Here is a 57487-nt window from a genome sequence, read left to right on the forward strand (position 1 = left end):
CACATCCACGATGGTTTTGACTTTGCGCTGCTGCTCGGGCGTGCGCTCGGCCACCGGCTTGTTCAGCGCCAGGCATTCGTTCACGCGCGCGGCCAGGTCCGCCTGCGTCATCGCCGCATCGACAGGCAGGCCGATGTTCAGCGGGTACTGCACCTCGCTGGGCCGGGGGTGGTTGTTGCACAGGTACTGGTAGACCACGCGCAGGTCGGTGCGGAAGTCGTAAGAGCGCGTGCCGCCCGCCAGCACGCCGCTGGTGAGCAGCACGGCGTCGTAGGGGCGCTTTCCGTCCGCCGTGGTCTGGAACATCTCAGCCCCCTTGGCCGCCACGCTGGCGCCCCAGGACTGGCCGTGCAGGATGGTGCGCTGGGGCTGGGCCACATGGCGCACGAAGATCTGGCGCAGCCGCTCGGTGTCTTCGGCCGCTGCACGCACCTCCACGCCACCCTGGCGGAAGGTGCTGCCCGCCCAGGCGTACCCCGCGCGAACCATGATGGCCCAGCGCTCCAGGTCCTCCACCGACCGTTCCATCTTGGGCGCGCCCAATGCCGGCCCCCCGTGGGCGTGCAGCACCAGGTGGCCGTTCCACTGCTGCGGCAGGGCCATCAGGTAATACGCGCCGGCCAAATCCTGGCCCGACAGGCAGCGGGCAATGGGTGCCAGGTCCTTGGGACATGGGGTGGCTGTGGGCGCAGCCTCTGCCGCCGCACTGGCCTGCGCAGAGGCCTGCACAGAGGCCACAGGCTGCGTGGGCACCGGGGCACAAGCCGCTACCAGGAAGGCCACCCCGGCCAGCACCAGGCACGGCAGGGTGCGTTGTGTTGCACAAAGGGTCTTCATGGGTCAGGTCTCCGTTGGAATTTTCTGGTAGCCCCCGGCACTGTTCGCCGACACTATAAATTTAATAGCTATTCAGGCATGTTTCACTAGCGCTACCAGCCCTTTGGGCCACTATTTGCGGGGCAGGGCACCCGGTCAGTACTTGCCCATGTAGTCGCGCTTGCCCAGCTCCACGCCGTTGTGGCGCGCGATGGCGTAGGTCGCGTTCACATGGAAGAAAAACTGGGGCAGGCCGTAGTGCAGCAGGTAGTGCTCGCCCACAAACTGCTTTTCGCGCGGCGTGCCGGGCTGGATGGTGATCTGGCGCGTGGCAGCCTCGGCAAACGCGGCCTGCGGCAGGCCTTCGATGAACGCCAGCACGGTGGTGATGCGCTCGTTCAGGTCAGCAAAACCGGGGCGCTCGGCGTCGGGCAGCGAAGGCACCTCCACACCGGCCAGGCGCGCGGCCACGCCCTTGGCAAAGTCGCAGGCGATCAGCACCTGGCGGGCCATGGGGAACATGTCGGGAAACAGGCGGGCCTGCAGCAGGGCGTCCGGCTCGATCTTGCGGGCCGTGGCATGGGCCTCTGTCTTGGCCAGAATGTCCTGGAGCGAGCCCAGCATCTGGCGAAAAACGGGGACGCTGGCGTTGTACATGGGGTTCGTCATGGGCGATGTCCTGGAATTGCGTTGAAAACAAAGGGCGCCGTTGCGAACCCTGCCAACCAGGGTCCCGGCGCCACCGACCGCGATTGCAACACAGGCCCGCGCGGAGTGCTGGGCGCCGTGTGGATCCCCTGCCCCGTGGGCCCTTCAGGCCGCTGCAGGCACAGGCCGCGCAGCCCGCGCCGCCACGCCCACCCCCACGAGTGCCGCCGACACCACGCTCAGGCCCAGGGTCACGGCCGAGCCGTAGAAGATGCCCGCCGTCATGCCGTGGTCCAGCATGGCGCCGAACACAGGCGCCGCCAGGCAAAAGCCCAGGTCCAGCCCCGAGTACACCGTGCCATACACGCGGCCCGTGGCACCAGGGGGCGCGGCGCGCTTGATCAGCATGTCGCGCGAGGGGCCAGCCAGGCCCGTGCCCAGCCCCGCCACCGAAGCCGCCACCAGCGCCGCCATGCCCGGCAGCAGCCCCGATGCGACCACCACCAGCAGAGCGGCCGAGCCCAGCAGGCACACGGAGATGATCTTCTCCAGCCGCTGCACACGCCCCACCAGGAAGCCGCCCACCAGCATGCCGGCCGCACCGCACAGCATGTATCCCGTGACCACCATGGCCGTCACTCTCAGCGGCAGGCCGTACATGGACTGCAGCGCCGGGCTGGCAAAACTCTGGATGGCGCTCAGCGCGCAGGTGCTCCAGAAGAAAAACGAGAAACACAGCCACACCGACGGCAGCTTGAGGAAGGCCATGGGGTGCTCGGGCTTGGCGGCCGCTGCACCGCCCTTGGCCTGGTGCGCCCAGCTACCTTTGCGGTCATCGATGGCATCACGGTTCCAGACCATGATGGCCAGCACCGTGAGGGCCAGCAAACCGCCGCACAGGCAGGCCGTTCGCCACGAGCCCGTGGCCGTGGCAATGCCCGCCATGAACACGGGCGCGGTGGCCCAGCCCAGGTTGCCGCTGATGCCGTGCACCGAAAACCCATGCCCCAGGCGCTGCGGCGATACGCGCTTGTTGAGAATGGTGAAGTCCACCGGGTGGAACGGCGCATTGCCCAGCCCGGCCAGCGCTGCCGCCAGCAGCAGGCCTGTGTAGCCCTGCGCCGTGCCCGCCGCCAGGCCTGCGGCGGCAAAACTGGACAACGCAAAAAACATCACCGGCCGCGCGCCCACGCGGTCCACCAGAAAGCCCGACAGCGCCTGGCCCACGCCCGAAAGCACAAAAAACACCGACACCAGCAGGCCCAACTCGGAATAGCTGAAGCCAAACTCGCCGATCAGCCACGGAAACAGCGGCGGCAGCAGCATGTGAAAAAAGTGCGAGCTGCCGTGGGCCAAACCGATGAGGCCGATGGTGCGGGCGTCCTGCCGCAGCGGGACAGGGTTGGCAGTGGGGGCGGTAGCGCCAGAGGTGGAAGCAGTCATGGGCTTGATCTTAGGCAGCATGACCTCGGCAGGTTTACGATAGACAGACAACTTCTATCGCAAACATGCCAAACCCGCCCACCGAACCCGCAGCGCCCGCCGAACCGGGGGTGGAACACTTTGCGGCCCAGCTCGTTCCCCGTGCGCCCGCCGGCAAGCCGCGCGGCATGTCATACGTGGACTCACTCACGCCCGAGCTGTTTGTGCCCACCGCCGCCCGCCCGGTGCGCGCCAAGCTGCGCTGGCTGGCCGCCGACACGCAGGTGATGCCCCACAGCCACCCCTGGGCGCAGGTGGCGATATCGACCACGGGCGTGATCCGCCTCACGGTGAACCACGGCACCTACATCGTGCCGCCCTCGCGCGCGCTGTGGATTCCGCCCGGCGTGGAACATGCCGTGACCATGGTGGAAGACGCCGACCTGCGCACGCTGTACTTTCACCAGCCCCGCGGCCGCTGCGGGCCCGGCGTGCCGCGCGACCACGAAGACGCCTGGCGCCAGTGCCGCGTGCTGGAGGTGTCCGACCTGCTGCGCGCCCTGGTGCGCGAGATGCCCACCACGCCCGATGGCGGCGCCGCGATCAGCCCCGCCGACCTGCGGCGCGAGCAGCATTTGAGCGCCCTGGTGCGCGACGAACTGGCCCGCGCCGCCGCCGTGAAGCTGGGCGTGGACCTGCCGCAGGACAAGCGCCTGCGCCACCTGTGCGAAGCCGTGCTGGCCGACCCCACGCGCCACGACACCCTGGCCGACTGGGCGCGGGACACCGGCGCCAGCCCGCGCACCGTGGCACGCCTGTTCCGCTCCGAACTGGGCAGTACCTTCACCCAGTGGCGCCAGCAGGTGATCCTGGCCAAGGCCGTGTCGCTGGCCGCCGGGCGCATGCCCATGGGCCAGATCGCTGCCGAGCTGGGCTACAGCCCCAGCGCCTTCAGCGCCATGGTGCGCAAGTCGGTGGGGCAGCCGCCGGGGCGTTTTCTGGGGCAGCAGCAGCCGGTACCGGCGTGATGGAGGTGAGCGCGGGGTGTCAGTACCATGCGGACTCCATGACCCTCTTTCGCGCTCCGCGCATTCTTCCTTCCCTGATGTGGGCAGCGCTGGCGTGCGCCACCATTGTGGTGGCCCACGCCGCGCCGCTGGACGTCACACCCGACACGCTGATCGAGCGCGCCAACCTGTTGCGTGACGCCCGCGAGCGCCCCTGGAACCCGGGCACAGGTCGGCTGGGGAATCTGCGGCATGTGCACATCATCGCCAACGACTGCACGGTGCGTGTGGTGTCGGGCGCGGAGAACCGGCTGTTCCTTGGGCGGGGGACGTTCCAGGTGGCCGACACCACCTACGGCGCGGACCGCCAGGGCGGCAACCGGCCCAGGCTGTACGACGTGACGATCAGCGCTGCACAAGGCGCTTCAACCATCCCGCGCGTGGGCGCTGACAACGCTGCTGTGTGCTTCACGCTGCAGCTGGCCACAGCCCACGAACTGCTGCTGCGCGGCGACCACCTGAAGGTGCTGTTCGACCAGGTGGACCTGCCGGCGTTGCGAATCAGCCTGAACCCCAGCCACGGCATGAAGCTGTGGTTCCATGGGGTGCGCCTGGGCCTGCTGAGCGTGAGCTCGAACGCATCGGTCGTGGCGGGCGGCACGGGCCAGGTTCAGTGGCTGCAACTGGCCAGCGCGCAAAGCAGCACAGCGCTGCTGTTCCACGACATGGATGCGCGCCACGCGCGCGTGTCAACCACTACCACCCGGGCACGGTTCTCCATTCGCATTGGCGCAGACACAGATGCCGGCTACTACCAGCCGGCAAGCGCGCCGGGCCAGATCGCACTGGAGTACCCGATCTGGATCGATGGCCCCGTCAGCGCGCTGAAAGTGCCTGCGGGCCGCGTGAACCCCATGCCCCTGACCAGCGCCCTGCGCGATGAAACCCGCGCCCTGCAACTGGACGTGATGGGCCCAGCGGGCCCCCGGCCGGCGCTGCCAGCGCCGGACCCTGGCTCTCCACCGCCCCCGGGCGCGCAGGCTGCAAGCGGTGAGCCCGTCTCACCGCGCCAGCGGGTCAGCGATGTGCTGCAACCGCTGCTGCCCAGCGGCGTGACCCTGGGCAAGATCGACCTGTGGAAGGACGGCGCTGCGCTGGAAGGCCGCGCCCCCGATGACGCGACCGTGCGCCAGTGGGTGCAGGCGCTGCAGCGCTCGGGCGAAGTCCGCAACCCGCAGGTGGCCTGGGTCCGCCGCGAGGCCGATCAGGTGGCATACCGCGTGCTCGTCACCTTTCTGTGCGCGGCGCCGGGGGACCGCAGCGTATGCCTTGCAGCGCCGGGCAGCGCCTACACAGCACAGCAGGTGGAAGACGCACTGCGCCCGGTGCTGGGCAACGACGTGACGCTGACGCGGCTGGCCCTGCATGACGGTAAGCTGGTCGAGCTGGAGGGACGTGGCAGCGAGGCAGAGGCCCGCGCGGCGCTGGAGCGCGTGCGCCAGCAAGTGCCGTGGCTGGAAGCGTCGAGCTCCGGCATCGGCCAGGGCACGTTCTCTGCCCGGCTGCGCATGGTCTGTGCCGCGCCGCCACGCGCAACCCCCGGCATCTGCGCCGCCCCTGACCAGCGCCGCTGAGCTACGGATTAAAGCTCCAGTGCTCCAATCGCCCCTGAGCGTTAGAACAATATGCCTGAGTAGCTATCAAATAGTGAGCGTGCAGATATCCTGATGACTGCAGCGCGCCGCGTCTGCCGCTAAGGTAAGGGCTTGTTCGCCCTACGATGCCGAGCCCCATGACCACTCCACAGCCCCCACGCACCTTCCACAGCTACGAACCCCGCCTGGGCCATGGCCTGCCGCACGACCCGTTCAACGCCATCGTCGGGCCACGCCCCATCGGCTGGATCTCGACCCAGAGCGCCACAGGCGCGACCAACCTGGCGCCCTACAGCTTTTTCAACGCCTTCAACTACGTGCCACCCATCGTGGGATTTGCCAGCATTGGCTACAAGGACACGGTACGCAACGTAGAGGCCACGGGCGAATTCGTGTGGAACCTGGCCACGCGAGACCTGGCCGAAGTGATGAACCAGAGCTGCGCCGCCGTACCGCCCGATGTGAGCGAGTTCGCCCTGACGGGCCTCACCCCCCTGACCTCCACCCGCGTACGCCCGCCGCGCGTGGCCGAAAGCCCGGTCACCTTTGAATGCCGCAGCACGCAGATCCTGCAGCTGCACGGCGTGGACGGTGCCCAGGTGGACACCTGGCTGGTGCTGGGCGAAGTGGTGGCCGTGCACATCGACCAGGCGTTGCTGAAGGACGGCGTGTACGACACCGCGAACGCGGGGCACATCCTGCGGGGCGGTGGCCCGGCGGACTATTTCACGGTGGGGCCAGCGCAATTGTTCAAGATGTACCGGCCGCGCTAGGAGCCTGCTGCTGCTCTCGCAGCAGTCGCAGCGGCGCACACAGTCCGGCGGCTGGTTGACGAGCCCATTGTTCGGTCCAGGCCCACACTTGCTGCACGCCGTCCACCCGTGCGGCGGCACGCTGCAGACCGTGGTCAGCACCCTCGATGCGTTGTGCACAGTAGGGCGCGGTGCGCAAGGCCGCCAATTCCGCAAAACGCGTGTAGGCAACGGCGGGCACCAGCGCATCGTCGGCGCCCCACACCTGCAACAGGGGCCAGGGGCCTCGCAGCAGTGGCAAGGTCAACGGCCAGTTCCACAAGTCGCGCCAGTAGCCGAGGCTGCGCCCCTGCACCACCACGGTGTCGGGTGGCGCGCCCGCCACGATCCGCGACAGCGCGGTCCAGTCGGCCTCCGCGCCCAGGCGGTGTGCCTGCAGCGCGCCGGACTCTTGCGGGTCCAGGCCGCTGGCGCCGATGAGCACCAGGCCCGCCAGGTGCGGCACTTCAGCGGCGAGCGCCGGCAACAGCTCTGCCCCCTCCGAGATGCCCACGAGCAGCTGCGGCACCACGGGTTGCCCCTGGCGCAAGGCCGCGTCGGCGCGCAAGGCCACACGCGCGTGTGCCAGCCAGGTGGAATGCCTGTCCCGCCACACAAAAAGGTGCGGGCAATCGGCGGGGGCTGTACGCGCCTGAGGGTCCACCCCAGGCTTGTGCAGCACCAGCACCTGGGCGTGCAGCAGGCCCGCAAAGTAGCGGTCCGCGATCGGCCCCATGCCTGCGCAGCCCGAGCCGGGGACAACGATCACGCGGTAGCGCAGCGGCGCCGCACGTTCCTCGCGCTGCAGGGCCTGGAGCACGGAGTCGCCGACTCCGGGCAGGCTCCGCAGCGCAAACCCTGCGCCCTCCACAGGCGCTGGCTCGTTCGCGCCCAGTGGTGACGCTGATGCAGCATCGGTCGCGCCATTCGCAACCGGGCGCGCAACCACACAACCGCCCAGCACCAAGGCCACAGCGGCGGACGCAAAAAAGGCCAGCACAGAGCTGGCCTTGGGACACCACACGGCAGCAGCTGGAGCTGTCGCCGGGGAGCGGTGCGTTGTCTGCAATGGCCTACCTCGCACGGTGGGTGGCATGCACTGCGGCTTACTTGAGGATCAGCACCTGCTCAGGCTGCTGGGGTTGCGGCACGGGCATGGACTGGCCGCCCTGCTGGTACACCACGGGCGGGCGCACGCCGCGCGCCAGGTTGGCGTCGGTGTAGCCCAGTTGAATGGCGAGCTGCTGGTACACGTCCTGCGCCAGCGACAGCGAGGTTTCACGCATCACCTTGGCCCGGTTGGGAGGCGCGATGTCGCCACGGATCGACAGGATCTTGGTGTCGTTGCCCTCGCCCTGGGCGGAGAACGCAGCCTTGATCTCGTACGTCTTGGTGTTGATGAGCGAGAAGTCGGCCAGCAGCTGCAGGCCGTACTGGCGCGTGGCGCTGGTGGTGCCCTGCAGGGGCGAGAGCGCATCGGTGAACTCGATGCTGGAGACCACGCCGAACAGCACATAGTCGGCGCCGTTGAACTCGCCCTTCTTGATGCGGGTGATCACGTCGTTGACCTGGGGCTGTGCCTGGGGCGTGGCCATCTTGCCGCCCTGCACCTGGTTGAGCACCTGCTCGGCCTTGCTGGGCTGGGGCTTGCCAGCGTCAAAGCCCTTGCCCTGCACGAGGCGGAAGTACGTGCCCTGCAGGATGGCGCCCTTGATGTCGTTGGTGTAGCCGCCCAGCTCGCGCTGCTCGATGTAGCTGTAGCGCCCGGCCACGTAGGTGCCGCTGGCCTGCTCGGACGCCTGCATGGACTGCTGGCCCGAGTACGAGCCCCCGCCGCCGTACATGCCGTGGCTGTGGCTACCGCCCTGGCTGCCTTGGGCGCTCATCTGGCTGCTGCGCTGGTAGGTGCCGGCCATGAAGTATTCGGACACGCGCTGGGCATAGGCCAGGTCGGTCACGGCGATCTTGGGCGCGGCGCCGGGCTGCTGCGCCTGCGCGCCCGTGCCCCAGGCCAGCGTGGTGGCCGCGATCACGGCCAGGGCCGTGTGGAGGGTGATTCTGCGTTGCATGGTGTGCTCCTTGGGACAGATCAGCGCTTGCTGGTCTTGCGAATCTCTTTCTCGTCCTGCCATTCGATCGTGCCTTCCTGCACATCAAACAGCTTCAGCGTGAACTTGTAGTACACGTCCTTGGTGCTGTTGTTCTGCTTAACGATGCTGGTCAGCTCGCCTTCCATGCTGTACTTGGCGGCGGTCATCTGGCCGACCTTGGCGGTGGTGCCCTGCTTGTACAGGCCGCTCTGGTTCTGGCGCTGCAGCTCGTCCACACCGGCCTGCATTTCGTTGATGGAGCGCACAAAACGTACCTTGCCCGACTTGACCAGCGCGGTCTGGATGGAGTTCATCACGTTGGTGGTGTCGATGTACTCGCTGGTCTTGTTCTTCACGGTGGAGATCGTCACCGTGGGGCGGCCCTGGAAGATGCCGGTTTCGAGCAAACCGCCGGTCATCTTCTCGGCAATCATCTGCAGGTCGGTGGAGCTGAACTCGTTGGTCACCAGCTCGACGGCCTTGGCGTCACCGTAGTTGACCTGGCGGTCAAAACGCACGGTGGGGGACGACAGGTTCTGGCAGGCCGACAGAGCCAGGGTGCTGGCCGCAAAGGCCAGGATCAGCGCGCTGCGCTGGATGCGGTTCTTGGTGTTCATGCTGGTTTACTCCTCACTCAAACAGGGATTGGCGCAGCGCGTCAGCGCGGCTCCACATTCATCTCAAGGCGCAAGTCCACGGCGGCGCTGGTGGGCGCCACGCTCTTGACGGTCTGCTGGCCCAGACCGAGCACGCTCATCTGCTTCCACGATTCGCCGTCGCCCACCTGGTTGCCCACGTTGTCCAGCCACTTGAAGCGGTAGAACACGGTGCGGTCTGTGCGGCCCATGTTGGCCATGTCGGCCTGCACCACCAGGATGTCGTTCTTGCGCACGATGCGCATCTCGCGCACGGCGATGCTGTTGGCCTCACCACGCAGCGCCACCTTGGCGGCCACGGCCAGCGGCGTGGCGGGGTCGTGCAACTGGGCGCTGGCGTTGCCAGCCAGGGTCATCAGGGCCGCGCACAGCACTGCAGGGATCGCGGCGGGGACAAAACGGGTTCTCATGCCAGAGGCTCCTTGAATGGGGTCAGAAACAGGGGTCAGTTCTTGGCAGCCGCTGCGGGCTGGGCGGCCGTGGGCTTGACGGTGGACGAGGGCACGGTGCGGGCGCGGTTGTTGTTGGTGGTGCGCACCGGGGCCGCGGGTGCCGCTGCTGCGGCGGGAGCCGGCTGGGGTGCGGCCGCCACCGTGGGCAGCTGGCCCAGCATGGCCACGTCGCCGATCAGCACGCTGTTGTCATACATGCGCAGAGGCACCAGGGCGTACTGGCCGTCGATCTTGATCGGCTGGGGCAACTGGCGGCCATTGATGGTGACAGTGTGCTCGCCGGGGGGCAGGTAGCCACGGGCCACATACACGCGGCCGGGCAGCATGCGCCACAGGCGGTCGTCCGCCTGTTCGGTGGCCACCGAGGCAGCGGCACCAATCAGGCCGCCAATCAGACCGCCACGCTTTTGCAGCTCGTTCTGCAGCACGCCCTTGGCCACGGCGCGGGTGAAGCCGCGCAGCACCATGCCGGGCATTTCGTCCTTGAGCGCACGGCGGGCCATCACGTTCACGTCGACCACTTTTTCGAGCTTGAGGTCGGTGCCAGCGGCCGAGACCACCGTCAGGGGCGCGTCCTTGGAGGGTTCGATCACGGGGTACGAAATGCTGGCGGTGACCAGGCCACGGCCGGTGGGCACAGGGATGGTGAAGGCCTTGGGCTTGCGTGCAGGCGCGTCACCGGCTTCGACGATGAAGAGCACGTCGGTCATGCGCTGGCGGCGCTTCCAGGTGAAGCCGGTGCGGTTGTCCAGGCCGCGCAGGCCTTCTTCGAGCACGGGGGTGTCGGGCTTGAGCTCGATGGCCTTGCGGTAGCCGGGCGCTGCCAGGCCGGGCTCGTTGAGCATTTCGTACAGGAAGCCTGCCAGATAGTGGCTCAGGGCGTTGGAGTAGCCGTTCTTGAGCGCCAGCACCTCGGGGTCGTTGAGGGTCTCGACAGGGTAGCCATTCAGCTCCTTGCCACCCGATGTGGCGCCCTTGGACTTGGCTTCTTCTTCGGCGGCCAGGGTTTCCTTGGCGCGGAACTCGGCAATGATGGCTTCGCGCTCGTGCGTGCGCTTGATGTCCACGCGGGCGTTTTCAAAATCGCCCACGGCCATGCGGTTGAGCGCCAGGCGCGTGGTCACCCATACTTTTTCGTAGTCCTGGCCTTCGTAGACCTTCAGGCGTTCGCTGATCAGCGCAGCGCCCACGGTGCCCATCAGCTTGGAGGGATTGGTCTTGGCGGTTTCTTCCCATTCCTTGACCTTGTTGTCGGCCAGCAGGAAGGCGTTGGTGCTGTCGGGGTAACGGCGGTCCATGCGCAGCAGCTCGCCGCGTTCCATGTTGTAGAGCAGCGCCGTTTTTTCTTCCTCGGTCTTGGCCGTGCTCTCCAGGCTGGCCAGCGCGGCTGGGATGCCGCCACCGCGCCCGGCGGTCTGCATGTCGGTGGCCACCTTGTCGTGGCTTTGCATCGTGGCACAGCCGGTGAGGGCAGCACTCAGCGCCAGTGCCCACAGCAGGCGCAGGCGGAAACGGGATGGGTGGGCGGTCATGGATGCTCCTTGCAGATCGGTCGGTTGCTCACCAGAAACACCCCGCGCTTACCACGCGCAGCCGTGCAACACCCCGCCAGAGGGAGGGTGCTGTGAATACGGCGTGCGTGGTAGAAGTCCGGTCAAGGCGGGTGCTGGCAGCCCGTGCGCCCCCTCCCGGCGCGGATACGTGCTGTGTGCGGCCCCCTCTGGCTGTGAGTTTCTTGGTTGTTATGTATGGGGTTGTAGCCAGCCGCGCAATGTAGCAAAAGCTTGTATCTTTTCTGTAACCGTGTGGGGCCCGCGACACAGACGGACACAAGCACTGGCGCATGGAGTGCATGGCATGCATGTCATCCCTCCTGCTGCTGGCGCGGCATGCGGTACAGCCACACCACCCGCCCGCCGGGCGCACGCAGCTGGGCGCTGGGCAGCCAGCCAGGCACCGCAAACTCCAGGCTCACCAGCCATGCACCGGGGGCCAGCTCGGCCTGGGCCTTGGCGGCTGCGCGGGCCATGCTCTCGGGCCGCTGGAACAGGTACACCATCTGGTAGGCGCTCCAGTCGGCCTTCCACATGTCGGCACGCTGCACCCTCGCCCAGGGGCAGCGCAGGGCGCACAGCAGGCGCAGCGGCCAGCTCCACTCCAGCCCTTCGAGCTGGGCGGCAGGGTAGGCATGGCGCAAGGCCTTGAGGCCATCGCCCAGGCCACAGCCCGCATCGAGCACCCGCGCACCCAAAGGCAGCGGGGCCTGCACGGCCAGAGACTGCAGCGCATGGCGCGGCGTGGGGAACAGGGGCGCATCGCGCCACGCATTGAGTGGGTAGACCAGCAGCAACAGCGACAGCGGCACCAGCCACGCCCAGGTAGGCAGGCTGGCCGCCCCGAGCAGCGCCAGCGACAACGGGAACCCTGCGGCAATCAGCCCGCGCCGCCACCAGCTGTCGCCCAGCACACTGGCAGCCGTGCCAAGAAGGCAGGCCGCCAGCAAGGCGGCCACCGGGGGAACCGCGCGCTGCAGCGCCACAAAGATCAGCCACGCGCACGCCCACGCCGCCAGTGCGGGCAGGGGCCAGGGCATGCGCAGGGCGAGCATGGTTCTCCGTTCTCAGCGGCCAAAAATGCCGCGCAGCAGATTGACGGGGTTGACCACGTTGCCCGCGTCCGTGCCGCCGTCGCCTGCCGGCGGCTGGCCTGCGGGTGCACCGCCCATGCCGCTGGAGTAAGCGCCTGTACCACCCGACGGTGCGCCGGGTGCCGCGCCCATGCCACCACGGCGTCCCTGCATCTCTTCGCCCAGCATGGCCATGGTGTGCGACTTCACACGCACGCGCACCGCCCATTCAGGCTCCCACGCGGCCTTGGGGTCGGTCGGGCGGGGTGGGTACACGATGTGGCTCTCGCCACCGTAGGCCATCATGCGCAGCATGGGCGTGGCATCGCGCCCGCCGCCTGCAAAGATGCCTTGGGGGATCGCGCATTGCGTGGTCTCGGGCTGCAGCAGCACGCGCTCCTTGAGCCAGCGGTCAATGGTGGCAGGGGAGAGGTAGTCGAACAGGCCCATGCCCGTGTCTGGCGTCTCGGCGCTGGACCACATGATGAGGTCGTCCCCGCTTTGCGACATGGCGTGCAGGTAATAGGCGCGCGCATTGCGCACGGGCTGCCAGCTGGTGCCCATGCTGTCCTGCGGCTTGCCGGTGGTGCGCAGGTCGATGGCGGGCATGAGGTCTTGTGCCGCACCCAGCGTGAACTTCATGGACGCAGGCACACCGTCGCCGCGCACCTGGTGTTCGCCCACCAGCGAGCTGTCCCGCGACAGGCTCACCTGGTTGCGTTCGTTGGGGTACAGCGCATAGGCCGGGCCCACGCGCGGCCCCCGGTCGGGCACGGCGCGGCCGGCAAAGGCCTGTGCGTAGTCGGTCGGCTTGGCGCGCGCCAGATCGATGACGCGCGGCTGGCCCGCACGCACCGAGGCGCCGCAGCCCCAGTACAACAGGATGCGGCCCTTGGGCTGGTGCTGCTGGTATTCCTGCGGCACCTCGCCCGGCTCGGTCTGGGTGGGCTGGGCACGGGGCGGAATCAGCGGAAGGGATTCGCCCATGCGCATGCCAGGCGGTATGGCCTGGCTGGCTTCGACGCCGGGGCGCAGGGTGTTGTGCAAGGCGATGTCGATGACACGCGGCGGCATGATGGACATGGCGCGGGCGTGGCCGTAGGACGTGTTACCACCACCCGCCCTGCCCTGCGCGCCACCGCCCACCCCCCCCATCAGGCCGCCGAGCATGCCGCCGCCACCGGGCAGGCTGTCCATCTCGGGCATGCCCGCCATGGTGCCGGTGGAAACATCCATCCACAGCTGGACTTTGGGGGCTTTCGTGGTTTGGGCCTGGGCGCCCAGGCTGGCGATGCACAGGCCAACGGCCAGGCAGGCGGGGGTCAGGACGAAGCGCAAAGAGGTCATGGGGGTCTGCTCCAGGAGATACATGGATCACCCGGCAAACCATCGTGGGCCGCAAAGCAGCGTCGTCGCCGCCCTGTGAAGAGGCCTTGCGGTCAACCCGGGTGTGTTGAACGCAGCGCAGTGTAGGCCCCGCAAGGACGCATTGTGCCCCTGCAAGTTACCTGTGGAAACCGTTTGTGTGCGCTATTTCACGCATGTTTGCGCGGCGACAGCGCCGCGCCCCGGACCAGCGGTCGATCAGCCGCGCAGGCGGTCGATCAAGCCATTCAAAGCTTCGAGCGAGCCGAACTGAATCGCCAGCTCGCCCATGTCCTCCACCCGGCCGTGGCGCTTGACGCGCTTTTTCACGCGCACCTCGACCTCAGCCATGAGCAGGTCCGAGAGTTCTTCTTCCACACGCTTCAAGTCGCGCGACTTTTCCTTCTGGGGTTTTTGCGGCACCAAGCTGAACTCGGCGCCGATCTTCTTGACCAGGGCCTCGGCCTCGCGCACCGACAGCTTCTTGGCCGCGATCTGGTTGCCGGCCGTGATCTGCGCGGCGCGGTCCAGCGACAGCAGCGCGCGCGCATGGCCCATGTCGATGTCGCCCGCCATGAGCATGGTCTGCACGGGCTCAGCCAGGTTCAACAGGCGCAGCAGGTTGCTGGCAGCGCTGCGCGAGCGGCCCACGGCCTGCGCGGCCAGCTCGTGCGTCAGGCCAAACTCCTTGACCAGGCGCTGCAGGCCCTGGGCTTCTTCCAGCGGGTTGAGGTCCTCGCGCTGGATGTTTTCAATGAGCGCCATGGCGGCGGCCGACTCGTCCGGTACATCGCGCACCAGCACCGGCACCTCGGCCAGGCCCGCCAGGCGGGAGGCCCGAAAACGCCGCTCGCCCGCAATGATTTCGTACAACGCACCCTCTTTGCTGAGGGCGCCCATCGCAGGGGAGGGCCCCTGCGATGCTCGTTCCTGCCGGCGCAGCCGAGCTTGTTCGTCGCTCAGGCGACGAACAAGAATCGGCTGCATGACGCCCTGGACCTTGATGGACTCGGCCAGCTCGTACAGCGCGCCCTCGTCCATGCGCGTGCGCGGCTGGTACACACCCGGCACCAGCTCGGAGAGCGGCAGGCTGCTGGGCAGGCCCGCTTCGGCGGCCTGGGCCTGCTCCACTTTGTCTTCGACCTTGGGGCCCAGCAGGGCTTCCAGGCCTCGGCCGAGGCCCTTGGGTTTTTTGGTGACCATGAAATGCGTCTCGCGAAAGGAAAAAGGGAAAGGGGGGAAGAATCAGCGGTCGATGATGACCAGCGTGCCGTGGCTGCCGGGCGCCACGGCGTGGGGCACGCCAGCGGGCACGATGAACACCTCGCCCGCGTTCACCTCGGTGACCTGCCCTTGCAGGGCGAGGCGCATGCAGCCGTCCAGCACCAACAGCGCTTCGTCAAAGTCGTGCGATTCGTCGGGATAGGCCGCGTCGTCCATGCGCAGCACCTTGACGTTGGCGCCCGCAGCCTGGCCCACCACCGTGGAGTTCCAGGCGCGGGGCAGTTGGTCGGCAATGGCGGGCAGGCTGATCTTGGTCATGGGTCGGCAACAAGGGTTCAAAACATCAACGCGCAGAGCGGCTCGCCACGCGGCGTCGCTTGCGACTGCGCCACAGGCGCAGCCACACACCGAACCCGAGGGCCAGCAGCACCAGGGCCAGCATGAACTGCCCCAGCGCGCCCACCACCACCGCCCCGCTGGGCAGCAGCCAGGCCAACACCACTTGCAGCGCATCGAGCGGCCAGTAGAGCGCCACAGGACGCTGCGCCATCGTGGGTGATTGGCTCTGTGCAGCACCCGCCGTATCCGGGCGCTTGCGCCAAAAGGCCCATCGGTTCATACCGGGGTGGCGAGCTGCATCAGCCAGCCGCGCCCCTCGTCCCAGTCGCCCAGCCCGGATTCGGCATTGATGTGCCCGCGCTCGCCATAGTCCACAAACCGCGCACTCCAGGCCTGGGCCAGCCCTTCGGCGCGCTCGAAGCTGCAGTACGGGTCGTTGCGGCTGCCCACCAGCACGGCCGGAAACGGCAGCGGCTGGCGCGCAATGGGCGCCCAGCCGTGGATCTGCGCAGCCAGGTCGGGCCGCTCCACATCGCCCGGCGCCACCAGCAGCGCGCCGCGCACCTTGGCAGCGTGGCGGGTGTGCGCCGCCCACCAGGCGGTGAGGATGCAACCGAGGCTGTGCGCCGCCAGCAGCACGGGGCCCTCGGCATCGGCCACAGTTTCTTCCAGGCGGGCCGACCAGTCGCCGCGCAGCGGACGCATCCAGTCGTGCTGCTCCACACGCTGGTAGCCGTGCGCAGCCTCCCAGCGGCTTTGCCAGTGGTCGGGGCCAGAGTTCTGCCAGCCGGGCAGCAGAAGGATGTTGGATGCCTTCATTACTATTAATTTGGTAGCTACCAGCGCATATTCCTCATGCGCCTGCGGCCATTTTTGTCATGGAAGAGGCTGCTGCAGGCATGGTGTGCACCCGCTCGACCATCTCCTGCGCAAACTCCACAAAGGCCTGGCTGCCCTTGGCGGCCGGGTCAAACACCACACCGGGCAGCCCGTAGCTGGGCGCCTCGGCCAGGCGCACGTTGCGCGGGATCACGCTGTTGAACACCTTGTCGCCAAAGTGGCCCTTGAGCTGGTCGCTGACCTGCTGTTGCAGCGTGATGCGCGGGTCGAACATCACGCGCAGCAGGCCGATGATCTGCAGGTCGGTATTGAGGTTGGCGTGCACCTGCTTGATGGTGTTGACCAGGTCGGTCAGGCCTTCCAGCGCAAAGTATTCGCACTGCATGGGCACGATCACGCCGTGTGCGCTGCACAGGCCGTTGAGGGTGAGCATGGAGAGTGACGGCGGGCAGTCAATGAGCACAAAGTCGTAGTCGGAATCGGCCTCGGCCAGGGCGGCCTTCAGGCGCTTTTCGCGGTGCTCCAGCGCCACCAGCTCCACCTCGGCACCCGCCAGTTCGCGGTTGGCGCCCAGCACCCAGTAGCCACATTTTTCCGACAGCACGGCCGCCTCTTTGACCGAGGCGGATTCGAGCAGCACGTCGTACACCGTGAGGTCGAGGCTGCGCTTGTCCACGCCCGAGCCCATGGTGGCGTTGCCCTGCGGGTCCAGGTCCACCATCAGCACACGCTGGCCGATCTTGGCCAGCCCGGCGGCGAGGTTGACGGTGGTGGTGGTCTTGCCAACGCCACCCTTCTGGTTGGCAACGCAAAAGATTTTGGCCATGTGGGTGTTGCAGTCCGTGTTGTTGTCGTTGTTGTTTTATTTGGAGATGGCCAGCTTGATGCCAAAGCCGATCAGAAAGACGCCCGCCACTTTCTCCAGCACGCGGCCGATGCGCGGGTTGGCGCGCATGCGCTCGGCCACGTGGTGCGTGAGCAGCACGGCGACCAGCCCGTAGACAAACGTCAGCACCGCGACCGTGGCCGCCATCACACCAAAAGTCAGCAGCCCCTGATGCCGGGCCGGGTCCACAAACAGCGGAAAAAACGCCATGTAGAACACGATGGCCTTGGGGTTGAGCAAGGTGATGAGCCCGGCCTGCTTGAAATAGTGGCGCGGCTGGATGTTGAGGATGGGTTGTGCGCCGGGTTTGGCCGTGACCATCTTGAAACCCAGCCACGCCAGGTAGGCGGCCCCCAGCCACTGCACCGCGTGGAAGGCCGTGGGGTAGGTGGCGAGCAACGCAGCCACACCAGCCACTGCCGCCCACATCAGCACCTGGTCGCCCGCAATCACGCCCATGGTGGCCGCTAGGCCGCCGCGAATACCACCCTTGCTGGTGGAGGTGATGAGCGCCAGATTGCCAGGGCCCGGAATAAGCAGGAACAACACGATGGCGGCGACAAAGGCGCCGTAGTCTGCGATGCCGAACATGGTTTCTCCTGGTGCGCGGGGAGGGTGCGACCGAAAGATGCACCCGGGTGAGGAGCCGAGTTTACGCGAGCCCCCTGCCCCACCCGCCGAAAAGTCAGCGCCCCGAGATCAGGCGGGCTTCATCCAAATGATGCAGCGCTCCGCGTCCAGGCCCGGCACCGTGAGCTGTTCCACGTGAAACACCGCCACATCTCCAGGTAGCGCAGCGATTTCCTCATGGGGGTGTTTGCCTTTCATAGCCAGCCACGCGCCGTGGGGCACTGCCAGTGCGCTGCGCGACCATGTCACGAAGTCTGGCAACGAGGCAAACGCGCGGCAGCTGATGACATCGAACGGCGTGCTCAGCGTCTCGACCCGTGCATGCACGCCGTGCAGGTTGCGCAGCTTGAGCGCCACTGCTGTCTGCTGGATGAAGGCCGCCTTCTTGCCCACGGTGTCCACGCAGCTCACATCCACATCAGGGCAGCAGATGGCAAACACCACACCGGGCAGGCCGCCGCCCGATCCGACATCCAGCAGCTTCACCGCCGCCAGCCCACCCTGCTGCAGGCCCGCGACATGCCGCCGCAGCGGCGCCACGGCGGCCAGACTGTCCAGCAGGTGGTGCGTCATCATCTCCTGCGGGTCACGCACAGCAGTCAGGTTGTAGACCTTGTTCCACTTTTGCAGCAGCGCCAGGAAATCCATCAACAGGGAAACCTGCGCATCGCTCAGGCCCAGCGCCAGAGCGTCGACCCCGGCTTGCAATTGTTGGCGCAGGCTGTCGTGGTTGTTGTTCACCGCCATCGTCATGCCGCCACTTCGCCTTCTGCCTTGGATGGCATGGCGGGTGCCACGACGAACTCCTTGAACCCACCCTTTTTCAAATGCACCATCAGCAGCGAGATCGACGCAGGCGTAATGCCCGTGATGCGGGAGGCATGGCCCAGCGTCTCGGGCCGGTGGCGGGTGAGCACTTGGCGCGCCTCGATGCTCAAGGCCGTGACCTGCATGTAGTCCAGATCGGGGGGCAGGCGCAGTTTTTCGAAATGCGCAGCACGCTCCACCTCGCCCTTCTGGCGGTCAATGTAGCCTGCGTACTTGGCGGCAATCTCCACCTGCTCCACCACCGGGTCACTCAGGTCACCCAGGGTTTCACGTGAAACATCGGCAGATGCGTACTTGCCATCATCCATGGACATCAGGTTGGCGTAGCTCACATCCGGGCGGCGCAGCAGCTCGAACAGGTTGTATTCATGCTCGATGCTCTTGCCCAACACCCGCTCCGATTCGGCGGCAGGCAGGTTGCGGGGGTTCACCCAGGTGGCCTTCAGGCGTTCTGTTTCACGTGAAACCGCATCGCGTTTGCGGCTGAACGCATCCCAGCGCGCGTCGTCCACCAAGCCCATCTTGCGGCCCGCTTCGGTCAGGCGCATGTCCGCGTTGTCCTCGCGCAGCTGCAGGCGGAACTCGGCCCGGCTGGTGAACATGCGGTAGGGCTCGGTCACTCCCTTGGTGATCAGGTCGTCTACGAGCACGCCCAGGTAGGCTTCATCGCGGCCGGGCAGCCAGGCGACTTCCCCCCGGCACTGCAGCGCAGCGTTGATGCCCGCGAACAGGCCCTGGGCTGCCGCCTCTTCATAGCCCGTGGTGCCGTTGATCTGCCCAGCAAAGAACAAGCCCTGGATCTGGCGGGTCTCGAAGCTGCTCTTGAGCGAGCGCGGGTCGAAGTAGTCGTACTCGATGGCGTAGCCGGGGCGCAGGATGTGCGCGTTCTCCAAGCCCTTCATGCTGCGCACTAGGTCGTACTGAATGTCGAACGGCAAACTCGTGCTGATGCCGTTGGGGTAATACTCGTGCGTGGTCAGGCCCTCGGGCTCCAGAAAAATCTGGTGGCTGTCCTTGTCGGCAAAACGGTTGATCTTGTCTTCCACACTGGGGCAGTAGCGTGGGCCCACGCCCTCGATCTTGCCGGTGAACATGGGGCTGCGGTCAAAGCCGCTGCGGATGATCTCGTGCGTGCGCTCGTTGGTGTGGGTGACCCAGCAGGGCACCTGCTTCGGGTGCATGGCGGCACTACCCATGAAACTGAAAACGGGCACCGTGCCCTCGTTCACGCCGCCGGGCATGCCGTCTCCAGGCTGCTCGGTGCACTTCGAGAAGTCGATGCTGCGCCCGTCGATGCGGGGCGGCGTGCCGGTCTTGAGGCGGCCCTGCGGCAGCTTCAGCTCCTTGAGGCGCGCCGACAGCGACACCGCCGGCGGGTCCCCTGCCCGACCGGCCGCGTAGTTGTTCAGGCCCACATGGATCTTGCCGTCCAGAAAGGTGCCCGCCGTGAGCACCACGGTGCGGCTGCGGAAGCGGATGCCCACCTGCGTCACGGCGCCCACCACGCGGTCGCCCTCCACCATCAGGTCGTCCACCGCCTGCTGGAACAGCCACAGGTTGGGCTGGTTCTCCAGCATGCGGCGGATGGCGGCCTTGTACAGAATGCGGTCGGCCTGGGCGCGCGTGGCGCGCACCGCAGGGCCCTTGGAGCTGTTGAGAATGCGGAACTGAATACCGCCCTCGTCCGTGGCCAGGGCCATGGCGCCACCCAGCGCATCCACCTCTTTCACCAGGTGGCCCTTGCCGATGCCACCAATGCTGGGGTTGCAGCTCATCTGCCCCAGCGTCTCGATGTTGTGGGTCAGCAGCAGCGTTTTACTGCCCATGCGCGCGGCGGCCAGCGCGGCCTCGGTGCCTGCATGGCCACCGCCGACAACGATCACATCAAATTCCTGGGGGTACAACATGGGGACACTCCGGGGCCTGGCGGGCCCGACAATCAAAACACCCGGTGCGCTAGGGTGCCCTGTCAAAGGCGCCGCACACCGGCCTTGCTGGCGGCGGGCGCACCTGGCGCCCCAGCAGGCAACCCGCGATTTTCCCACTTTGCGCAGACCGTGTCTGTTTCTACGCCCCTCACCCTCTTCCTGACCCAGGTGCTCGGCCCGCCACCGACAGCCGTATAGACATGGTGGACCAGCGCTCAGTGCCTGCAGCTGCAACGCAGCCAGCCACTGCTTCGAGCCGGCGAGCACTGGCGGCACCTGTGGAGCGCGGCGACTGTACTACCTGGACCGCGACAGGGCGGAGTCCAACAAGAAATTCTTTCTGGACGGTGCCCTGTTCTGGCCCATCACCCCCACACTGCGCCAGCAGCCGGCGATGTTTCACGTGGAACCCATGGAAGACGGTGTGGTGTGGGCTCTGCCCTTGCCCACTGATCAGGAAGTACCACGAACCTGCGCAGGCTGGACACCATGGATGGCACTGGACCACGGCGCGCAGTGCACCCTGCTCGACGGCAAAATGTAGCGCGTGCAAGAGTTTCTGCAGTTCCGCTGCCCGCCAGCGCTACACCAGTTTGCTGGACTAGACCACCGAAGCCTAGCCCCCAAGGCCCTGCCAACCGATTGGGCCCAGGTGCGCGATCAATGGAATGCTGCCAACCTGTGGCGGGCTCTGCTCAGTCTGGTTTTGTTCATCACGGCACTGTGCACTCTGGCAATTCGCTCGACGTCTCTAGCCCCCCGCCGACATCATCAGCCGTCGCTGCTGAATCGGTGCGGCGTACGCTATCCAGATCGGCAACCCAAGCCACGAAGGAGCATTCGTAGCTCAGCGGAATTTCTCGAGCGGTATGCTCTCCACCATTCGCGCATAGCCGAGATCATTCAGATGCAGGCTGTCTGCGTCGCGGTATGTAGCGAGGATGCGCGAGGGCTCGGACGGGTCACGCACTGCAGCATCAAAATCAAACACACCTGCAACTTCGGTATTGGTCCGAATCCAGGTATTTACCGCCTGGCGCATTTCCTCCCCCGCGTCAGAGAAATACACGTGGCCCTTGAAAGGCGTCAACGTAGCAAGGTACACCTGAACTCCTGCAGCCTTCCCAGCGGCCACCGCCGCCGCAAGACTGGCGATAACCTCCGCCGCATTCGCCTTCTCATCCGGTGTCCAGGCCTGCTGAAAACCAATGTCGTTGATGCCCATCTGTACGATGGCATGCGTCACGCCCGACACCCCCAGCACATCGCGCCGAAAGCGCTCAACGCCCTTCAAGCCAAACCGGTCATGCAACCAGCGGTTACCTCCCAGCCCTGCGTTGACCACCGACACCGGAGCGCCTGTGCCAGCCTTGAGCAAGCGCGAAGACAACAGATCGGGATAACGTTGGTGTGCGCCCAAAGTGGAGCCATTGCCGTCGGTCAGCGAATCGCCGAAAGCCACCACCACGCGGGCGGGGCCCTTCTTGTACACATCAATCGCGCTCATCCAATGCCACGATGTGAGCAGGTTATCAGCGGCGGACGGCATGGTCGCCGCACTGCTCAAATCACCAGAGGCCAAGTGCTGGACTGCGTTCGCGTACCTGTGCGCCGTGGTGGAATCGGCCACCTCCCGCACATACACACTCACTGCCAAGTTGCCGCCGTCGGGCACGCGGATCGATACCCTGTCACTCCAGACCTCGCCACCGGCAGGGATCGAAACAGACTCTCTCCCCTGGAAAGTTAGTGCCACATCAGTCGCTACGTCCACCGATCCCTCCCCGGTGCTCAGGGCCACTCGCACACGCGCCAACGGCACAGACGCCTTGCCATGCAGGTTGCTAAACTTGATGCGCACCTGGTCACCGCCCAGCGACAGGTGTGCGGTCTGCCGCAACGTCTGATTCTGGAAAACCGTACTGGCGGGCGGCGGTATGTCAAGAAAGCGCACGTCTTCCTTCAGGTCGCTCACAACACCCAGCCATGTTCCTACAGGCTTAGCCTCTTCAGGCGGGGGCGCATCGCCACCGGAACCACCCCCGCCACAACCGGTCAGCCCGCCTGCGGCCAGGGCCCCGAGTGCCGACAGAACAAATCGCCGATTGGTACGCATCCAGTTTTTCACAGACTGCATTGCAAGTGGTCCTTTATATGATCACCGTGAATCGGTGTGCCCGAGTCTATGGCGTGTTGCCCACCATTTTCCTCGCCCCGTCCATCCCGCAGGATTCCTGCTGCGCGCCTGTGATTCAATCGCAGGCACCATGCCCCAGACCACCACCCCCTCCCTCCTCATCTTCGCGGGCAGCACCCGCCAGCAATCCTTCAACCGCAAACTGGCCCACGCCACCGCTGCCATTGCGCGCGATGCGGGTGCGCAGGTCACGCTGATGGAGCTGTCCGACTTCAATATCCCGCTGTACAACGCCGACCTCGAATCCCAGGGCACACCGGCCGATGTAATCCGGCTCAAGGAAATCCTCTGGCAACACCCGGCCTGGATCATCTGCTCGCCCGAGTACAACGGCAGCTACACCGCCCTGCTCAAGAACACCATCGACTGGGCCTCCAGCCCCGTCAAGGGCAACCCCGATTGGCAGGACGGTGGCAAGAGTTTTCGCGGCAAGGTCGTGGGCATGCTGAGTGCCTCGCCGGGCGCCCTGGGCGGCCTGCGCTCGCAAAGCCACCTGGCGCCCCTGCTGATCAACGCCGAATGCTGGCTCGCACCCAAGGCGTTTGCGCTGGGCTCAGCCGGCAGCGCGTTTGACGACAGCGGCGCCCTCATCCAGCCAGCCCACCGCGACCGCGTGCGCGCCGTAGTGGACCAGGTGCTGTGGGCGGCCAGCCGCCTGCAGCCCGCCAACGGCCAATAAGGCCGCCCGCCCGTGGACTGCCGCCCCGGTTGCGGCGCCTGCTGCACCGCCCCCTCCATCAGCTCGCCCATCCCCGGTATGCCACTGGGCAAGCCGGCCGGGGTGCGCTGCATTCAGCTGGGGGACGATGCGCGCTGCCGCATCTTTGGGCAGCCCGGGCGCCCGGCGGTGTGCGCGGGGCTGATGCCCTCTGCCGAGATGTGCGGCAGCAGCCAGGCGCACGCCATGCACTACCTGTCGAGGCTGGAATCGCTGACGCAGCCAGCCCCGCGCCCGTAGCCTGTCCCCCTGTGCCTCGGAGGGACACTGCAGGCGTTTCAAGCCCCAAAGAGAACTCAAGCGCTAGTGCCACATGCACTAGCAGCTATAAAAACGATAGTTCCAAGCCTGGCTGTCACAAACCGCAGGTGTGCGCCGTCTGTGCTTCACTGAAAGCACTCCACCGCCGTTGCCATGACCACCACCGACCCGTTCACCACCCTGCGCCCCCGCCTCTTCGGCATTGCCTACCGCATGCTGGGCGTGCGGGCCGATGCCGAGGATGTGCTGCAGGACGCCTGGCTGCGCTGGAGCCGCACCGACGCCAGCACCCTGCAATCGGCCGAGGCCTGGCTGGTGACCATCGTCACTCGGCTGTCCATTGACCGGCTGCGCGCGCTCAAGGCCGAGCGCGAGGCCTATGTGGGCTGGTGGCTGCCTGAGCCGCTGGTGGAGCTGGACGCGCACACGCCCGAGTCGGCGGCGGAACTGGCGGGCGAGCTGTCGGTGGCCTTTATGTATGTGCTGGAGCGGCTGGGGCCGGAGGAGCGCGCGGCCTTTTTGCTGCGCCAGGTGTTCGACTACGACTACCCCGAGATCGCCGCCCAGCTGGGCAAGACCGAGGCCAGCTGCCGCCAGATGGTGCACCGCGCCAGCGAGCGCGTGCAGCAGGCGCGCACCCGCTTTGAGGTGCCGCAGGCGGTGCACCACCAGCTGCTGCAACGCTTCATGAATGCCGCCCAAAGCGGCGACCGCCACGCCATCGAGGCGCTGCTGAGCGAAGACGCCCAGCTCATCGGCGACGGCGGCGGCATCGTGCCCTCGTTCCCCAAGCCGCTGGTGGGGCCGTTTCGCATCACCAACCTGTACTGGGCGCTGTTCCGCCGCCTGGGCGCGCAAGTGGTGTACCGCATGGCACTCATCAACGGCGAGCCGGGCCTGCTGCGCTATGTGGACGGGCGCATCGAGTCGGCCCAGGCGTTCGTGACCGATGGCAAGCGCATCGTGGCCATCTACGCGGTGCGCAACCCGGAGAAGCTGGCGGGCATTCCGGCCACGCTGCCGCTGTAAAGGCACGCGCACACCACCACGCGGGCAACTCAGGCGAGTGCGCCAGGGCAGAAAAAACGCAGGACCCCTGTCACAACCCGGCACGGCGCAGCGTCTTGAAGGGTATGGAAGACGGCATCAAGGCGACACGCCCGCGCCGTCTTTCACGCCCGTTTTCAACCCACTGCCATGACCCAGGAGTTATCCATGTCGCAACACAGCGCCCGCCTGCCCTACCACCAACTGTCGTCCAAGGCCTTCATGGGCCTTGTCAACGTCTCTGAAACCGTCAAGAAAGGCCCCCTGGGCACACGCCTGGCCGAGCTGGTCTTCTTGCGTGTCTCGCAGATCAACGGCTGCGCCTACTGCATGGACATGCACTGGAGCGCACTGGTCAAGGACGGCGCCGACCCGCGCCACCTCAACGCCGTGGCCGGCTGGCGCGAGGCACCGTTCTTCAGCGAACGCGAACGCGCCGCCTTCCGCTGGGCCGAGATCATCACCGCCACGCCCCACAGCGACGCAAATGATGACGAATACGCCAAGTTGAAGGCCCTGTTCTCCGACGCCGAGATTTCCGACCTGGGCTTTGCCATCGCCGTCATCAACGCCTGGAACCTGCTGAACGCGGGCATGCGCGCATCGATTCCGCAGGCCGCCTGACCGCTGGCCGATGAAGGACCCATCGGCCCGTGAGCCCAGCCGCGGTGGTTTGAATCATAAAATTTGTGCCAAAACGGCCGATTGCGCTAGTGAAACAAGCTCATACCGCTATCAATAGTGAAGCAAAGCCCTCTGTATCTGGTCCCTGGTGTAGCCTGCCTGACAGACCCGGCCGTCGCCCCGCCCTACAGTGGAGTCTTCTCACCCCACAACAACGGAGACTCCACACCATGCTCAATATCCCCTCGCTGCAGGACAGCGTCAGTCCCGAAGAATGGCAACTGCGCTGCGACCTGGCAGCGTGCTACCGGCTCGTCGCGCTGTACGGCTGGAGCGACCTGGTTTTCACCCACATCAGTGCCAAGCTGCCCGAGTCGGTGTCGGGGCCCGAGCACCACTTCCTCATCAACCCCTACGGCCTCATGTTTGATGAGATCACGGCATCGAGCCTGATCAAGGTGGACATGGCGTGCAACAAGCTGCACGACTCACCCTTCCCCGTCAACCCGGCAGGCTTCGTGATCCACAGCGCCGTGCACGAGGCCCGGCCCGAGGCCGGCTGCGTGCTGCACACCCACACACGCGCCGGCGTGGCTGTCAGCGCGCAAAAGGGCGGCGTGCTGCCCATCAGCCAGCAAAGCACCTTTGTGCTGGGCTCGCTGGCGTACCACGAGTACGAAGGCGTGGCCTTCCGCGACGAGGAGAAGCCGCGCCTTCAGGCCGACCTGGGCGAAGCCAACTTCCTCATGCTGCGCAACCACGGGCTGCTGACGGTGGGCAAGACGATTGCCGACGCATTTTTGTCGATGTACACCTTCGAGAACACCTGCCGCATCCAGATCGACGCGCAGGCCGGCGGCGAACTCACGCAGGTGAACCCGCAGATCGTGAGCGGCGTGGCCCAGGCCATGCGCGTGCAGACCGGCGGCCTGGGCGGCGCCTTTGCCTGGCCCGCGCTGCTGCGCAAGGTGCAGCGCGACCTGCCCGGATACGACAGCTGACGCGACCCCTCCCGCTGCACCACGCAGCGGGCGCCGGGGTTGCGCCCCGGCGCCTGCAAGAATCCGGCGCAGCGCATAGGATCGGCAGTTTCCGACCGTTTTCAAGGACCGATCCATGAAGCTCTACTACTCCCCCGGCGCCTGCTCCCTGTCTCCCCACATCGCCCTGCAAGAGGCCGGCCTGGCCTACACCCCCGTGCTGGCCAGCACCAAGAGCCACAAGCTGCAGGACGGCACCGACTACTACACCATCAATGCGCTGGGCTACGTGCCCGTGCTGGAGCTGGACAACGGCGAGCGCCTGCGCGAAGGCCCGGCCATCGTGCAATACATTGCCGATCAGGTGCCCGACAAGCAGCTCGCCCCGGCCAACGGCACCCTGGCGCGCTACCGCCTGCAAGAGTGGCTGACCTTCGTCGGCACCGAGCTGCACAAGGGCTTCAGCCCCCTGTTCAACCCCGCCACCCCCGAAGAGTACAAGCCCATGGTGCGCGAGCGCCTGCTGCAACGCCTGCAGTGGGTGGATGGCCAGCTCGCCGGCAAGCAGTACCTGATGGGCGACCAGTTCACCGTGGCCGACGGCTACCTGTTCACCGTGACCAACTGGACCCAGCCCACCAAGCTCGATATCTCCGGCCTGGCCAACCTGGCGGCCTACCGTGAACGCGTGGGTGCCCGCCCCGCAGTGCAAGCCGCGATGAAGGCCGAAGGCTTGCTGAAATAGGGACACCCCCTGAGGCGCTGCGCGCCCTCCCCCCTCCCCCCGCTCTCGCTACGCGGGCAGGGGGACAATGCCCTCGCTGCGGGGCGGCCCTTGCTCGGCGTTCCTGGCCTAGGTCCCGCCAGTATCGATTGGGAGCGCGCAGCTCGACGCGCGGCCAAAACTCCAGTTGCGCTACAGCGGCTTCTGCCGCCAAGCCACCAGCGCCCCCACCCACAACGCGCAGGCCGAGAACACCAGCCCGCGCGCCAGGCCCCCGGGCCCATCGGCAATCCAGCCCACCACCGTGGGCCCCACGATCTGCCCGGCCGCAAACACGATGGTGAACGCGCTGATTCCGCTGGCCCACAGCGCCTGCGGCAGGTTGTGCCGCACCAGCGCTGTGGTCGATGCCACCACCGACAAAAACACCCCGCCAAACAGCAGCCCCGACGCCAGCACCACCGGCCACGCGCCCGTGATGGCGGGCAGGATGGTGGCCAAGCCCAACAGCGCATTCAAGCGCGCCAGTGCCTCGCCGCCCCGGCTGCGGTCCAGCAGCCCGGCCCAGATGCGCGACGACAGCACCACGGCCAGCCCCAGCAGGGCATAGAACAGCGTCACCTCGCCCGCACCCCGACCCTGCTCGCGCAGCAGCGCCACCACAAAGGTCATGTAGCCGATATAGCCCACGCCAAACAGGCCATAGCCCAGCAGCGCAGGGGCCAGCGCCCGCCAGCGCACCCGCTCGGGCACTGCGGCCGCAGGTGTGCTCCCGGGTGCGGCCGCCACGGGTGCGGACAGCCCGTTCAACACCCGCGCAGGCCACAGCAGCGCCACCGTGGCCGCCACGCAGGCCAGCGCCAGCGCGCACCAGGCCCAGGTCCAACCATGCGGCGCAGGGGCCACCGCCAGCACCGCAGGCACCAGCAAGGCCGACAGGCTGATGCCCCAGCCCGTGCCGCCGTAGTACAGGCCCAGCAACAAACCGCTGCGCCCCGGCACCTGGGCGCCCAGCCGCGCCGCCAGCAGGCCACCCGCAATGAACACCAGCGCACTGGCCCCACCGGCCAGCAGGCGCTGCACCAGCAAGGGCACCGCCTGCGTGAAGAATCCGCTCAGGCCCATGAACACCGTGGCCATCACCGCACCTGCCACCAGCACCGCCCCCGGGGCCACACGCCGCAACAGCAAGGGTGTGGCCAGAGCGCCCAGCAGATAGCCCAGCGCGTTCACCGTGTTCATGCCGCCCGCCAGCGTGTACGACCAGCCCAGGTCTTCCCGCATGGGCGGCAACAACAAGGCATAGGCAAACCGCGTGATGCCCAGCGAGATGGCGGCGCCCATCGACAAGGCCACGGCCAGCCACAAGCTGCGCAACGGGGAGACGGGAAACGGTGCGGAGGGCAGTGGCAAGGGCATGGCGGTCCATTCTCGTGCAACGGCCGCAGCGCCGCTGGCGCGACAGACTGAGCGATCAGCTAACACAAAACCTGTGCCCTTGTTGACACAAGTGCGCTGCACGTTTTGCGCTGCAGCATTAAGCTGTAAGGCTGCTTTTTTTGCACATCGTCTTTCTCAGGACTCTCACCATGACCTCTTTGTTTGAACCCACCCGCGCAGGCGACCTCCAGCTGGCCAACCGCATTGCCATGGCACCGCTCACGCGCAACCGCTCACCCGAGGCCATTCCCACCGACCTGGTCGCCACCTACTACGCACAGCGCGCCAGTGCCGGTCTCATCATCTCCGAAGCCACCGCGATCAGCCCGCAAGCCCAGGGCTATGCCGACGTGCCCGGCCTGTACGGCACCGAGCAACTCGACGGCTGGAAGAAAGTGACCCACGCCGTGCACGCGGCAGGCGGCAAGATCGTGGTGCAGTTGTGGCATGTGGGCCGTGTGTCGCACACCGACCTGCAACCCGGAAACGCAGCACCCGTGGCGCCCTCGGCCGTGCAGGCCAACACCAAGACTGTGCTCATCAAGGACGGCGTGCCCACCTTCACGCCGACCTCCATGCCCCGCGCGCTCGATGCCGAAGAGATCCCCGGCATCGTGCAGGACTACCGCCATGCCGCACGCAACGCCATTGCCTCGGGCTTTGACGGTGTGGAGATCCACGCGGCCAACGGCTACCTGATCGACCAGTTCCTCAAGACCGGTGCCAACCAGCGCACCGACGACTACGGCGGCAGCATTGCCAACCGCGCCCGCCTGCTCCTCGAAGTGACCCGCGCCATCGTCGAGGAAATCGGCGGCGGCCGCACCGGCATCCGCCTGTCGCCCGTCACCCCTGCCAACGACATCGTGGACGCCGACCCACAGCCCCTGTTCGACCACGTGGTGCGCCATCTGGGCCCGCTGGGCCTGGCCTACATCCACATCATCGAAGGCGCCACCGGTGGCCCGCGCGAGGTGGAAGGTCGCCCGTTTGACTACGCCGCCCTCAAGGCCGCCTACCGTGCGGCGGGTGGCAAGGGCGCGTGGATGGTCAACAACGCCTACACCCGCGAGCTGGCCGATACCGCCCTGGCCCACGGTGCAGACATCGTGGCCTTTGGCCGGCCCTTCATTGCCAACCCCGACCTGGTGGCGCGCCTGAAAGCCAACGCCCCACTCAACGAGGTGAACCGCGCCACGCTGTATGGCGGCGGTGCCGAGGGGTACACGGACTACCCGGCGCTCAGCGCCTGAGACTGCGGGATAAAGCCAAAGCTGCTGTGCTTGGCACACGCCGGGTGAAACTGGCGCTGCCAAGGCACGCGGCCACCGCGCAAGGGCCGCCAAGCGGCTTAGGCAGCGCTGCGCTTGCGTGCGCTGGCGGCGTCCCACTGCCCGCGCAGCGCAGCGTAGCGAGAGCGGGGGGAAGCGGCGAAGCCGCTCAGGGGGGTGAACCCAATCCTATCGGGCTCGGCGCCCGCATCACGATGCGCGTGAACAACCGGTCGTACGCCGCGTCGCGCGACTTGCCCGGGGCCAGCGGGTTGGTGTTGCTGGCAAAGGCCGCGTCGATGGCGGCCCAGTCGCCCGGCTGCAGGGTCTCCTGGGCGGCGGGCAGCACCACGGTTTCTTCCAGGCGCATGTGTTCCAGGTAAAAGCGGATGTAGCGCTCCAGCGCCTGCGCAAACGCCTCGCGGCGCGCATCGCCCATCAGTTCCCAGCCCAGCAGCAGGTGCTGCAACTCGCGCACCGCCGCCTCACCGCCCGCGTGGTCGCGCTCCAGCTGCGCAATGGCCTCTGCCGCCTGAGGTGAGCGCTCCGCCACCCTGGGGAACAGCCACTGCGACTCCTTGGGGTGGTGCTGGCGCTCGGGAAACTCGTCGATGTAGAACAGCATGGCCCGCATCACGTCAAAGAACGCAGCAGGTTCGTCACCCGGGCCCTGGTCCAGCATCAGGCGCAGCGAATGCAGCACCGCCGCGAGCGACGCATGCTCCTCGCGAATGGTTCGCAGACTGATCGACGGCATGGCGCACTCCCCAGGTTCAACAAGACCACAAGGGTGCCACGCGCGCACGGGCGCGCCCATGACGCATGTCAATAAGAGTGGCTGACTAAACCCAGCGAAGCGGCCCTGGCGAGGCGTTCCGTCGCAGGCAGTGCAGGCGGTAAGGCAAGACGGCACAACGACGCCAGGGGATTTTTGCTAGCCACTCGCAACCGCCGGGCAGCTTCGCCCACAAAAAAGCCCCGCTGACCAGGCCTGCGGGGCTTGTGGGAGAGACGCTGAACAGGGCCCGCGCCAATCAACGGCGCACGGCCCGCAAGCAATCAGTGACTCGGTCAGTGCGTCAGGCGCGCCTGCGCGGGGCCTGATGCCAGCGCCTGGGGTTGCTGCCCTGCATACGGTGCGGCCACTGCGCCGCTGTGGCCGTAGCCGGCCGCCGATTCGGCCAGACGGAACTGCTGCACCACGTGCGACAGACGCGCCGCCTGCTCGCGCAGCGACTCGGCCGCAGCGGCAGACTCTTCCACCAGCGCGGCGTTCTGCTGCGTCATGCGGTCGATCTCGCCCACCGAGCTATTCACCTGGCCGATGCCGGCCGACTGCTCGGACGCTGCCGCCGTGATCTCGCCAATGATGTCGCCCACGCGCTGCACGCTGCTCACGATGTCCTTCATGGCCGTGCCGGCTTCTTCCACATGGCGCACGCCGCCGTCCACGGCCGTCACGCTACTCTGGATCAGGCCCTTGATGTCGCTGGCCGCTGCCGCGCTGCGCTGCGCCAGGCTGCGCACCTCGCTGGCCACCACGGCAAATCCCCGGCCCTGTTCGCCCGCACGGGCGGCTTCCACCGCCGCGTTCAGCGCCAGGATGTTGGTCTGGAAAGCAATCGAGTCGATCAGGCCGATGATGTCGCCGATCTTGCGGCTCGATGTCGAGATCTCGTGCATGCTGGCCACGGCCTGCTGCACCACGCCACCGCCATGCGTGGCCATCTGCGAGGCCGAAGCCGCCAGCTGGTTGGCCATCTGCGAGGACGATGCCGTCTGCTGCACCGTGGACGTGAGCTGTGACAGCGAGGACACGGCCTCCTGCGCGTTGCTGGCCGTCTGCTCGGTGCGCTGCGACAGGTCCTGGTTGCCCGTCGCGATCTCCTGGCTGGCGGTGGCGATGTTCCCGCTGGCATCACGCACCTGCGCCACCAGCGCGCCCAGGCCCTGCTGCATGTCGCGCAGCGCGCGCTGCAGGTCAGCCACCTCGTCCTTGCCCTCGGCCGCAATGTGCTGCGACAGGTCGCCACCAGCAATGGCCTGCGCCATCTTGCGTGCGTCTTCCAGCGGACGGCAGATGGAGTTCATGTTCATCAGCGTGGTGGGCACCACCACCACCACCGTGATCAGCACGGCCAGCACAAACAGCCACTTGGTCTGGTTGGACACCTCACCTTGCTGCGCCACGGCCTTGCTGACCTCATTGCGCAGCACGGTGTCCAGCTCGGTCATCAACTTGTCGGCCTCGGCAAACTCGGCCACCGCCTTGCCGCTCATGCGGTTGGCAATGGTGGCTGTGTCGTAGCCACCGGCCTCCAGCTGGCGGGCAACATGCGCAAACAGCTCGCGATAGCTGTCGAGCTTGGTGATGATGTTGCGCACCACCACGTTGTCGGCATCGTCCGCGCCTTCCAGGAACGTCCCTGCGATCTTCTTGGCCTTCTCATGGCTCGCCAGCCACTTGGTGTGCGCAGCCTTCACCGCCTCGGGCTTTTCGTAGCCGATGATCATGTCCTTCTCGAACTGGCGGATGGCCCCCATCTCGCCACGCAGCTCGGCCATGGTGCTCACCTTGACGAACGCGTTGTCCATGAAGTTCTGGCTCATGTCATGGATGCGGAACATGCCCAGCATGCCCGCCCCCCCCAGCAGTCCCAGCAGGCCCAGCACCACGCCAATAGCACCCAGCATGCGCAAACGTATGGTGAACTGCCGCATGAGCGAGAAGAGATTCATGATCTGTCGTCCTTGATATAGCTATGCCAATGCGACCGCAGCCAACCCCCCCGGGGCCACAGATTCGCAACAAATCGTTGCAGTTTGCCAGACATCGATGACCGCGCTGTACGTATTTATCACATGCGCCACCGCTTGAGTAAGAGGGCATTCGCCATCACGCTCACCGAACTCAGCGCCATGGCCGCCCCTGCCACCACCGGGCTCAGAAAGCCCAGCGCCGCCAGCGGAATGCCCGCCACGTTGTACGCAAACGCCCAGAACAGGTTCTGGCGGATCTTCATCACCGTGCGGTGCGAAATATCGAGCGCTGCGGCCACCAGCATCGGGTCGCCCCGCATCAGCGTGATGCCCGCCGCGTGCATGGCCACGTCGGTGCCGTTGCCCATGGCCATGCCCACATCGGCAGCAGCGAGCGCCGGGGCATCGTTAACGCCGTCGCCCACCATCGCCACTTGATGGCGCTTGCCATCAGGCCCTTGTTGCAACGCCACCACCTTCGCGGCCTTGTCGCCCGGCAGCACCTCGGCCATCACCTCGCCCGCGTCGGGGTCCAGCCCCAGGCGCCGGGCCATCGCCTCGGCCGCGCCCCGGTTGTCGCCCGAGATCATCACGGTGCGGATGCCACGCGCCTTCAGCGCAGTCAGCGCCTCGCGTGCACCGGGCTTGGGTTCATCACCAAAGGCCATCAGTGCACGAAGCGCCAACCCTTCGGTCACGCGCTGGGCCACAGCCGACACGGTGGCGCCATCGTTCTGCAACTGCTGTGCCCGCGCTGACAGCGCCCCCATGTCCACCCCCAGCTCCTGCATCCAGCGCAGGCTGCCCACCAGATAGCTCTGGCCATCCACCTCACCCTCGGTGCCGCGCCCAGGCACGGCGCGCACGTCCTGCGCGGTGGCCACGCGGATCTTCCGCTCGCCCGCAGCCACCACCACGGCACGCGCCAGCGGGTGTTCGCTGCCGCTTTGCACCGCAGCCACCGCCGCCATCACGGCCGTAACGTCCAGGCCGGGCACCACCTCAAACGCCGTCAACCGGGGCTGCCCCACCGTCAGCGTGCCGGTCTTGTCAAAAGCCACCACATCCACCTTGTGGGCCAGCTCCAAGGCTTGCACATCCTTGATCAAAATGCCGTTCTTTGCTGCCACGCCCGTGCCCGCCATGATGGCCGCCGGTGTGGCCAGCCCCAGCGCACAAGGGCAGGCAATCACCATCACGGCCACAGCGTGGATCAGCGCGGCCTCCATGCCCACGCCCATCCACAGCCAGCCCAGCAACGTGGCCAGCGCCACCACCAGCACCACGGGCACGAAGATGGCCGACACCTGGTCCACCAGGCGCTGGATGGGCGCCTTGGCCGCCTGCGCGTCTTCCACCAGCCGGATGATCTGGGCCAGCACCGTCTCGGCGCCCACGGCCGTCACCGCCATCACGATGCGGCCATCGCCGTTGATCGAGCCACCCGTCAGCGCCGCGCCCACATCGCGCGCCACGGGCAAGGGCTCACCCGTCAACATGGATTCATCCACCTGCGTGTGGCCCTCGTGCACCGTGCCATCCACGGGGATGCGCTCGCCGGGCCGCACCACCAGCTGGTCGCCCACCAGCACCTCGGCCACCGGCACATCCACCTCGCCATCTTTGCCCAGCAGGTGCACTACATCCGGCCGCAGCGCATGCAGCGCGCGGATGGCGGCCGTGGTCTGCCGCTTGGCGCGCGACTCCAGCCACTTGCCCAGCAACACCAGCGTGACCACCACGGCCGACGCCTCAAAGTACAGATGCGGCACATGCCCTGGGTGATCGGTGGGCGCCGTGAGCCACAGCCACATCGACAGGCCCCAGCCCGCACTGGTGCCCAGCGCCACCAGCAAGTCCATGTTGCCGCTCAGCGCCTTGGCCGCATGCCAGCCCGCCTTGTAAAAGCGTGCCCCCAGAATGAACTGCACCGGCGTGGCCAGCACAAACTGCACCCAGGCCGGCAACATCCAGTGCTGGCCGAACAGGTCACCGATCATGGGCAACACCAGCGGCGCCGACAGCAGCAGCCCGATGCCCACGGGCATGAAGCCCGCCCAGGGCGACAGGTCTTCCGGTGCATCCTCCTGCCCCGCCGCACGCGGCTCGTAGCCCGCATTGCGCACCGCGCGGCGCAGCAGTGCCTCCATGGCGGCAGCATCGGCGCCCACGCTGGTGGCAAAGGCAATGCGGGCGGATTCGGTGGCCAGGTTGACCGAGGCCTCCTGCACGCCCGGCACCTTGCGCAGCGCACGCTCCACGCGGCCCACACAGCTTGCGCAGGTCATGCCGGAAATGCCCAGGTCCAGCGAGTGGACGGACTCGGGCGCGGTGTTGGGGGTTGTGGTGATGGTGTTCATGGCGGGGATAGTGATCCTTGACGTGATGGCAAGGTCAAGCATTGATATTGATCAACCCTCACACCATGAGTGTCTTGAACGGCGTTTGACTCTGCCACGATGTCAAGCTTCAACATTCGCTTCGGTCGCATCAACGGCCGTACTCCAACCACCACAAGGACACACCATGGCAACCACCACCACATTCCAAGTGCAGGGCATGACCTGCGGCCACTGCGAACGCGCCGTCACCCAGGCCGTGCAGCGGGTAGACCCCAACGCCCAAGTCCGCATCGACCGCGCCAGCGGCAAGGTGGACGTGGACAGCACCGCACCGCGCGAAGCCCTGGCCGCCGCCATTGCCGAAGAAGGCTACACGGTGGCGGCCTGAGCGCCATCCACCCACCCAGCGAGGGCCACACCATGACCACGCCCCATTCCACGCGGACCACGACGGGCCAAGCCGCCAAAGGCAGTAAAAGCAGCACCAAGGCCGCCACAGTGCCCCGCGCCCTCTCCTGGCCCGTGCCCATCGGCGTCGCTGCCCAGCGCGCGGGCATCTCGGCGCGCATGGTGCGGCACTACGAATCGCTGGGCCTTGTCGAAGGCGTAGGCCGCACCGACAGCGGCTACCGCCAGTACACCGAGGCCGACGTGCACGCCCTGCACTTCATCCGCCGCAGCCGCGACCTCGGCTTTTCGATGGAAGAAATCGCCGAGCTGCTGGGCCTGTGGCACGACCGCAGCCGCGCCAGCAGCCAGGTCAAGCGCATCGCGCAGCAGCACATCGACGACCTGAACGAACGCATCGCCCAGATGCAGGCCATGCAGCGCAGCCTGCAAACGCTGGTGTCGTGCTGCAAGGGCAACGACCGGCCGGACTGCCCGATATTGGATGACCTGGCGGCAGGGCAGGCAGAACACCAAGCACCCAGGGCACCGCGCAAGACGCTACCAAATCAATAGCTACTCGCGCATGTTCGACTAGCGCTTGGGGCAAAAAAGGCCCCAAACTGAGCCCACCGGGCCTCCGGCGGCTCCGCATGGCAGACTCTCAGGCTTTCCCACAGCCCCCCACAGACTGCCCCATGCTCACTGGTGACCTGCGCAACAAAGTCGATCAAGTCTGGGCCGCCTTCTGGTCCGGCGGCATCGCCAACCCCATCGAAGTCATCGAGCAGATCACCTACCTGCTCTTTCTGCGCGCCCTCGACAGCGACCAGACCCGCGAAGACAACAAAGCCCTGCGCCTCAAAACCCAGCCCGTGCACCTCATCCCCACGGGCACCGACGCGCAAGGCCGCGCACACGACGACATGCGCTGGTCCCGCTTCAAGAACATGGCGCCCGCCGACATGTTCGACGTGCTCAGCAACCAGGTCTTCCCCTTCCTGCGCGGCCTGCAAACCTCGGGCGGCCCAGCGGCAGAGTCGGCCTTTGCCCGCCACATGCAGGGCGCCCGCTTCACCATCCCCACGCCCGGCCTGCTGGCCAAGGTGGTCGATTTGCTCGACACCATTCCGCTCGACGACCGCGACACCAAGGGCGACCTGTACGAATACATGCTCGGCAAAATCGCCTCTGCCGGGCAAAACGGCCAGTTCCGCACCCCGCGCCACATCATTGATTTGATTGTGGCCCTGACGGCCCCCACACCGCAAGACACCATTTGCGACCCAGCCTCGGGCACCTGCGGCTTTTTAGTGGCCGCAGGCGAATACCTGCGCCGCACCTACCCCGACATGCTGCGCGTGCCCGCACAAAACGCGCACTTTCACAACGGCATGTTCCACGGGTACGACTTTGACAACACCATGCTGCGCATCGGCAGCATGAACATGGTGCTGCACGGCGTAGAGCACCCCGCCATCGAATACCGCGACTCACTCTCGCAAGGCGCAGCGGGCGACGCCGATGCCTACAGCCTCATCCTGGCCAACCCGCCCTTTGCCGGCAGCCTCGACCACGAGAGCACGGCCAAAGACCTGCAAAGCATCGTCAAAACCAAAAAGACCGAGCTGCTCTTCTTGGCCCTCTTCCTGCGCCTGCTCAAAACCGGCGGGCGCGCCGCCGTCATCGTGCCCGACGGCGTGCTCTTCGGCAGCAGCAAGGCCCACAAAGAACTGCGCCGCAAGCTGGTGGAAGAGCAAAAGCTCGACGCCGTCATCAGCCTGCCCGGCGGCGTGTTCAAGCCCTACGCGGGCGTCAGCACCGCCATCCTGCTCTTCACCAAAACCATGAGCGGCGGCACGGATAACGTGTGGTTCTACGACATGCAGGCCGACGGCTGGAGCCTGGACGACAAACGCCAACCCCTGCTGGATGCCAACCTTTTGGGCCTGCAGCGCTTTGTGGGCGGGCGCAACCAGCTATCAGAGTCAGAGCACGCCAAAAACAACCTGCCCGATGTGCTGGAGCGCTGGGGCCAGAGAAGCGGCACCGAACGCGACCGCCCCCGCACCGCCCAGAGCTTTTGCGTGCCCAAGGCCGACATTGAAGCCAATGGGTATGACCTGAGCATCAACCGGTACAAGGAAGTGGTGCATGCAGTGGTAAAGCACACCAAGCCCGAAGACATACTGGTTGAGCTGCGGGCGTTGGAAGAAGAAATTGCGCGGGGGATGGGGGTATTGGAGGGGATGTTGAAGTGACGTCCACCAAGAACATTCGTATCGGCGACTTTTGTGAAACCGGCTCGGGCTCCACACCATCGCGTGACCAGATGGCGCGTTACTACGACGGTGGAACGATCCCTTGGGTCAAATCCGGCGAATTGCGTGAATCCATCATTACTTCAACGGACGAGCACATCACCAAAGCAGCGTTGAAAGAAACCAGCGTCAAGCTCGTTCCCGCAAATGCCCTGCTAGTAGCCATGTACGGCGCAACCGTGGGGCGCCTCGGCATTCTGGGCATGCCTGCCACAACGAATCAAGCTGTTTGCCACATCGTTCCCGACCCGAGCAAAGCAGACGTCAAATATCTGTTCCGCGCGCTTGAAACCAAAGTTGGCGAGATGCTGCCCACCGCAGTGCGCGACGATGACGAAGACGCCAAGCGCTTTGACGCCCTGCTGCTGAACACCCAGCTGGCCCTGCTGCGCAGCGAACCCGCGCTGGCGCGGCTGCAAACCAAGGTGCAACAACTGGCTAACAGCCTGCTGGAGCTGTCCAATGTGCCCAGCGTGCGCGAACACCTGCTGCTGATCGAGGCCGTGGCGGGCGATGAGTGGTGGCAGGACGTGACCTTGCCCATGCTGGAGCAGGCGCGGCGCAAGCTGCGCAGCCTGATCAAGCTCATCGAAAAAAGCAGCCGCAAGGTGGTCTACACCGACTTTGAAGATGCGATTGGCGAGACCGCCGAGGTGGATTTGCCCCTGGTGGCGAGCGCAGTGGACTTTGACCGTTTTCGCGCCAAGGCCAAGGTGTTTTTGCGCGCCCACGAAGACCGGCTGGCGCTGCACAAGCTGCGCCGCAACCAGCCCCTGACCGCCGCAGACCTGCAAGAGCTGGAAGCCCTGCTGCACGAGGCGGGCGGCACCGATGGCGATATCGAACGGGCCCGCACGCTACATGCCAGCCTTCCGGTGTTTGTGCGTTCTTTGGTCGGGTTGGACCGCGAAGCGGCCATGGCGGCATTTGCCAACCTGATTGCAGCAGGCACCGCCAGCGCGAGCCAGCTGCAGTTCGTCGAAGAAATCGTGCAGCACCTGACCGAGCACGGTGCCATGCCTGCAGCACGGTTGTATGAGTCACCGTTTACCGACATCCATGCCCAAGGGCCGGATGGCGTGTTTGACGGCAGCAAGGTCGAACAGCTGTTTCGGGCGCTGCAGGGATTGGAGCTGCAGCAGGCAGCAGCCTGAGCGCAGCCAACCAATCACTATCAAATAAATAGCTGCTAGCGCTTATCCATCAAGCGCTAGAGGCCAATTTGGCTTGAATTCTGGCCTGATGAAGCGCATCAGCCTCCGTTGGGCCGGACAGCAGTCTTGGCTTTGCCACCAGCCGCCTTGCGCTTGGAGGCAGGCACAGCGGCTGCGTCCAGCGCAGTGTTTTCCGCAGAGCGTCGCAGCACCCCATCACACAACGTTGCTATGCACTGCTGTGCCACCTGCTCGGGCGTGTACTCGCCGCCCGGCTGGTACCAGCGGCCGATCCAGCTCAGGGCGCCCGCAATCACAAAGGCCGTCATCTTCGGGTCGCACGGCTGCAGCGATCCTTCTGCCACGCCCTCGGCCACCAGGCGGCGAAACTCCTGGTCGATGGCGGACTTGAGGCGCCGCAGCTCCTTGCGGCTCTCAGGCGGCAGCTGCTCGTCGCCCACGCGGATCAGGCACATGCCGAAGTCCATGGTGACGATGCGCGCGTACACCTGCATGCAGGTCATGAGCTGGTCAATGGCCTTGCCGCCAGCGGCACGCGATGCCTCGATGCCCTCCAGCATCATGTCCAGGCCCTGGCGCACGCACTGCAGCAGGATCTCGTCCTTGTTCTTCACGTAGTAGTACAGCGTGGGCTTGGTCACGTTCAGGCGCGCGGCGATGTCGTCGAGCGAGGTGGCGTGGAAGCCGCGCTCGTTGAACAACTGGGCCGCCGCCTGCAGCACGGCGTTGCGCTTGGCCTCGCGCTGGCGCTCGCGGTGCGACACCGGGGGCCAGGGCGAAGTCGCTGCGGCCTGGGCGCGCGCAGGCACGGCCTTGGCCTGCTTGGCCGCTTTGACCGGCGCAGCCCGCTTGGCAGCGGGTGAAGAAGACGGCGCTGCGGCGGTGGAGGTGGCGCTGCGGCGGCGGGGTGCCACTTTGGCGTGGGGCATGGATGGCAGTTCCTCGGGAAAGTACGGATGCTGATGAGGGTCGCGGCTTCCAGAATCTACTTGCGAGTAAACAGTTTACGCACAAGTAGGAAATTTCTGCTGAGTCCCAGAGAAATTTCTGTCAAAAGCTGCAGTCAACCCGTATTAGAAAGCCAATGCAGACAACCCCTACCGGCCCCGCTGCTGCCCCGCCGCTGCTCCAGGTGCAGGGCGTGACCCTGGCGTTCGGCGGCGTCAAGGCGCTCACCGGTGTCGGGTTTGATGTGCAGCCCGGCTCCATCACCGCCGTCATCGGGCCCAACGGCGCGGGAAAGACCTCGCTGTTCAACACCATCTCGGGCTTTTACCGGCCCAGCAAGGGCGCCATCCGCTTTCAGGGGCAGGACATCACGCGCATCCCCGCACCGCAGCGCGCCAAGCTGGGCCTGGGACGCAGCTTTCAGAACATCGCGCTGTTTCGCGGCATGACCGTGCTCGACAACATCAAGCTCGGCCGCCACGCGCACCTCAAAACCAACGTGCTCGATGCACTGTTCTATTTGGGCCGCGCGCGCCGCGAAGAGGCCGCACTTCGCCGCGACATCGAGGAGCGCATCATCGACTTCCTCGAAATCGACCACATCCGCCACGCGCCCGTCTCGGCCCTGCCCTACGGCCTGCAAAAGCGCGTGGAAATGGCACGGGCCCTCGCCATGCAGCCGCAGATCCTGATGCTGGACGAGCCCGTGGCCGGCATGAACCGTGAAGAGACCGAAGACATGGCGCGCTTCATCCTCGACGTGCGCGAGGAATGGGGCGTGACGGTGCTGATGGTCGAACACGACATGGGCATGGTGATGGATCTGTCGGACCACGTGGTGGTGCTCAACTTCGGCCAGGTTATCGCCCAGGGCACACCGGCCACCGTGCAGGCCGATCCGGAAGTCATACGCGCCTACCTGGGTGCGGGTGATGTGGGCGACCTGCGTGCCAAGCTGCGGGCCAGCGGCCACACCACCACTGCACAGGGAGCCGCATGATGGATTGGGCCTACCTGTTTGAAATCAGTCTCACCGGCATTGCGGGCGGCGGGCTGTACGCACTGGCCGCACTCGCCTTCGTGATGGTCTACAAGGCCACGCGCGTGGTCAACATTGCGATTGGCGAGCTGCTCATGGTGGGCGCCTACCTGTTCTTCACCTTCGCCGCCACGTTTGCGCTGCCGCTGTGGCTGGCCATCCCGGCAGCGGTGCTGGGCACAGGCCTGCTGGGCGCGGTGATCGAGCGCACCATGATCCGGCCGCTGCTGGGTGAACCGCCCATCTCGGTCTTCATGGTCACCGTGGGCCTGGCTTCCGTGCTGGTGGGCCTGGTCGAGATGATCTGGACGGCCGACCAGCGCCGCCTGCCCGACTTCATGCCGACGCAGCCCATCATGATCGGCGATGCATTCCTGGCACCCAAGGTGTTCTGGGGCGCGGTGATTGCCATCGTGTTCATCGCAGCAGTGCTCGTGGTGTTCCGCTTCTGGCGCGGCGGTGTGGCCCTGCGCGCTACGGCCAGCGACCAGGCGGCCGCGTATTCGGTAGGCATCAACGTGCCGCGCGTGTTCTCGCTGGCCTGGGTGGCCTCGGCCATGATCGCTGCGATCTCTGGAATCATCGTCGGCTCGATTGGTGGCATCTCGTCCAGCATGGGCGTGTTCGGTCTGTCGGTGCTGGTCGTCGTCATCGTGGGGGGGCTCGACAGCGTGCTGGGCGCACTCATCGGTGGTGTGCTCATCGGCCTCATCGAAGCGCTGGCCGGGGCCTACCTGGGCGGCGAATACAAGCTGCTGGCCACCTTCATCGTGCTGGTCGCGGTGCTGCTGGTGCGGCCCTACGGCCTGTTCGGCACCCACGAAATCGAGAGACTGTAAAAACATGAACCCCCACGTTCATCACCTCGTGTATTCACTGCCCCCCAAGGGGGCGCAGGCCTCCCTTGGGGCGGCCCGGCGGCAGGTCTGACCCATGCGCATCGGAACCCTCAAGGAAACCTACATCGCCGACGCGGCGCTGTTCGACTCGCGCACGCAAAAGGTGTGGCTGGCCGTGGGCGCCGCGCTGCTGGTGCTGTTCCCGTTCATGGCCAGCGACTACTGGCTGTACCTGGCCTGCCTGGTCAGCATCAACGTGGCCAGCGCCACAGGCCTCAACATCCTCACGGGCTACACAGGGCTGGTCAGCCTGGGGCAGGCCGCCTTCATGGGCCTGGGCGCTTACACCGTGGCCGTGCTGGAAACCAAGGTGGGCACGCCCTTTTTGCTCAACCTGCTGACCGGTGGCTTTGTCGCCATGCTGGGCGGCATCGTGGTGGGCATTCCTTCGCTGCGCGTGAAGGGGCTGTACCTGGCCATTGCCACCATTGCCGCATCGTTCATCGCGCACTTCATCTTTGCCAACTGGAAGTTCACCGGCGGCACAGGCGGCCTGAGCGTGCCGCCCGCCAAGCTGTTCGGCATGGCACTCGATACCTCGTTCCGCCTGTACTGGCTGATCGTGCCCGTCACCCTCCTCATGCTGCTGGGCGCGGCCAACCTGTTCCGCACCCGCGTGGGCCGCGCCTTCATTGCGATTCGCGACCGCGACATTTCGGCCGAGGTGCTGGGCATTCCGCTGCTGCGCTACAAGCTGCTGTCGTTCGGGCTTTCGTCGTTCTACGCGGGTGTGGCAGGCGGGCTGTGGGCGTACTTCTTTCGCGTGGTCACGCCCGAGAGTTTTCCGCTGCTCATGTCCATCTTCTTCCTGGCGGCCATCATCGTAGGCGGCATGGGCTCCATCCTGGGCGGCATCCTGGGCGCAGTGTTCATGACCATGGTGCCCGAGCTGCTCAAGCTCATCGTGGGCCTGCTGCCCGGCGGCACGGAACTCACGGTGTTCCTCTCGCCCGTGCGCACCGTCATTTTTGGTCTGCTCATCATCGGTTTTCTCGTCTTCGAGCCCCATGGCCTGGCCGAAGTGTGGCGGCGCGTCCGTCGTTTCTTCCATCTCTGGCCTTTCAGAAACTAAACCACCAGGAGACACGCATGCACAAGACCCTCACCTCACCACGCCGCCGCACACTGCTGGCCGCCGCTGGCGCCGCCGCACTCACCAGCCCGCTGTCGGTGCTGGCGCAGTCGGGCGAAGACATCGTGATTGGCGGCTCCATCCCGCTCACCGGCGTGTTCGCGTTTGCGGGCGTGGGCATCAACGCAGGCATTGGCGACTACGTGAAGATGGTCAACGACGCGGGCGGCATCAAGGGCCGCAAGCTCAAGTACGTGCCCGAGGACACGGGCTACAAGGTCGACGTGTCCGTGGCCGCGTACAAGAAGATCACCAGCCAGAACAAGGTTCATCTCTACTACGGCGACTCCACAGGCTTCTCCAAAACCATCAACCCCGAGCTGGACCGCGCGGGCACCACGCTGATGGCCGGGGCCTCGTTTGCATCAGAGCTGAACGACCCCGCCAAGTACCCGAACCAGTTCCTCGTGGGCCCCGACTACACCGAGATGTTCGGCATCCTGCTCAAGCACATCGCCAAAGAGAAGCCCGGCGCCAAGGTGGCCTTCGTGTACTCCGACTCCGAGTTCGGCCGCGACCCCATCGAGAAAAGCGAGGCCGAAGCCAAGAAGCTTGGCCTGTCGGTGCCCGTCAAGATCATGACGCCCGCCGGCAGCGTGGACGTGTCGGGCGAAGTCATCAAGCTGCGCCGCGCAGCCCCTGACTACACCATCTTCCACGGCTACATCCTCGCGCCCATCCCCGAGTTCATCACCCAGGGCAAGCAGCAGGGCATGACCAGCAAGTGGATGGGCACCTTCTGGACCATGGACAGCTCCACCGTGATGAAGATGGGCGACGCCGCCGACGGCTTCATGGGCGTGATGCCCTACCGCTATTACTACGACACCGAGAAGGCGCCCATGCTGGAGAAGATCCGCGCACTGCGGCCCGAGTACCAGAGCACGGCCTACATCCAGGGCTTCCTGGCCGCCATGCTGTTCACCGAGGCGGCCAAGCGCACGCTGGATGCGGGCAAACCCCTCGATGGCAAGAACCTCAAGGCTGCACTCAACAGCATCAAGGACTTCGACACGGGCGGCCTCATCGGCGTGCCGATCACCATCAGTGGCAACTCCATCCCCGTGGGCCGTGTGTACCGCGCGGACATGAAGGCCCAGAAGATGGTTGCCGCCTCGGACTGGATCAAGCTCTGACCTCGCCTTTGCCATGACCCAGCCAACCCCGGCCAACGTCCTCGAAGTCAACAATATCGAGGTCATCTACAACAAGGTGGTGCAGGCCCTGCGCGGCCTGTCGCTGGCCGTGCCGCGGGGGCAGATCGTGGCGCTGCTGGGCAGCAACGGGGCAGGCAAGAGCACCACGCTCAAAGCCATCTCGGGCCTGCTGGCGCTGGAAGATGGCGTGGTCGAAAGCGGCAGCATCCACTTCAACGGCCAGCCCACGGCCGCCGTGGCCCCGCAGCAGCTGGTGCGCAACGGCCTGAGCCACGTGATGGAAGGCCGCCGCGTGTTTGAAGACCTCACGGTCGAAGAGAACCTAGTGGCCGCCACCTATGCACTCACGGGCCGCAAGGATGCAACGCCGGATTTCGACCTGGTCTACAGCTACTTTCCACGTCTGCATGAGCGGCGCAAGGGCCTGGCCGGGTACCTGTCGGGCGGCGAGCAGCAGATGCTGGCCATTGGCCGCGCGCTGATTGCGCAGCCCCAGCTCATCCTGCTCGACGAGCCCTCGCTGGGGCTTTCTCCGAAGCTGGTGGAAGACATCTTCACCATCATCGCGCGCATCAATGCCGAACGCGGCACCAGCATGCTGCTGGTGGAGCAGAACGCCACCGTGGCGCTGGCCGTGGCGCACCGGGGCTACATCATGGAGAACGGCAAGATCGTGATCGATGGCACGGCCGAACGCCTGGCCAACGACCCGGATGTACGTGAGTTCTACCTCGGCATGGGTGGCGGTGGTGAGGCGAAAAGCTTCAAGGACATCAAGCATTACAAGCGTCGCAAACGTTGGCTGTCATGAGCACACTTCCCGAACTCACCCTGCCCCAGATGCTGCGCGAACGCGAACGCACTGATTCGCAGTGCATCGCCATCCGGCAAAAAGACTTCGGCATCTGGAAGCCGTTCAGCTGGGCCCAGTACCACCTGCGCGCCAGCCACTTCGGCCTGGGCCTGCGGGCACTGGGCCTGCCTGCGGGCGGGCATGTGGGCGTGATCTCCGAGAACCGCATCGAATGGGTGCTGGCCCAGATGGGCGCGGGCCTGGTAGGCGCCGTGACGGTGGGCGTGTACCCCACCAGCCCCACCAACGAGGTGGCCTATGTGGTGGGCCATGCCGACATCGAGATCATGGTTTGCGAAGACCAGGAACAGACCGACAAGCTGCTGGCCGCGCTGCCCGAGCTGCCGCGCCTGAAAAAGATCGTGGTCATGGAGACCAAGGGCCTGCGCAGCTTTGCGCCCCAGGTGCGGCAGTTCATCACCACGTTTGACGAGGTGGAACGGCTAGGCGCGGCATCCAATCAACAAACCATCATCGACGACGCGCTCGGACACCAGACGCTGGACGATGTGGGCCTGATGATCTACACCTCGGGCTCCACCGGTAAGCCCAAGGGCGCGATGATTTCGTACCGCAACATCCGGGGCGTGGTGCCTGGCATCGTGGACCGGCTGGAGCTATCGCGGGACACCACCCACCTGTCGTACCTGCCGCTGTGCCACGTGGCCGAGCAGATGCTGACCAGCTTTGTGCCCGTGTACCTCGGCTCGCAGGTGAACTTTGGCGAATCCATCCGCACCGTGCAGGAAGACCTGCGCGAGGTCGCGCCCACCATGTTCCTGGGCGTGCCGCGCATCTGGGAAAAACTGCACGCCGCCATCCACATCAAGCTGCAAGAAACCGGCGGCCTGCGCCGCGCGCTGTTCCACAAGGCCTACAACGCCTGCAAGCCGCTGGCCGAAAAGCCGCGCAGTGCCTGGAGCGCTGCCGACAAGCTGACCTTTGCCGCCAGCTACTGGCTGGTGTTCCGCGCGCTGCAGAACTTCATCGGCCTGCGCAATGCCCATGTGGCGCTCACCGGCGCCGCGCCCATTCCGCCCGATGTGGTGCGTTTCTTCCGCGTGCTCGGCGTGCCGCTCATCGAGGTGTATGGCCTGACCGAATCCACCGGCATGGTCACGGGCCACCGGTTGGACCATGTGGTGGTCGGCACCGTGGGCGTGCCCACGCTGGGCGTGGAGCACCGCATTGCTGACAACGGAGAGCTGCAGATCAAGGGCGACATGGTGTTTGTGGGCTACTACAAGAATCCTGAGGCCACGGCCAGCAGCATCATCGACGGCTGGCTGCATACGGGTGACGTGGTGCGCGAGGAGCAAGGCCAGATCAAGATCGTGGACCGCCTCAAGGACATCATGATCACCGCGGGCGGCAAGAACCTCACGCCGTCCGAGATCGAGAACACGATGAAGGGCAGCCCGTTCATCAAGGAATGCATCATCGTGGCCGAGGCGCGCAAGTTTGTCGGCGCGCTGGTGATGATCGACTACGAGACCGTGGGCAAGTGGGCCGAGGCACGGCGCATTCCGTTCACGCACTTTCGCTCGCTGGTGGAGCACCCCGAGGTGCGTGGCCTCATCGACGTCGAAATCAACCAGGGTAACCAGCGCTTGGCGCAGGTCTCGCAAATCCGCAAGTTCCACCTGCTGACCAAGGAGCTGGACCACGACGACGGCGAGGTGACCGCGACCATGAAGGTGCGTCGCTCCAGCATCTACAAGACCTATGCGTCCGAGATCGAGGCGCTGTACCAATAGCCCTGGGCTCAGCGCATTGGGACCCACTTACTATCAAAACAGGAGCTGATAGCGCAATATCCACTAGCGCTTGAAGCGGATTTGACATGAAAAAGACCGCCACAGACCCTGCAGCGTCCTCCACCGCACCGTCCGCGCCCGCCCCACAGCCGCCCCTGCTGCTGGAGCGCATCGGCGCCATCGCCACGCTACGCTTCAACCGGCCCGATGCACTCAACGCCATTGACGTGCCCATGGCCAACGCTTTCCTCGCAGCCGTGCAGACCCTTGCCGCCGACCCTGGCGTGCGGGCCGTGGTGCTGTGTGGCAACGGCCGGGGCTTCATGGCCGGGGGCGACCTGGCCACGCTGCGCGCTGACCCAGTGCAGGGCGCCATCGACATCCTCACACCGCTGAACCAGGCCCTGCTGCTGATGGCGCAGATGAATGCCCCTGTCATCGCTCAGGTGCACGGTGCGGCCGCAGGTGCGGGCTTGAGCCTGGTGCTGATGGCCGACTATGTCATCGCCGCCGAAGGTACGCGCTTCAACCTGGCGTACATCAACCTGGGCACCAGTTGCGACGTGGGCGCATCGTGGGCGCTGCCGCGCATCGTGGGCGTGCGCCAGGCGCTGGAGATTGCGCTGCTGGGCGAAGCCCTCACGGCCGACGACGCACTGCGCCTGGGCCTGGTCAACCGCGTCGTGCCTGCCGCCGAACTGGACCGTGCTACCACCGCCCTGGCCCAGCGCCTGGCCAGCGGCCCCACGCTGGCCTACGGCGCGATGAAGCGCCTGATGCGCGCGTCGATGGACCACACCCTGCCCGAGCAACTGACCGCAGAAAAAGACGCCTTTGTGCACTGTGCGGGCACCGAGGACTTCCGCGCAGGGGTGGAGGCTTTTCACCAACGCCAAAGCCCGCAGTTTGTGGGGCGCTAGTCCGACATCCCTTTTCTTTCAGATTCCCTGTTGTGCCACGGCCGCCCTGCGCAGGCATTGGTCACGGTTCCAGAACACACCGTTTGCCCGCCCCCGGTTTATCCCGGCGCCGAGGCCGTCTACAGTCCACACAGTGTCACCACTGGATGCGCGAAAGACAAATCCCCATGATCACCGTCCGTCCCTCCTCCGAACGGGGCCGGTCCTCCACCGGCTGGCTGCACAGCGCCCACAGCTTTTCGTTTGGCGATTACTTTGATCTGCGCCACCAGGGCCATGGCAACCTGCAGGTGCTCAACGACGACACCGTGGCGCCTGGCAAAGGCTTTGGCACCCACGGACACCGCGACATGGAGATCGTGAGCTATGTGCTCGAAGGCGCCCTGGCCCACCAGGACAACCTGCACGAACGCACCGGGCAAGGGCCCGTCACCACCACTGCATCCAAACCACCAGATCCTGATCCTGCAGCGGCCCCCACGGGCATCCTGCGCCCCGGCGACGTGCAGCGCATGAGCGCGGGCTGGGGCGTACGGCACAGCGAGTTCAATGCGCTGCACGACCAGCCCACCCATTTTCTGCAGATCTGGATCAAGCCCCTGTTCACAGGCATCCGCCCCAGCTACGCGCAAAAACACTTCCCACCCGCAGACCGCAGGGGCCGCCTGGCGCGCATTGCCTCACGCAGGGGAGACGACGGCTCCGTGAGCATGAACGGCGACGCATCTATCTGGGCAGGCCTTTTCGATGGCGACGAAACCGCCACACAGGTGCTGGACCCCGAGCGCCTGGCCTATGTGCATGTGGCCCGGGGCACGCTGCAAGTCAACGGCGTTGTTCTGTCCGGCGGCGATGGCGCCTTGCTGGACGGCGAGAGCACGATGACGCTGCACGACGGCAGCAACGCCGAGGTGCTGGTGTTTGACCTGGCGCGGCGTTAAACCGCCTGATCAAAGCGCATGGAACTGGCGGCATGACCCCCGACAACGCATTCCTTCACTTGCCCGAGCTGCAGGGCCGACTGACCCCCGCCCATGCCTCGGGCCTGCGGCTTACCGACGAGGTGCTGGCCGAATGGGACGCACAGGCGCGCTGCCAGGGCCTGCCCGCCCACTGGCGCCTGCCCGACAGCGAGGTCGAGCGCTCCCGCCGCGAGGTGCTGGCGACCATCCACGCGCAGCAAGACCCCCTGTGGGTGTTTGCCTATGGCTCGCTGATGTGGAACCCCGGCTTCCATTTCGACGAAGTGCGCCGCGCCCGCCTGCCCGGTTTTGCACGCCGCTTTGCGCTGAGCACCACCATCGGCCGGGGCACACCCGATTGCCCGGGCCTGGTGCTGACCTTGCAGCGCAGTGGCGACGCAGACCCGCAAGGCTGCGAGGGCCTGGCATTTCGCATCCCGGCCCCCTTGGTGGATGACGAATCCCGCCTGCTATGGCGGCGCGAAATGATCACCGGCGCCTACTGCCCTCAACTGCTTCCTTTGCCCACCCCCCAGGGTGAGGTGCAGGCTCTGGTGCTGGTGGCCAACACGGCCCATATCCATTACCAGGGCGATCTGACGCTGCAGGCAACGGCCGCGACGATTGCCACCGCCTGCGGGCGCATTGGCAGCAACCGGGACTACCTGGAGCAGCTGGTGCGGCAGCTAGATGTGCTGGGAGTGAAAGACGGGTATGTAGAAGTGCTGCACAAGCGAGTGGCACAAGAGAAACCAACTACCTGAAATCTGCGGCAGTCCGTGCCCAAGGGTACAACCCTTGTAACCACCGGGTTCGTCCCCGACAAATGCGGGCATGGTCCATGAAACAATAGTGAAGAAAACGTCTATGCCCATAGTTCTTCCTTCTCCTAACACTAGGCGCTCTTCGCGTGAAAGTATTGCTCAAACCTCTTGAGATTAGGAATACAGGGGCAGCGCCTCAAATTTATTCATAGCCCCTCCCATGAAAAAAATTATCTTTATCGCAGCATTTCTTTTTTCTTCTATCGCCTTTGCCAACACTCTCTCGTCCAAGGGACCTGTCTCAAGCATCATTGTGATGCCTTGGGATATCAATCAGGATGCCAATTTACTGAAAAGCATCAAAAAACATGGCTTTAGTCATGTGACTTTCTATCTGAATTGGTCCGACATTGAGAATCAAAAAGACCAATATCAATTTTCCCACTATTACAAGTATCTTGATGCAATTGTCAACAGCGGACTTTCTCTGATACTAGTCCTCGACATGGGGGGGCGATCATATCTCGATGAAAATGGAAAAAAAATACCGGATACATCCACGGTACCCGCATGGATCTATAAGAATCATCCAGACTTAGTAATGAAAAATTTTTCTGGAGACTATCAATGGCAATTAGATTTCACCGACGAATTGATTAAAAATAAATCAACGGAATTCGTTGAAAAAACAGTTCTCCATTTCTCCAATCGCTACCCTAGAAAAATACTTGGCTTTGCAATAGGCCTACAGGAGGAGCATGAGATCAAATATGGACAAACTGGCTACCAATGGCGTGACTACAAGGAATCTACTCAGCGGGATTTTTTAAAAAAGTATGGCACATCCCAACCTAGGATCGACTACAACAACAACATTCAACTTGGCCCCCAAAAGATAGAACCGCTTCTCCACGCGCACAAGGAATACCGAGAAAACCGACTCCGTAATGCCACATGTCTATATGCCAAAGTAATCCAAAAAAGTGGATCCTTAGCAATAGGTTACTTCGCGGAGACCTTCACCTCGCATGACGCCATCTATGCAACTGGTGTTGTGGAAAAATTGGCAGACTGCATCGATATTGCCGTTATAGATTTCAATTTCTATGATGGATATAAACTTATTCCAGACACGGATGTTCTTCCTACGCTCGCCAACTACCTGGCTTCATTAGGATATAAGCAAATCATGGTAGGAGCCTATGCCGAAGTATGGGAAAGGCAAAAGAAAACTCATGAGCTGATTCCTTACATCAACCACACTATCACTCAAGCGCTTTCTCAGGCTAACGTCATTGGCTTCGAAGTGGGAGGCTTTCAGCGCCAGGCAACTGCAGGTCAGTCAGCAACTATCGATACGGAAAAGCTCAGTACCATTTCGATCAAGTCGCCAAATGACAAGTCAGCGCCTCAGAAACAAAAGATCAGGATTGGTATTCTGGGCTCCTCCACAAATTTCTATGTCTGGCATGGAGACCGAAGTGCAGGCCGGAACATCCATCGGGACGCGCTGTTTGCGGCGTACAAAATCCTTAGTAGCCAGCCAGAACTGGATGTTCATGTTATTGGTGAAAAAAATCTGCTTCAGGAAGACCCCATCATTCAAAGTTTTGATGCCATCCTGGTTCCGCACCAAGCAGCGCTACCGCAAAGCATCAAATCCAAACTGACCACCTATTGGAAAGAAGGGGGTGCGCTTATTCAGGACATGCGCCTTGGAGAGTTTGATGAAAATGGGGCAGCAACTGCCGACTGGATGAACGAGGTTTTTGGTATTTCCAAGATAAAATGGAAAAACAAAGGCGGCGTATTTTTGATCGAAAATGAAATCTACCGCCTCAAACCGTCGTCTCGCCTCTACACCAGCTACGCTTCCATAACCCCCCGCCAGGGTTACAAGCTGCTGGCGACAGACATCCTGCATCGCGATACGGGCATCATGGTGCGGGGCGAGCGCACCCTGGCCTTTGGGTTCATGCCGCAGTTGGTCGAAGACAAGACAAAGGAAGCCTGGAGAAAACTGTTCCTCCGCGAAATCATGAACGTAGTGCCTAAAAAATCAGCCCCCGTGCAAGCGAAGTAGCGTTTTTTAGGGCGCGATGATTTGCACAATCCACCGACTTGATCAGTGCACCCCGCGCAATGGGCTCACACAGGCCCCTTGCTGACAAGGCTCAAAGCGCAAGGTTCCAGGGCTCTCCTTGCCCTGCTCAGAACGGCGCCGACTCCGGGTCCGTATCCACCGGTACCTCTTTGGGCCCGGTCACCACACCACCGCCAACGGTTTTGTGTGCGGGTGTGGATGGGGAAGGCGCTGAAGGTCGCGCGGCAGGAGCTGAGCTTGTCATAGCCACCGCCTTTGCCGCGCTGGCCACCCCACTCTCCGACTCCCCCCCCAGCGCCTCGATCAGGTCCGGAATCAGCTTGACCAGCTCGCCCGTGGCAATCGCCACGTCAGTGTCAAACCCGCCGTCGTCCGCCTTGGTGCCTTCAAACACCGTGTCCAGAAACGACACTTTCTTGATCTGCAGGCCTTCGGTGAGCATGAAGCTCACACGGTCGTCCCAGGTGAGGGCGAGTTTGGTGGGCAGCTTGCCAGCGTCGATGTGGGCCTGCACCTCCTCGATGTCCAGTGGGTGGCGGGCGTAGCGCACCACGGCTTTTTCTTCGTTGGCGCTTTTCAGTTCGCACTCTCGGTCCACCGTGAAGCCTACGGGGGGCTCCTGTTCCTTGAGCCAGTGGGCCATGGCGGCTTGCGGGCTGGTCTGGGTGTCGAGCAGCGATACCGACAGGCCAGGCAGCGATTCGACCAGCAAGGTCACCACTTCATCGGCGCGGCCCTGGCTACCGGTGTCCAGCACCAGCAGACGCGAAGCGGTGTCGATCCAGATCCACATGGACCCCTGCTTGGTGAAGGCCATGGGCAGCAGGTCCAGCTTGGCCTCGTCTTTCAGCTCCTTGCTTTCCTTCTTGCCGGGTTTGCGGCCAGTTTCCTTTTCGATGCGTTCGGCCTTTTCCTTCACCTTGCGGGCCAGCACGCTGCCGGGCAGCACCTTGGTCTCGACCATGAAGCGCAGGATCCACTGCCCGCCCACAGACTCGACCAAGGGGCCATGCAGTTCGCCCCGGGGCGGCACCCAGCCCAGCGACTTCTCCTGCGTGGCGCCACATTCCTGGAACGGGGCCTTGGCCAGGGCCTCTTCCACTTGCGTCAACTCGACCTGCCATTGCGGGGCAATGCGGTACACGATCATGTTCTTGAACACGGAAAACCTTTGGTTGGGGTCGCTGCGAACAACGACACAGACACGGAACCCGCCATTGTCGGCGGTCGCCACGCAGGCGCCGGGCCGGTGGGGCGCTGACAGCCTTTGAGGGACCTTCAGGGGACTATGAACGCTATGCTTTCAATAGCAAACAAGGCATAAGTGACTAGCGCATAGGCAGTGATTCGCCCAAATAATTGCCTGAAGCTGCTTTGCAAGCGTTCGCCACAACTTTACACAGCCTCACCCAACGCGCACGGTGGCGATACGTGAGCGGCAGACACTGGACCCCAATCGCTGAAACGGTCGTTGCAGCGAGCTCACCACAGTGAAAGGACTTCCACCATGGCATCCCGTTTCTCCCACCACATCTCTCACCGCATTGCCGCCACCGCCCTGCTCGCCGCCATGGCGTTGCCCGTGCTGGCACAGCAGCCTCCTGCCACGCCTCCTGCATCACCCGCAGCCCCGGCCAAGGCCGCCGAGGGCCGCCATGAACGCCACCATGGCGACATGGCACAGCATCACGCCAAGCGGTTGGCAGACCTCAAGGCCCAGCTCAAACTGACCCCCGCCCAGGAACCCGCCTGGACCTCCTTCACCACCGCCATGCAACCCGGCGAACGCCCGGCCCGCCTGGACCGCCAGGACATGGACAAGTTGACCACCCCTGAACGCATCGACCGCATGCGGGCACTGCGCGCCCAGCACGCTGCCGAAGCCGACCGCCGTGGCGAAGCCACCAAGACCTTCTATGCCACGCTGACCCCCGAGCAGCAAAAGACCTTTGACGCCAAGGCCCACCGGGGTCACCCCATGGGTGGCATGCGGGGTGGCGAAGGCCGCCACGGGCACGGAGACCACCACGGCGGCATGCGCGGGGGCGAAGGCCGCCCAGCACCCGCTCCGGCCAAGTAAGGCCCCAGGACAGGCCGACGCCTGACGATCGTGGGCGGCCAAGGCCCAGCCGGTACCCCTACACCGCCAACCCGGCGTTCTTCACAGAACGCCGGGTTTTTTTGTTGTGCGGCCAGCCCGATAGGGAGCAACGGACCGCACAACCCGACACGACTGTGGATAACTCTGGGCACAGTTCTGGCACAACCAGGCAGTTATCCACACAAAAAGCCCCCGCCCGAAAGTTGTTGTCGGTGAGCCCCGCACTTTGTGCAAGCCGCCCCACATACTTTGCCGCGACGCAAGTGCGCGCCAGCATTGAAGAAAAAGCGCTTGTCCACACAAACAGGCGTTCTCTACTACTACTGCTATTTATATATAAAGCTATTAAAGAATAACCAGAACCCCAACTCCGGGGTACCGATCACACGGCTGTGACATGCCGTTCTGCCCATGGGGGGCCTGCCATTAAGAACATCACCACCAGGCAGTGGTAACAACAGCTCCAACGGCTCTGCCGATCACTCATGCCCTCTGGGGTATCTACAGGAAGTTATTGGCCGGTGACAACGGCGTTCCTACCTGGTGCGGGGGATGCGCCACACCAAGGTGCACAGCGCTGCATTGACCGTCATTCGTACCGGTTGGAACGACCCCGCCAGCTTCCCCACCCTGCGGCGGTACAGGAATCGTTGCATCACAAACCCTTATTGCTATTAATTTATGAGCAAACAAGGCATGTATTAGTAGCGCTACCAGCCGTTTTGATCCAGATTTTTGCCACCTATGCGCCCGGTGCGTAAAACTGGGGATAGTTCTGGCACAACCGGGGGCTTATCCACAGAAAAGTGCGATCAGCACCTTTTGTCCCCGCTCGGACGACAACGGGAGCAGGGCTTGGTGCACAGGGTTGCTGGCAGGCTAAGTGCGCGCCAGTGCAGACAAAAATGCAGTTGTCCACACGCAAGACCGCCCTCTACTACTACGACTATGTATTTATAAAAGAAATAAGAAGAAGACAGAGGACAACCATGCAGGGGATACCGGTCGGGAGTGGACCGAAGCGAAGCCGGTGCGCCAGAGGTACCTGTCCCATCACTCGAATGAACGGAAGGGCCTGAAAAGGTCGGGAAGGGCCGCGGACGAAAAAAAACAGGCCGGGGCCTGTGGTGTGGTGAAAAGCAGGCCCAGACAGGCCCCTGGAGGTCGCTTATCCCTGAGAGGTGCGCAGGAAGGCGTCCAGAACGTCCACAGACAGCGCTCGGCTGAAGAGGTAGCCCTGGTAGAGCTGGCAGCCCGCGCGTGCCAGCAGCGCGCATTGCTCAGGGGTTTCCACGCCTTCTGCGATCACTTCCAGCCCCAGGCTGCGCGACAGCCCGATGATGGTGTCCACAATCGCGGCGTCGTTGGGGTCGGTCAGCAGGTCGCGTACAAAGCTCTGGTCGATCTTGAGCTGGTCGAGCGGCATGCGCTTCAGGTAGCTCAGGCTGGAGTACCCGGTGCCAAAGTCGTCCAGCGAGAAGCCCACCCCGTAGGACCGCAGCGCAGTCATGGTGGCGATGGTGGTCTCCATGTCTTCCACCAGCAGGCTTTCTGTCAGCTCCAGCTTGAGCTGGGCCGACGGCGCACCGGTGATGGCGAGCACACGTGCCACGTCATCCACAAAACTGGCGTGGCGGAACTGGCGCGAACTCACGTTGACGGCCATGGTCAGGTGCGACAGGGCTGGGTCGCTCTGCCAGCTGGCCAGCAGCTTGCACGCGGTGTGCAGCACCCAGCGGCCCAGCGGCAGGATGAGGCCGGTTTCTTCGGCCAGCGGGATGAACTGCGCGGGCGACACCATGCCGCGCTGCGGGTGGGCCCAGCGCACCAGCGCCTCCACCCCTACGCAGCGGCCCGACTGGTGGATCTGCGGCTGAAAGTGCAACAGGAACTCGTCCTGCGCCAGCGCAGAGCGCAGGTCGGTCTCCAGCCCGGCGCGCGCCGTGACCACGGCCTGCATATCGGGGTCAAAAAAGCGCAATGTATTGCGGCCGGCCGTCTTGGCCTGGTACATGGCCAGGTCGGCCTGCTTGAGCAACTCGCCCACCGTGGTGTGCTCCCCGGTGAACGGCGCAATGCCAATGCTGGGCGTGCTGCGGTATTGGTAGCCCTGCAGCGCATAGGGTACGGCCAGCATGGCCAGGATTTTTTCGCCCACGCCCCGGGCGTGCAACGCCAGTTCATGCGGTTTGGGGCTGAGTTCTTCGAGCATGACCACAAACTCATCGCCGCCCAGGCGGGCCACCGTGTCCACGCTGCGCACGCAGGTGTTCAGGCGATGCGCCACCTGTTGCAGCAGCAGGTCACCCTGGTCGTGGCCCAGGGTGTCGTTCAGGGTCTTGAAGTTGTCGAGGTCGATGAACAGCAGTGCCCCGCCCTGCTGGCGCCGCTGCGCTGTGGCCAGTGCCTGGTGCATGCGGTCCATGAGCAGCATGCGGTTGGGCAGGCCGGTGAGCGCATCGTAGAACGCCAGGCGCTGGATCTCGCGCTCGCTGGCCTTGCGCTGGCGGATATCGGTGTTGATGGCCAGGATGGACTGTGGCTGGCCGTCATCGCCACGCACCAGCGTCCAGCGGCCTTCCACCTCGATGGTGCTGCCGTCGCGGTGGCGCTGCACGATCTCGCCGGTCCACTCGCCCTGCTCCAGCACCGTCTGCGTGGCATGCCGGAAATGTGCAGGATCTTCATAGAGCAGCGTTTCAATCGACTGGCCCAGGGCCTGCAATTGCGACCAGCCGTACAAGCGCTCCGCACTCTTGTTCCAGAAGATGATGCGGTGTTCCAGGTCACGCACCAGGATGGCGTCCTGCGCCTTGTCCAGCAGCGATGCCTGGTGGCGAATGCGGGTGTCGGCCTGCTGCCGCTCGATCTCGGCCGATGCCCGCGAGGCAAAAATTTGCAGCGTGGAGGTGATGAAATCCGTATCCGTAATGGCCTGCCGGAACAGCACGAACACAATGCCCACCACCTCGCCGTCGGCGTTGCACAGCTGCTGGCCCACATAGGCCTGGGCGCCCACCTGGCGCAGCACGGGGGCTTCGGGGTAGAGCTGCTGCACCTTGTCAGTCACCACATGGGTGCGCTGGGACATCAGCAACAGGCTGGGCGTGCCGGCCAGGCTGTATTCGTCGTTGGGCAGCATCTGGCCATCAAGCACGGCAGCCAGTGTCATCACCCTGGGAACTTCGCCCAGCGGCTGGGGGAGCAACTGCACCACACAGCCACCCTGGGCGTCGAGTGCGTCGGCCATGTTGCGCACCAGCTGCACAAAAAACTCGGTGCCAGTGCTGGCTGACACCGCAGCCGCCACCTTGAGCACGGAGGCCTGCAACCGCTGCTGCGCCTTGTGTGCGCGCAGGCTGGTGATGCCGATGGCCAGGTCGTTGGACAGCTCCTCCAGCAGTGCCGCTTCTTCCGGGCTGATCTGCAGCACGTCGGGCGCGTACAGGTAGAGCAGGCCAAAGCTGCGTTCTTGTGCATGGTCGCGCGCATGTTCACGCAGCGGCAGGCAGATCACACCGTGAAAGCCGTGTTCGAGCATGCGCTCGGTCCAGTCCGCAAAGTCGCCTTCGGTGCGGATGTCCTGCACGATCACCGGCTGGCCTGTTCGCACCGCAATGCCCGCCGGGCCACGGCCATAGGGGTCGTCGGCGGACCAGCTCAGTTGCAGGTTCTCCAGGTAGTTCTGGTTGTAGCCCGCATGGGCCACCGGGCGGATGGACTTGCGCTCATCGTCTAGCGCAAACCCCACCCAGCCCATGCGGTAGCCGCCGATCTCCACCGCAATCTGGCAGATGGATTGCAGCAACGCCGTCTCGGATGTGGCGCGTACCAGGGTCTCATTGCAGGCACTCAGCAGGCGCTGGGCTCGGCCCATGCGTGCCAGCTCGCGCTCTGTGCGCAGGCGTTCGGTCACGTCGGTGGCCAGTACCTGGCGGGCCGGGCGTCCGTTGAAGCTGATGCTGCCCGCCGTGATCTCCACATCCATGAAGCTGCCGTCCTTCTTGATGTGGCGGCTGATGACAGGAGTGTTGCGCTGCTCCATCGGAACGGCGCGGATGTTGGCCTCGACGTTGGGGCGACGCTCAGCGGGCCACAGGTCGAGCATCGACATGTTCAGCAGCTCGGCTTCGGTGTAGCCGTAGTGGCGCTCCATTGACCGGTTGACGGCCTGCAGCTGCAGGGTTTCACGGTCATACACCCACATGGGATGCGGGTGCTCGTCAAACAGCATGCGGTATTGCTGCTCGGACGCATGCAGCTGCCCGGCCACATGCCGCAACTGCACCATGGCACCCAGCGACTCGGTCAGGATTTCCAGGTGCGCCACATCGCGGCGTGAAAACGCATTGACCTTGTCAGACGTGACCTTGAGCGACCCGACGATGGCGTCGCCGCTGC

51 protein-coding genes and 1 pseudogene (1 of these 52 cut by a window edge) are annotated in these 57487 nt (G+C 65.1%); 26 read left to right on the forward strand and 26 right to left on the reverse strand.

The annotated features are described in order from the left end of the window. The 3 genes and pseudogenes from ISS20_RS02850 to ISS20_RS02860 all read right to left on the reverse strand — a co-directional run. Positions 1-837, reverse strand: a pseudogene (locus ISS20_RS02850) (hypothetical protein); the annotation flags it as partial. Between the two features lie 135 nt (positions 838-972). Beyond that, positions 973-1485 (reverse strand): DUF1993 family protein, encoded by a 513-nt coding sequence (locus tag ISS20_RS02855; RefSeq protein ID WP_291433497.1) that lies wholly within the window; start codon positions 1483-1485, stop codon positions 973-975. Positions 1486-1629: 144 nt separating this feature from the next. Further along, on the reverse strand, positions 1630-2907 hold the full coding sequence (locus ISS20_RS02860) for an MFS transporter (RefSeq protein WP_291433500.1): 1278 nt from the start codon (positions 2905-2907) through the stop codon (positions 1630-1632). A 65-nt stretch (positions 2908-2972) separates the two neighbouring features. Here ISS20_RS02860 and ISS20_RS02865 point away from each other — a divergent pair, with 65 nt between their 5' ends. The 3 genes from ISS20_RS02865 to ISS20_RS02875 all read left to right on the forward strand — a co-directional run bounded on the left by ISS20_RS02865 (position 2973) and on the right by ISS20_RS02875 (position 6321). Beyond that, a complete protein-coding gene (locus tag ISS20_RS02865) occupies positions 2973-3914 on the forward strand; it encodes a helix-turn-helix transcriptional regulator (protein ID WP_291433502.1) in 942 nt (313 codons plus the stop codon). A gap of 38 nt (positions 3915-3952) precedes the next feature. Then, on the forward strand, positions 3953-5527 hold the full coding sequence (locus ISS20_RS02870; RefSeq protein WP_291433504.1) for a PilN domain-containing protein: 1575 nt from the start codon (positions 3953-3955) through the stop codon (positions 5525-5527). Positions 5528-5685: 158 nt separating this feature from the next. Further along, positions 5686-6321: a flavin reductase family protein gene (locus ISS20_RS02875; RefSeq protein ID WP_291433506.1), complete on the forward strand. Its 636-nt coding sequence runs from the start codon at positions 5686-5688 to the stop codon at positions 6319-6321. Here ISS20_RS02875 and ISS20_RS02880 read toward each other — a convergent pair. The 15 genes from ISS20_RS02880 to mnmG all read right to left on the reverse strand — a co-directional run bounded on the left by ISS20_RS02880 (position 6299) and on the right by mnmG (position 20182). Further along, the gene (locus ISS20_RS02880) at positions 6299-7339 is read right to left on the reverse strand and encodes an alpha/beta hydrolase (RefSeq protein WP_291433508.1); all 1041 of its coding nucleotides are present in this window, start codon (positions 7337-7339) and stop codon (positions 6299-6301) included. The genes ISS20_RS02875 and ISS20_RS02880 overlap by 23 nt on opposite strands. A gap of 106 nt (positions 7340-7445) precedes the next feature. After that, positions 7446-8408 (reverse strand): hypothetical protein, encoded by a 963-nt coding sequence (locus ISS20_RS02885; RefSeq protein ID WP_291433509.1) that lies wholly within the window; start codon positions 8406-8408, stop codon positions 7446-7448. Between the two features lie 20 nt (positions 8409-8428). Continuing rightward, positions 8429-9046, reverse strand: a complete 618-nt coding sequence (gene lpoB / locus ISS20_RS02890; protein ID WP_291433510.1) for a penicillin-binding protein activator LpoB — start codon at positions 9044-9046, stop codon at positions 8429-8431. A 41-nt stretch (positions 9047-9087) separates the two neighbouring features. Next, complete coding sequence (locus ISS20_RS02895; protein WP_056056988.1) at positions 9088-9495, reverse strand: YcfL family protein; 408 nt, start codon at positions 9493-9495, stop codon at positions 9088-9090. A 35-nt stretch (positions 9496-9530) separates the two neighbouring features. Further along, the gene (locus ISS20_RS02900) at positions 9531-11069 is read right to left on the reverse strand and encodes a hypothetical protein (RefSeq protein WP_291433513.1); all 1539 of its coding nucleotides are present in this window, start codon (positions 11067-11069) and stop codon (positions 9531-9533) included. A 332-nt stretch (positions 11070-11401) separates the two neighbouring features. Then, positions 11402-12145, reverse strand: coding sequence for a class I SAM-dependent methyltransferase (locus tag ISS20_RS02905; protein WP_291433514.1), 744 nt, complete (start codon positions 12143-12145; stop codon positions 11402-11404). Positions 12146-12157: 12 nt separating this feature from the next. Then, complete coding sequence (locus ISS20_RS02910; RefSeq protein ID WP_291433515.1) at positions 12158-13510, reverse strand: hypothetical protein; 1353 nt, start codon at positions 13508-13510, stop codon at positions 12158-12160. A 237-nt stretch (positions 13511-13747) separates the two neighbouring features. Then, a complete protein-coding gene (locus tag ISS20_RS02915) occupies positions 13748-14731 on the reverse strand; it encodes a ParB/RepB/Spo0J family partition protein (RefSeq protein WP_291433517.1) in 984 nt (327 codons plus the stop codon). 42 nt (positions 14732-14773) lie between these two features. After that, positions 14774-15070: a cupin domain-containing protein gene (locus ISS20_RS02920; protein ID WP_056056978.1), complete on the reverse strand. Its 297-nt coding sequence runs from the start codon at positions 15068-15070 to the stop codon at positions 14774-14776. A 25-nt stretch (positions 15071-15095) separates the two neighbouring features. After that, the gene (locus tag ISS20_RS02925; protein WP_291433520.1) at positions 15096-15302 is read right to left on the reverse strand and encodes a hypothetical protein; all 207 of its coding nucleotides are present in this window, start codon (positions 15300-15302) and stop codon (positions 15096-15098) included. A 65-nt stretch (positions 15303-15367) separates the two neighbouring features. Then, positions 15368-15910 (reverse strand): alpha/beta hydrolase, encoded by a 543-nt coding sequence (locus tag ISS20_RS02930; RefSeq protein WP_291433522.1) that lies wholly within the window; start codon positions 15908-15910, stop codon positions 15368-15370. Positions 15911-15944: 34 nt separating this feature from the next. After that, positions 15945-16757 (reverse strand): AAA family ATPase, encoded by an 813-nt coding sequence (locus tag ISS20_RS02935; RefSeq protein WP_291433523.1) that lies wholly within the window; start codon positions 16755-16757, stop codon positions 15945-15947. A gap of 36 nt (positions 16758-16793) precedes the next feature. Then, positions 16794-17408 carry a LysE family transporter gene (locus ISS20_RS02940; protein WP_291433524.1) on the reverse strand — a complete coding sequence of 205 codons (615 nt, stop codon included), beginning with the start codon at positions 17406-17408 and terminating at the stop codon, positions 16794-16796. A 108-nt stretch (positions 17409-17516) separates the two neighbouring features. Beyond that, the gene (rsmG, locus tag ISS20_RS02945; protein ID WP_291433525.1) at positions 17517-18200 is read right to left on the reverse strand and encodes a 16S rRNA (guanine(527)-N(7))-methyltransferase RsmG; all 684 of its coding nucleotides are present in this window, start codon (positions 18198-18200) and stop codon (positions 17517-17519) included. Then, positions 18197-20182, reverse strand: coding sequence for a tRNA uridine-5-carboxymethylaminomethyl(34) synthesis enzyme MnmG (gene mnmG / locus ISS20_RS02950; protein WP_291433527.1), 1986 nt, complete (start codon positions 20180-20182; stop codon positions 18197-18199). The genes rsmG and mnmG overlap by 4 nt, the downstream gene beginning before the upstream one ends. Positions 20183-20597: 415 nt before the next feature. Between mnmG and ISS20_RS02955 the strand changes: the two genes are divergently transcribed. Continuing rightward, a complete protein-coding gene (locus ISS20_RS02955) occupies positions 20598-20747 on the forward strand; it encodes a hypothetical protein (protein ID WP_291433529.1) in 150 nt (49 codons plus the stop codon). 303 nt (positions 20748-21050) lie between these two features. On the opposite strand, the gene ISS20_RS02960 is transcribed toward ISS20_RS02955, so the two are convergent. Beyond that, positions 21051-22331 (reverse strand): GDSL-type esterase/lipase family protein, encoded by a 1281-nt coding sequence (locus ISS20_RS02960; protein WP_291433531.1) that lies wholly within the window; start codon positions 22329-22331, stop codon positions 21051-21053. 139 nt (positions 22332-22470) lie between these two features. Here ISS20_RS02960 and ISS20_RS02965 point away from each other — a divergent pair, with 139 nt between their 5' ends. From ISS20_RS02965 to gstA, 6 genes are all read left to right on the forward strand, one after another. Further along, positions 22471-23079, forward strand: coding sequence for an NAD(P)H-dependent oxidoreductase (locus ISS20_RS02965; protein ID WP_291433533.1), 609 nt, complete (start codon positions 22471-22473; stop codon positions 23077-23079). A 12-nt stretch (positions 23080-23091) separates the two neighbouring features. Further along, positions 23092-23358, forward strand: coding sequence for a YkgJ family cysteine cluster protein (locus ISS20_RS02970; protein ID WP_291433535.1), 267 nt, complete (start codon positions 23092-23094; stop codon positions 23356-23358). Positions 23359-23532: 174 nt separating this feature from the next. Next, entirely contained in the window at positions 23533-24408 is an 876-nt protein-coding gene (locus ISS20_RS02975; protein ID WP_291433537.1) for an RNA polymerase sigma-70 factor, read from the forward strand. 186 nt (positions 24409-24594) lie between these two features. Beyond that, positions 24595-25050 (forward strand): carboxymuconolactone decarboxylase family protein, encoded by a 456-nt coding sequence (locus ISS20_RS02980; RefSeq protein WP_291433540.1) that lies wholly within the window; start codon positions 24595-24597, stop codon positions 25048-25050. Between the two features lie 230 nt (positions 25051-25280). Continuing rightward, positions 25281-26051: a class II aldolase/adducin family protein gene (locus ISS20_RS02985; RefSeq protein WP_291433542.1), complete on the forward strand. Its 771-nt coding sequence runs from the start codon at positions 25281-25283 to the stop codon at positions 26049-26051. Positions 26052-26166: 115 nt separating this feature from the next. Continuing rightward, on the forward strand, positions 26167-26775 hold the full coding sequence (gene gstA / locus ISS20_RS02990) for a glutathione transferase GstA (protein ID WP_291433544.1): 609 nt from the start codon (positions 26167-26169) through the stop codon (positions 26773-26775). 171 nt (positions 26776-26946) lie between these two features. Here gstA and ISS20_RS02995 read toward each other — a convergent pair whose 3' ends face one another. Next, positions 26947-28173 carry a YbfB/YjiJ family MFS transporter gene (locus ISS20_RS02995; RefSeq protein WP_291433546.1) on the reverse strand — a complete coding sequence of 409 codons (1227 nt, stop codon included), beginning with the start codon at positions 28171-28173 and terminating at the stop codon, positions 26947-26949. Positions 28174-28343: 170 nt separating this feature from the next. Here ISS20_RS02995 and ISS20_RS03000 point away from each other — a divergent pair, with 170 nt between their 5' ends. Beyond that, positions 28344-29447 (forward strand): alkene reductase, encoded by a 1104-nt coding sequence (locus ISS20_RS03000; RefSeq protein ID WP_291433547.1) that lies wholly within the window; start codon positions 28344-28346, stop codon positions 29445-29447. Positions 29448-29634: 187 nt separating this feature from the next. Here ISS20_RS03000 and ISS20_RS03005 read toward each other — a convergent pair whose 3' ends face one another. The 3 genes from ISS20_RS03005 to ISS20_RS03015 form a co-directional block, all read right to left on the reverse strand. Further along, complete coding sequence (locus ISS20_RS03005) at positions 29635-30222, reverse strand: hemerythrin domain-containing protein (protein WP_291433549.1); 588 nt, start codon at positions 30220-30222, stop codon at positions 29635-29637. Positions 30223-30536: 314 nt separating this feature from the next. After that, positions 30537-32204, reverse strand: coding sequence for a methyl-accepting chemotaxis protein (locus tag ISS20_RS03010; protein WP_291433551.1), 1668 nt, complete (start codon positions 32202-32204; stop codon positions 30537-30539). Between the two features lie 119 nt (positions 32205-32323). After that, positions 32324-34585 (reverse strand): heavy metal translocating P-type ATPase, encoded by a 2262-nt coding sequence (locus ISS20_RS03015; protein ID WP_291433553.1) that lies wholly within the window; start codon positions 34583-34585, stop codon positions 32324-32326. A gap of 166 nt (positions 34586-34751) precedes the next feature. Between ISS20_RS03015 and ISS20_RS03020 the strand changes: the two genes are divergently transcribed. The 4 genes from ISS20_RS03020 to ISS20_RS03035 all read left to right on the forward strand — a co-directional run bounded on the left by ISS20_RS03020 (position 34752) and on the right by ISS20_RS03035 (position 38429). Beyond that, positions 34752-34955 (forward strand): cation transporter, encoded by a 204-nt coding sequence (locus ISS20_RS03020; protein WP_291433555.1) that lies wholly within the window; start codon positions 34752-34754, stop codon positions 34953-34955. 32 nt (positions 34956-34987) lie between these two features. Next, on the forward strand, positions 34988-35530 hold the full coding sequence (cueR, locus tag ISS20_RS03025; RefSeq protein WP_291433557.1) for a Cu(I)-responsive transcriptional regulator: 543 nt from the start codon (positions 34988-34990) through the stop codon (positions 35528-35530). A 122-nt stretch (positions 35531-35652) separates the two neighbouring features. After that, the gene (locus tag ISS20_RS03030; protein ID WP_291433559.1) at positions 35653-37215 is read left to right on the forward strand and encodes a class I SAM-dependent DNA methyltransferase; all 1563 of its coding nucleotides are present in this window, start codon (positions 35653-35655) and stop codon (positions 37213-37215) included. Further along, positions 37212-38429: a type I restriction-modification enzyme R subunit C-terminal domain-containing protein gene (locus ISS20_RS03035; protein ID WP_291433561.1), complete on the forward strand. Its 1218-nt coding sequence runs from the start codon at positions 37212-37214 to the stop codon at positions 38427-38429. Before ISS20_RS03030 ends, ISS20_RS03035 begins: the two co-directional genes overlap by 4 nt. Before the next feature lie 98 nt (positions 38430-38527). Here the strand turns inward: ISS20_RS03035 and ISS20_RS03040 are convergent, their stop codons facing one another. Then, positions 38528-39379, reverse strand: a complete 852-nt coding sequence (locus ISS20_RS03040; protein ID WP_291433563.1) for a TetR/AcrR family transcriptional regulator — start codon at positions 39377-39379, stop codon at positions 38528-38530. Between the two features lie 155 nt (positions 39380-39534). Here ISS20_RS03040 and ISS20_RS03045 point away from each other — a divergent pair, with 155 nt between their 5' ends. From ISS20_RS03045 to ISS20_RS03090, 10 genes are all read left to right on the forward strand, one after another. Further along, complete coding sequence (locus ISS20_RS03045; protein WP_291433565.1) at positions 39535-40398, forward strand: ABC transporter ATP-binding protein; 864 nt, start codon at positions 39535-39537, stop codon at positions 40396-40398. Next, on the forward strand, positions 40395-41276 hold the full coding sequence (locus tag ISS20_RS03050) for a branched-chain amino acid ABC transporter permease (protein WP_291433567.1): 882 nt from the start codon (positions 40395-40397) through the stop codon (positions 41274-41276). Before ISS20_RS03045 ends, ISS20_RS03050 begins: the two co-directional genes overlap by 4 nt. Before the next feature lie 94 nt (positions 41277-41370). Beyond that, a complete protein-coding gene (locus ISS20_RS03055; protein ID WP_055398829.1) occupies positions 41371-42408 on the forward strand; it encodes a branched-chain amino acid ABC transporter permease in 1038 nt (345 codons plus the stop codon). A gap of 17 nt (positions 42409-42425) precedes the next feature. Next, a complete protein-coding gene (locus tag ISS20_RS03060) occupies positions 42426-43604 on the forward strand; it encodes an ABC transporter substrate-binding protein (RefSeq protein ID WP_055398827.1) in 1179 nt (392 codons plus the stop codon). Positions 43605-43617: 13 nt separating this feature from the next. Further along, positions 43618-44436 (forward strand): ABC transporter ATP-binding protein, encoded by an 819-nt coding sequence (locus ISS20_RS03065; RefSeq protein WP_055398825.1) that lies wholly within the window; start codon positions 43618-43620, stop codon positions 44434-44436. Then, entirely contained in the window at positions 44433-46235 is a 1803-nt protein-coding gene (locus tag ISS20_RS03070) for an AMP-binding protein (RefSeq protein ID WP_291433575.1), read from the forward strand. Before ISS20_RS03065 ends, ISS20_RS03070 begins: the two co-directional genes overlap by 4 nt. An 86-nt stretch (positions 46236-46321) precedes the next feature. After that, positions 46322-47155 (forward strand): enoyl-CoA hydratase-related protein, encoded by an 834-nt coding sequence (locus ISS20_RS03075; RefSeq protein WP_291433577.1) that lies wholly within the window; start codon positions 46322-46324, stop codon positions 47153-47155. Positions 47156-47322: 167 nt separating this feature from the next. Beyond that, complete coding sequence (locus ISS20_RS03080; RefSeq protein ID WP_291433579.1) at positions 47323-48096, forward strand: pirin family protein; 774 nt, start codon at positions 47323-47325, stop codon at positions 48094-48096. Between the two features lie 32 nt (positions 48097-48128). Beyond that, positions 48129-48881 carry a gamma-glutamylcyclotransferase gene (locus tag ISS20_RS03085; RefSeq protein WP_291433581.1) on the forward strand — a complete coding sequence of 251 codons (753 nt, stop codon included), beginning with the start codon at positions 48129-48131 and terminating at the stop codon, positions 48879-48881. A gap of 220 nt (positions 48882-49101) precedes the next feature. After that, positions 49102-50964 (forward strand): beta-galactosidase, encoded by a 1863-nt coding sequence (locus tag ISS20_RS03090; protein ID WP_291433583.1) that lies wholly within the window; start codon positions 49102-49104, stop codon positions 50962-50964. A gap of 127 nt (positions 50965-51091) precedes the next feature. Here ISS20_RS03090 and ISS20_RS03095 read toward each other — a convergent pair whose 3' ends face one another. Next, positions 51092-52147, reverse strand: a complete 1056-nt coding sequence (locus ISS20_RS03095) for a recombination-associated protein RdgC (RefSeq protein ID WP_291433585.1) — start codon at positions 52145-52147, stop codon at positions 51092-51094. A 345-nt stretch (positions 52148-52492) separates the two neighbouring features. On the opposite strand from ISS20_RS03095, the gene ISS20_RS03100 reads away from it, so the two are divergent. Further along, positions 52493-53065, forward strand: a complete 573-nt coding sequence (locus ISS20_RS03100) for a Spy/CpxP family protein refolding chaperone (RefSeq protein ID WP_291433586.1) — start codon at positions 52493-52495, stop codon at positions 53063-53065. 1189 nt (positions 53066-54254) lie between these two features. On the opposite strand, the gene ISS20_RS03105 is transcribed toward ISS20_RS03100, so the two are convergent. Continuing rightward, positions 54255-57487: the 3' portion of an EAL domain-containing protein gene (locus ISS20_RS03105; protein WP_291433587.1), read on the reverse strand. Its footprint extends 1660 nt past the window's final position; only the last 3233 of its 4893 coding nucleotides appear in the window; its start codon lies beyond the right edge, outside the window; the stop codon is at positions 54255-54257.

It is taken from the genome of Acidovorax sp., assembly GCF_016783915.1.
In the GTDB taxonomy this organism is placed as follows: domain Bacteria; phylum Pseudomonadota; class Gammaproteobacteria; order Burkholderiales; family Burkholderiaceae_C; genus Acidovorax.

Excerpts from the sequence above, each read along its gene's own strand:
- ISS20_RS02910 (WP_291433515.1), bottom strand. The coding sequence starts at position 13,510 with ATGACCTCTTTGCGCTTCGTCCTGACCCCCGCCTGCCTGGCCGTTGGC.
- ISS20_RS02985 (WP_291433542.1), top strand. The coding sequence starts at position 25,281 with ATGCTCAATATCCCCTCGCTGCAGGACAGCGTCAGTCCCGAAGAATGG.
- ISS20_RS03005 (WP_291433549.1), bottom strand. The coding sequence starts at position 30,222 with ATGCCGTCGATCAGTCTGCGAACCATTCGCGAGGAGCATGCGTCGCTC.
- ISS20_RS03020 (WP_291433555.1), top strand. The coding sequence starts at position 34,752 with ATGGCAACCACCACCACATTCCAAGTGCAGGGCATGACCTGCGGCCAC.
- ISS20_RS02870 (WP_291433504.1), top strand. The coding sequence starts at position 3,953 with ATGACCCTCTTTCGCGCTCCGCGCATTCTTCCTTCCCTGATGTGGGCA.
- ISS20_RS03010 (WP_291433551.1), bottom strand. The coding sequence starts at position 32,204 with ATGAATCTCTTCTCGCTCATGCGGCAGTTCACCATACGTTTGCGCATG.
- ISS20_RS02955 (WP_291433529.1), top strand. The coding sequence starts at position 20,598 with ATGTTTCACGTGGAACCCATGGAAGACGGTGTGGTGTGGGCTCTGCCC.
- ISS20_RS02965 (WP_291433533.1), top strand. The coding sequence starts at position 22,471 with ATGCCCCAGACCACCACCCCCTCCCTCCTCATCTTCGCGGGCAGCACC.
- ISS20_RS02935 (WP_291433523.1), bottom strand. The coding sequence starts at position 16,757 with ATGGCCAAAATCTTTTGCGTTGCCAACCAGAAGGGTGGCGTTGGCAAG.
- ISS20_RS02995 (WP_291433546.1), bottom strand. The coding sequence starts at position 28,173 with ATGCCCTTGCCACTGCCCTCCGCACCGTTTCCCGTCTCCCCGTTGCGC.
- ISS20_RS03050 (WP_291433567.1), top strand. The coding sequence starts at position 40,395 with ATGATGGATTGGGCCTACCTGTTTGAAATCAGTCTCACCGGCATTGCG.
- ISS20_RS02915 (WP_291433517.1), bottom strand. The coding sequence starts at position 14,731 with ATGGTCACCAAAAAACCCAAGGGCCTCGGCCGAGGCCTGGAAGCCCTG.
- lpoB (WP_291433510.1), bottom strand. The coding sequence starts at position 9,046 with ATGAACACCAAGAACCGCATCCAGCGCAGCGCGCTGATCCTGGCCTTT.
- ISS20_RS02905 (WP_291433514.1), bottom strand. The coding sequence starts at position 12,145 with ATGCTCGCCCTGCGCATGCCCTGGCCCCTGCCCGCACTGGCGGCGTGG.
- ISS20_RS02875 (WP_291433506.1), top strand. The coding sequence starts at position 5,686 with ATGACCACTCCACAGCCCCCACGCACCTTCCACAGCTACGAACCCCGC.
- ISS20_RS03085 (WP_291433581.1), top strand. The coding sequence starts at position 48,129 with ATGACCCCCGACAACGCATTCCTTCACTTGCCCGAGCTGCAGGGCCGA.
- cueR (WP_291433557.1), top strand. The coding sequence starts at position 34,988 with ATGACCACGCCCCATTCCACGCGGACCACGACGGGCCAAGCCGCCAAA.
- ISS20_RS03065 (WP_055398825.1), top strand. The coding sequence starts at position 43,618 with ATGACCCAGCCAACCCCGGCCAACGTCCTCGAAGTCAACAATATCGAG.
- ISS20_RS03055 (WP_055398829.1), top strand. The coding sequence starts at position 41,371 with ATGCGCATCGGAACCCTCAAGGAAACCTACATCGCCGACGCGGCGCTG.
- ISS20_RS02865 (WP_291433502.1), top strand. The coding sequence starts at position 2,973 with ATGCCAAACCCGCCCACCGAACCCGCAGCGCCCGCCGAACCGGGGGTG.
- ISS20_RS02885 (WP_291433509.1), bottom strand. The coding sequence starts at position 8,408 with ATGCAACGCAGAATCACCCTCCACACGGCCCTGGCCGTGATCGCGGCC.
- ISS20_RS02980 (WP_291433540.1), top strand. The coding sequence starts at position 24,595 with ATGTCGCAACACAGCGCCCGCCTGCCCTACCACCAACTGTCGTCCAAG.
- ISS20_RS02900 (WP_291433513.1), bottom strand. The coding sequence starts at position 11,069 with ATGACCGCCCACCCATCCCGTTTCCGCCTGCGCCTGCTGTGGGCACTG.
- ISS20_RS03075 (WP_291433577.1), top strand. The coding sequence starts at position 46,322 with ATGAAAAAGACCGCCACAGACCCTGCAGCGTCCTCCACCGCACCGTCC.
- gstA (WP_291433544.1), top strand. The coding sequence starts at position 26,167 with ATGAAGCTCTACTACTCCCCCGGCGCCTGCTCCCTGTCTCCCCACATC.
- ISS20_RS02930 (WP_291433522.1), bottom strand. The coding sequence starts at position 15,910 with ATGAAGGCATCCAACATCCTTCTGCTGCCCGGCTGGCAGAACTCTGGC.
- ISS20_RS03080 (WP_291433579.1), top strand. The coding sequence starts at position 47,323 with ATGATCACCGTCCGTCCCTCCTCCGAACGGGGCCGGTCCTCCACCGGC.
- ISS20_RS02975 (WP_291433537.1), top strand. The coding sequence starts at position 23,533 with ATGACCACCACCGACCCGTTCACCACCCTGCGCCCCCGCCTCTTCGGC.
- ISS20_RS02855 (WP_291433497.1), bottom strand. The coding sequence starts at position 1,485 with ATGACGAACCCCATGTACAACGCCAGCGTCCCCGTTTTTCGCCAGATG.
- ISS20_RS03040 (WP_291433563.1), bottom strand. The coding sequence starts at position 39,379 with ATGCCCCACGCCAAAGTGGCACCCCGCCGCCGCAGCGCCACCTCCACC.
- ISS20_RS03060 (WP_055398827.1), top strand. The coding sequence starts at position 42,426 with ATGCACAAGACCCTCACCTCACCACGCCGCCGCACACTGCTGGCCGCC.
- ISS20_RS02940 (WP_291433524.1), bottom strand. The coding sequence starts at position 17,408 with ATGTTCGGCATCGCAGACTACGGCGCCTTTGTCGCCGCCATCGTGTTG.
- ISS20_RS03030 (WP_291433559.1), top strand. The coding sequence starts at position 35,653 with ATGCTCACTGGTGACCTGCGCAACAAAGTCGATCAAGTCTGGGCCGCC.
- ISS20_RS03070 (WP_291433575.1), top strand. The coding sequence starts at position 44,433 with ATGAGCACACTTCCCGAACTCACCCTGCCCCAGATGCTGCGCGAACGC.
- ISS20_RS02925 (WP_291433520.1), bottom strand. The coding sequence starts at position 15,302 with ATGGCGCAGCGTCCTGTGGCGCTCTACTGGCCGCTCGATGCGCTGCAA.
- rsmG (WP_291433525.1), bottom strand. The coding sequence starts at position 18,200 with ATGACGATGGCGGTGAACAACAACCACGACAGCCTGCGCCAACAATTG.
- ISS20_RS02895 (WP_056056988.1), bottom strand. The coding sequence starts at position 9,495 with ATGAGAACCCGTTTTGTCCCCGCCGCGATCCCTGCAGTGCTGTGCGCG.
- ISS20_RS03015 (WP_291433553.1), bottom strand. The coding sequence starts at position 34,585 with ATGAACACCATCACCACAACCCCCAACACCGCGCCCGAGTCCGTCCAC.
- ISS20_RS02860 (WP_291433500.1), bottom strand. The coding sequence starts at position 2,907 with ATGACTGCTTCCACCTCTGGCGCTACCGCCCCCACTGCCAACCCTGTC.
- ISS20_RS03100 (WP_291433586.1), top strand. The coding sequence starts at position 52,493 with ATGGCATCCCGTTTCTCCCACCACATCTCTCACCGCATTGCCGCCACC.
- mnmG (WP_291433527.1), bottom strand. The coding sequence starts at position 20,182 with ATGTTGTACCCCCAGGAATTTGATGTGATCGTTGTCGGCGGTGGCCAT.
- ISS20_RS02920 (WP_056056978.1), bottom strand. The coding sequence starts at position 15,070 with ATGACCAAGATCAGCCTGCCCGCCATTGCCGACCAACTGCCCCGCGCC.
- ISS20_RS03090 (WP_291433583.1), top strand. The coding sequence starts at position 49,102 with ATGAAAAAAATTATCTTTATCGCAGCATTTCTTTTTTCTTCTATCGCC.
- ISS20_RS03000 (WP_291433547.1), top strand. The coding sequence starts at position 28,344 with ATGACCTCTTTGTTTGAACCCACCCGCGCAGGCGACCTCCAGCTGGCC.
- ISS20_RS03045 (WP_291433565.1), top strand. The coding sequence starts at position 39,535 with ATGCAGACAACCCCTACCGGCCCCGCTGCTGCCCCGCCGCTGCTCCAG.